Annotated in this window: 52 protein-coding genes; 15 read left to right on the top strand and 37 right to left on the bottom strand. The window is 68.1% G+C overall.

Annotation, left to right across the window (positions count from 1 at the left end; translation table 11 throughout):
* Positions 1-11: 11 nt before the first annotated feature.
* From ACTIF6_RS16205 to ACTIF6_RS16085, 25 genes are all read right to left on the bottom strand, one after another.
* Positions 12-2759, bottom strand: coding sequence for a LuxR C-terminal-related transcriptional regulator (locus ACTIF6_RS16205; protein WP_439588959.1), 2748 nt, complete (start codon positions 2757-2759; stop codon positions 12-14).
* 42 nt (positions 2760-2801) lie between these two features.
* Positions 2802-3986, bottom strand: a complete 1185-nt coding sequence (locus ACTIF6_RS16200; RefSeq protein WP_439588958.1) for a lipid-transfer protein — start codon at positions 3984-3986, stop codon at positions 2802-2804.
* 25 nt (positions 3987-4011) lie between these two features.
* Positions 4012-5184, bottom strand: a complete 1173-nt coding sequence (locus ACTIF6_RS16195; protein ID WP_439588957.1) for an ABC transporter substrate-binding protein — start codon at positions 5182-5184, stop codon at positions 4012-4014.
* 9 nt (positions 5185-5193) lie between these two features.
* The gene (locus ACTIF6_RS16190) at positions 5194-6363 is read right to left on the bottom strand and encodes an ABC transporter substrate-binding protein (RefSeq protein ID WP_439588956.1); all 1170 of its coding nucleotides are present in this window, start codon (positions 6361-6363) and stop codon (positions 5194-5196) included.
* A 34-nt stretch (positions 6364-6397) separates the two neighbouring features.
* Positions 6398-8260, bottom strand: coding sequence for an AMP-dependent synthetase/ligase (locus ACTIF6_RS16185; protein ID WP_439588955.1), 1863 nt, complete (start codon positions 8258-8260; stop codon positions 6398-6400).
* A 7-nt stretch (positions 8261-8267) separates the two neighbouring features.
* On the bottom strand, positions 8268-9044 hold the full coding sequence (locus tag ACTIF6_RS16180; RefSeq protein WP_439588954.1) for an ABC transporter ATP-binding protein: 777 nt from the start codon (positions 9042-9044) through the stop codon (positions 8268-8270).
* Positions 9041-9871, bottom strand: coding sequence for an ABC transporter ATP-binding protein (locus ACTIF6_RS16175; RefSeq protein WP_439588953.1), 831 nt, complete (start codon positions 9869-9871; stop codon positions 9041-9043). The genes ACTIF6_RS16180 and ACTIF6_RS16175 overlap by 4 nt, the downstream gene beginning before the upstream one ends.
* Positions 9868-10944 (bottom strand): branched-chain amino acid ABC transporter permease, encoded by a 1077-nt coding sequence (locus ACTIF6_RS16170; RefSeq protein ID WP_439588952.1) that lies wholly within the window; start codon positions 10942-10944, stop codon positions 9868-9870. Before ACTIF6_RS16170 ends, ACTIF6_RS16175 begins: the two co-directional genes overlap by 4 nt.
* 4 nt (positions 10945-10948) lie before the next feature.
* The gene (locus ACTIF6_RS16165) at positions 10949-11824 is read right to left on the bottom strand and encodes a branched-chain amino acid ABC transporter permease (RefSeq protein WP_439588951.1); all 876 of its coding nucleotides are present in this window, start codon (positions 11822-11824) and stop codon (positions 10949-10951) included.
* Between the two features lie 221 nt (positions 11825-12045).
* Positions 12046-12423 carry a DUF6285 domain-containing protein gene (locus ACTIF6_RS16160; RefSeq protein WP_439588950.1) on the bottom strand — a complete coding sequence of 126 codons (378 nt, stop codon included), beginning with the start codon at positions 12421-12423 and terminating at the stop codon, positions 12046-12048.
* 5 nt (positions 12424-12428) lie between these two features.
* Entirely contained in the window at positions 12429-13445 is a 1017-nt protein-coding gene (locus ACTIF6_RS16155; RefSeq protein ID WP_439588949.1) for a phosphotransferase family protein, read from the bottom strand.
* Positions 13442-14446, bottom strand: a complete 1005-nt coding sequence (locus ACTIF6_RS16150; RefSeq protein WP_439588948.1) for an NADPH:quinone oxidoreductase family protein — start codon at positions 14444-14446, stop codon at positions 13442-13444. The genes ACTIF6_RS16155 and ACTIF6_RS16150 overlap by 4 nt, the downstream gene beginning before the upstream one ends.
* Before the next feature lie 5 nt (positions 14447-14451).
* Complete coding sequence (locus ACTIF6_RS16145; protein WP_439588947.1) at positions 14452-15495, bottom strand: DUF7064 domain-containing protein; 1044 nt, start codon at positions 15493-15495, stop codon at positions 14452-14454.
* A 22-nt stretch (positions 15496-15517) separates the two neighbouring features.
* The gene (locus ACTIF6_RS16140) at positions 15518-16300 is read right to left on the bottom strand and encodes an enoyl-CoA hydratase/isomerase family protein (RefSeq protein ID WP_439588946.1); all 783 of its coding nucleotides are present in this window, start codon (positions 16298-16300) and stop codon (positions 15518-15520) included.
* Positions 16300-16674 (bottom strand): Zn-ribbon domain-containing OB-fold protein, encoded by a 375-nt coding sequence (locus tag ACTIF6_RS16135; RefSeq protein WP_439588945.1) that lies wholly within the window; start codon positions 16672-16674, stop codon positions 16300-16302. Before ACTIF6_RS16135 ends, ACTIF6_RS16140 begins: the two co-directional genes overlap by 1 nt.
* A 4-nt stretch (positions 16675-16678) precedes the next feature.
* Positions 16679-17839: a thiolase domain-containing protein gene (locus tag ACTIF6_RS16130; protein WP_439588944.1), complete on the bottom strand. Its 1161-nt coding sequence runs from the start codon at positions 17837-17839 to the stop codon at positions 16679-16681.
* A gap of 5 nt (positions 17840-17844) precedes the next feature.
* Positions 17845-18300 (bottom strand): MaoC family dehydratase, encoded by a 456-nt coding sequence (locus ACTIF6_RS16125; protein WP_439588943.1) that lies wholly within the window; start codon positions 18298-18300, stop codon positions 17845-17847.
* A 15-nt stretch (positions 18301-18315) separates the two neighbouring features.
* Positions 18316-19464 carry an acyl-CoA dehydrogenase family protein gene (locus ACTIF6_RS16120; protein WP_439588942.1) on the bottom strand — a complete coding sequence of 383 codons (1149 nt, stop codon included), beginning with the start codon at positions 19462-19464 and terminating at the stop codon, positions 18316-18318.
* A gap of 20 nt (positions 19465-19484) precedes the next feature.
* A complete protein-coding gene (locus ACTIF6_RS16115; protein ID WP_439589073.1) occupies positions 19485-20675 on the bottom strand; it encodes an acyl-CoA dehydrogenase family protein in 1191 nt (396 codons plus the stop codon).
* Between the two features lie 13 nt (positions 20676-20688).
* Positions 20689-21603: an SDR family NAD(P)-dependent oxidoreductase gene (locus ACTIF6_RS16110; RefSeq protein WP_439588941.1), complete on the bottom strand. Its 915-nt coding sequence runs from the start codon at positions 21601-21603 to the stop codon at positions 20689-20691.
* A gap of 101 nt (positions 21604-21704) precedes the next feature.
* Positions 21705-22271: a hemerythrin domain-containing protein gene (locus ACTIF6_RS16105; protein ID WP_439588940.1), complete on the bottom strand. Its 567-nt coding sequence runs from the start codon at positions 22269-22271 to the stop codon at positions 21705-21707.
* 84 nt (positions 22272-22355) lie between these two features.
* Positions 22356-23225 carry a response regulator transcription factor gene (locus ACTIF6_RS16100; RefSeq protein WP_439588939.1) on the bottom strand — a complete coding sequence of 290 codons (870 nt, stop codon included), beginning with the start codon at positions 23223-23225 and terminating at the stop codon, positions 22356-22358.
* A gap of 159 nt (positions 23226-23384) precedes the next feature.
* Entirely contained in the window at positions 23385-24218 is an 834-nt protein-coding gene (locus tag ACTIF6_RS16095; protein WP_439588938.1) for an IclR family transcriptional regulator, read from the bottom strand.
* A gap of 61 nt (positions 24219-24279) precedes the next feature.
* Complete coding sequence (gene wrbA, locus ACTIF6_RS16090) at positions 24280-24879, bottom strand: NAD(P)H:quinone oxidoreductase (RefSeq protein ID WP_439588937.1); 600 nt, start codon at positions 24877-24879, stop codon at positions 24280-24282.
* An 11-nt stretch (positions 24880-24890) separates the two neighbouring features.
* Complete coding sequence (locus ACTIF6_RS16085; protein ID WP_439588936.1) at positions 24891-25841, bottom strand: quinone oxidoreductase family protein; 951 nt, start codon at positions 25839-25841, stop codon at positions 24891-24893.
* An 86-nt stretch (positions 25842-25927) separates the two neighbouring features.
* Here ACTIF6_RS16085 and ACTIF6_RS16080 point away from each other — a divergent pair, with 86 nt between their 5' ends.
* Both ACTIF6_RS16080 and ACTIF6_RS16075 read left to right on the top strand, forming a co-directional pair.
* Entirely contained in the window at positions 25928-26635 is a 708-nt protein-coding gene (locus tag ACTIF6_RS16080; protein ID WP_439588935.1) for an NIPSNAP family protein, read from the top strand.
* A 14-nt stretch (positions 26636-26649) separates the two neighbouring features.
* Positions 26650-27246: an NAD(P)-dependent oxidoreductase gene (locus tag ACTIF6_RS16075; protein WP_439588934.1), complete on the top strand. Its 597-nt coding sequence runs from the start codon at positions 26650-26652 to the stop codon at positions 27244-27246.
* A 4-nt stretch (positions 27247-27250) separates the two neighbouring features.
* Here the strand turns inward: ACTIF6_RS16075 and ACTIF6_RS16070 are convergent, their stop codons facing one another.
* Genes ACTIF6_RS16070 through ACTIF6_RS16060 form a run of 3 tightly spaced genes read right to left on the bottom strand, consistent with a single transcriptional unit; the run spans position 27251 to position 29624 of the window.
* Positions 27251-28453 (bottom strand): MFS transporter, encoded by a 1203-nt coding sequence (locus ACTIF6_RS16070; protein WP_439588933.1) that lies wholly within the window; start codon positions 28451-28453, stop codon positions 27251-27253.
* Complete coding sequence (locus tag ACTIF6_RS16065; protein WP_439588932.1) at positions 28450-29289, bottom strand: SDR family NAD(P)-dependent oxidoreductase; 840 nt, start codon at positions 29287-29289, stop codon at positions 28450-28452. Before ACTIF6_RS16065 ends, ACTIF6_RS16070 begins: the two co-directional genes overlap by 4 nt.
* An 11-nt stretch (positions 29290-29300) precedes the next feature.
* Positions 29301-29624: a 2Fe-2S iron-sulfur cluster-binding protein gene (locus ACTIF6_RS16060; protein WP_439588931.1), complete on the bottom strand. Its 324-nt coding sequence runs from the start codon at positions 29622-29624 to the stop codon at positions 29301-29303.
* 133 nt (positions 29625-29757) lie between these two features.
* On the opposite strand from ACTIF6_RS16060, the gene ACTIF6_RS16055 reads away from it, so the two are divergent.
* The 7 genes from ACTIF6_RS16055 (at position 29758) to ACTIF6_RS16025 (ending at position 37762) form a co-directional block, all read left to right on the top strand.
* Positions 29758-30969, top strand: coding sequence for a cytochrome P450 (locus ACTIF6_RS16055; RefSeq protein WP_439588930.1), 1212 nt, complete (start codon positions 29758-29760; stop codon positions 30967-30969).
* Positions 30966-31964 (top strand): quinone oxidoreductase family protein, encoded by a 999-nt coding sequence (locus tag ACTIF6_RS16050; RefSeq protein ID WP_439588929.1) that lies wholly within the window; start codon positions 30966-30968, stop codon positions 31962-31964. Before ACTIF6_RS16055 ends, ACTIF6_RS16050 begins: the two co-directional genes overlap by 4 nt.
* Positions 31965-32014: 50 nt before the next feature.
* A complete protein-coding gene (locus tag ACTIF6_RS16045; protein ID WP_439588928.1) occupies positions 32015-33196 on the top strand; it encodes an alpha/beta hydrolase in 1182 nt (393 codons plus the stop codon).
* 7 nt (positions 33197-33203) lie between these two features.
* Complete coding sequence (locus ACTIF6_RS16040; protein ID WP_439588927.1) at positions 33204-34721, top strand: AMP-binding protein; 1518 nt, start codon at positions 33204-33206, stop codon at positions 34719-34721.
* A 32-nt stretch (positions 34722-34753) separates the two neighbouring features.
* Positions 34754-35968 carry an MFS transporter gene (locus tag ACTIF6_RS16035; protein WP_439588926.1) on the top strand — a complete coding sequence of 405 codons (1215 nt, stop codon included), beginning with the start codon at positions 34754-34756 and terminating at the stop codon, positions 35966-35968.
* Positions 35965-37134 carry an acetyl-CoA acetyltransferase gene (locus ACTIF6_RS16030; protein WP_439588925.1) on the top strand — a complete coding sequence of 390 codons (1170 nt, stop codon included), beginning with the start codon at positions 35965-35967 and terminating at the stop codon, positions 37132-37134. Before ACTIF6_RS16035 ends, ACTIF6_RS16030 begins: the two co-directional genes overlap by 4 nt.
* A gap of 223 nt (positions 37135-37357) precedes the next feature.
* Entirely contained in the window at positions 37358-37762 is a 405-nt protein-coding gene (locus ACTIF6_RS16025; RefSeq protein WP_439588924.1) for a hypothetical protein, read from the top strand.
* A gap of 4 nt (positions 37763-37766) precedes the next feature.
* Here ACTIF6_RS16025 and ACTIF6_RS16020 read toward each other — a convergent pair whose 3' ends face one another.
* Complete coding sequence (locus ACTIF6_RS16020) at positions 37767-38231, bottom strand: hypothetical protein (protein WP_439588923.1); 465 nt, start codon at positions 38229-38231, stop codon at positions 37767-37769.
* An 8-nt stretch (positions 38232-38239) separates the two neighbouring features.
* The gene (locus tag ACTIF6_RS16015) at positions 38240-40318 is read right to left on the bottom strand and encodes an ATP-dependent helicase (RefSeq protein ID WP_439588922.1); all 2079 of its coding nucleotides are present in this window, start codon (positions 40316-40318) and stop codon (positions 38240-38242) included.
* A 97-nt stretch (positions 40319-40415) separates the two neighbouring features.
* Here ACTIF6_RS16015 and ACTIF6_RS16010 point away from each other — a divergent pair, with 97 nt between their 5' ends.
* Entirely contained in the window at positions 40416-41378 is a 963-nt protein-coding gene (locus ACTIF6_RS16010; RefSeq protein WP_439588921.1) for an AEC family transporter, read from the top strand.
* Between the two features lie 12 nt (positions 41379-41390).
* Here ACTIF6_RS16010 and ACTIF6_RS16005 read toward each other — a convergent pair whose 3' ends face one another.
* Positions 41391-42356 carry an MBL fold metallo-hydrolase gene (locus ACTIF6_RS16005; protein ID WP_439588920.1) on the bottom strand — a complete coding sequence of 322 codons (966 nt, stop codon included), beginning with the start codon at positions 42354-42356 and terminating at the stop codon, positions 41391-41393.
* Between the two features lie 158 nt (positions 42357-42514).
* Here ACTIF6_RS16005 and ACTIF6_RS16000 point away from each other — a divergent pair, with 158 nt between their 5' ends.
* Together ACTIF6_RS16000 and ACTIF6_RS15995 are read left to right on the top strand one after the other, a co-directional pair.
* Entirely contained in the window at positions 42515-43021 is a 507-nt protein-coding gene (locus tag ACTIF6_RS16000; RefSeq protein ID WP_439588919.1) for a GAF domain-containing protein, read from the top strand.
* Positions 43018-43434: a histidine kinase gene (locus ACTIF6_RS15995; RefSeq protein ID WP_439588918.1), complete on the top strand. Its 417-nt coding sequence runs from the start codon at positions 43018-43020 to the stop codon at positions 43432-43434. The genes ACTIF6_RS16000 and ACTIF6_RS15995 overlap by 4 nt, the downstream gene beginning before the upstream one ends.
* Here ACTIF6_RS15995 and priA read toward each other — a convergent pair.
* From priA to ACTIF6_RS15975, 4 genes are all read right to left on the bottom strand, one after another.
* On the bottom strand, positions 43431-45545 hold the full coding sequence (gene priA / locus ACTIF6_RS15990; RefSeq protein WP_439588917.1) for a replication restart helicase PriA: 2115 nt from the start codon (positions 45543-45545) through the stop codon (positions 43431-43433). The two genes, ACTIF6_RS15995 and priA, sit on opposite strands and share 4 nt — an antisense overlap.
* A 436-nt stretch (positions 45546-45981) precedes the next feature.
* Entirely contained in the window at positions 45982-47085 is a 1104-nt protein-coding gene (gene hemE / locus ACTIF6_RS15985; RefSeq protein WP_439588916.1) for a uroporphyrinogen decarboxylase, read from the bottom strand.
* Positions 47086-47260: 175 nt separating this feature from the next.
* Positions 47261-47887 (bottom strand): redoxin domain-containing protein, encoded by a 627-nt coding sequence (locus ACTIF6_RS15980; RefSeq protein ID WP_439588915.1) that lies wholly within the window; start codon positions 47885-47887, stop codon positions 47261-47263.
* A gap of 40 nt (positions 47888-47927) precedes the next feature.
* Positions 47928-50135, bottom strand: a complete 2208-nt coding sequence (locus ACTIF6_RS15975; protein WP_439588914.1) for a protein-disulfide reductase DsbD family protein — start codon at positions 50133-50135, stop codon at positions 47928-47930.
* A 202-nt stretch (positions 50136-50337) separates the two neighbouring features.
* Between ACTIF6_RS15975 and ACTIF6_RS15970 the strand changes: the two genes are divergently transcribed.
* Positions 50338-51558, top strand: a complete 1221-nt coding sequence (locus ACTIF6_RS15970) for a class I SAM-dependent methyltransferase (protein ID WP_439588913.1) — start codon at positions 50338-50340, stop codon at positions 51556-51558.
* A gap of 92 nt (positions 51559-51650) precedes the next feature.
* On the opposite strand, the gene ACTIF6_RS15965 is transcribed toward ACTIF6_RS15970, so the two are convergent.
* The gene (locus ACTIF6_RS15965) at positions 51651-52397 is read right to left on the bottom strand and encodes an alanyl-tRNA editing protein (protein WP_439588912.1); all 747 of its coding nucleotides are present in this window, start codon (positions 52395-52397) and stop codon (positions 51651-51653) included.
* A gap of 35 nt (positions 52398-52432) precedes the next feature.
* Here ACTIF6_RS15965 and ACTIF6_RS15960 point away from each other — a divergent pair, with 35 nt between their 5' ends.
* Complete coding sequence (locus ACTIF6_RS15960; RefSeq protein WP_439588911.1) at positions 52433-53275, top strand: creatininase family protein; 843 nt, start codon at positions 52433-52435, stop codon at positions 53273-53275.
* A gap of 90 nt (positions 53276-53365) precedes the next feature.
* Here ACTIF6_RS15960 and ACTIF6_RS15955 read toward each other — a convergent pair whose 3' ends face one another.
* Complete coding sequence (locus ACTIF6_RS15955; protein ID WP_439588910.1) at positions 53366-54049, bottom strand: histidine phosphatase family protein; 684 nt, start codon at positions 54047-54049, stop codon at positions 53366-53368.
* A 204-nt stretch (positions 54050-54253) separates the two neighbouring features.
* On the opposite strand from ACTIF6_RS15955, the gene ACTIF6_RS15950 reads away from it, so the two are divergent.
* Positions 54254-56497, top strand: a complete 2244-nt coding sequence (locus ACTIF6_RS15950; RefSeq protein WP_439588909.1) for a hybrid sensor histidine kinase/response regulator — start codon at positions 54254-54256, stop codon at positions 56495-56497.
* Positions 56498-56556 lie beyond the last annotated feature (59 nt).

Raw genomic sequence — 56556 nt, 5'->3', positions numbered from 1 at the left:
CGGGTGAGGCCTCAGCCGATCAGGCCGCGCCGGCGGGCCGCCGCCAGCGCCTCGACGCGGCTGCGCGTGTCGAGCTTGACGTTGATGTTGCGCAGGTGCGTGCGCACCGTGGTCTCCGCCACGAACAGGCGCTCGGCGAGTGCGTCGTTGCTCAGCCCCTCGGCGGCCAGCCGCAGCACCTGCAGCTCCTTGCGGGTGAGCAACTCGTTGTCGACGCTGGCGGCTTCGCCAGCAAGTGCTGCATCGGCCACCGGCGCGCGGGGCGCCGGCTCGCGCAGCAGCCGGTCGATGAAGGCCAGCGCTTCCTCGCCATGACCATCCTCGTGCACCAGGTCGGGCTGGGCGCGCAGTTCACGCAGGATCACCATCAGCAGTGCGCCCTCGTCCTGGAAGGCGCGCACGTAGCCCTCCACGCACGCCAGGCGCACCGCGCGGGCGAGCATGCGCACGGCCTTGTTGCGCTGATCGTCGCGGTACAGCGCCTGCGCGAGCAGCAGGCGCAGCGTGAGCGCGCGCCGCTCGCGCTGGGCGCGCTCGGCCGCCTCGAGCTCGGTGCGCAGCGGGCGGATCACCTCGGCCGCGTGCCCGGTGCGGACCGACCAGCGCGCCAGCGCCAGGTCGTAGGTCTCCACCTCGTTGGCGCGCAGCGACAGCTTGGTCACCCGCTGCCACATGGCCTTGTCGCCACAGCGGTCGAGTTCGCTGCGCGCCTGCGCCAGCCGGTCCGCCATGAGCAGTTGTCGCACGCGCTCCAGCCGCGCCGTGGCCACCACGCGCGTGAGGCCCTCACGGTGGCCGATGTGCTCCAGTTCCACCAGCACCTGTTCGGCGCGCTCCATATCGCCGCGATCGGCGGCAATGCGCGCCATCACCACGTGGCTGATCATGAGTTCTTCCGGAATGCACACCCCCCGGATCAGCGGGATGTACACCACCAGCAGGCGCTCGGCCTGCTCCAGTTGCCCGGCCTCGTACAGTGCCTGCGCCAGCGGAATGCCGGCCAGCGCGTTGCCGTTGGTGGAGCGGATCGCGTCCATGGCGCCGGCGCTCACCGCAATGCGCAGCCCCGCGATGGCTTTGCGCAGGCGGCCCTGCGTCATGTCGACGGCGGCTTCTGCCGCCTCGGACAGCGAGAAGTTGAAGGGGCTGCTGCGCACCTGCTGGCGTGAACGGGCGGCGTCGGCGAACCGCAGCGCGTCGTGGAAGCGGCCGGCGATCAGCGCCAGGTTGGCCATGCACACCTCGAGAAAACCGCTGACGAACGCCAGGTCTTGCGGTATCTCTTCCAGTGCCGCAGTGGACAGGGGCATGGCTTCGTCGATGCGGTCGGTGAGCGACAGGAACAAGGGTCGCATGGCCAGCCGGTGGGCGCGCACCTCCGGGTCCGGATCGGCCCGCTCTTCCAGACGGTCGAGCAGCTGGGCGGCAGCGCGCGGTCCGCGCGCGAAGCACACGGCCCAGGCATGCACCACCTGCAGGATGGGGTAGGCGTCGAGCGCGCCGGATTCGAGCAGCGGGTCGAGCCAGCGCGAGAGCAGCCGCACGCGGCCTTCTTCCAGCAATTCCTGCCCATGCGCGGCCAGCGCCGGCAGCGCATGGTCAAGATCGCCCGCGGCCAGCGCGTGTTCGATGGCGGGCACCGGTCGGCGGCGTTCGTCGTACCAGCGCGAGGCAGCGCGGTGCAGGCGCGGTATTTCGTCGGCGTGGTGCCGCGCGAGCTGGGTGCGCAGGAACTCGGCGAACATGCCGTGGTAGCGGTACTGGCTGTGGTCGCCCTGCAGCGGGATCATGAACAGGTGGGCCTGTTCCAGCGTGCGCAGCAGGTGCTCGCTGTCGTCGCTGCCGCGCACGGCATCGCACAGCGAGGCGTTCAGTTCGTTGAGCAGGCTGGTGCGCAGCAGGAAGCCACGCACTTCGGCGCTCTGACGGGCCAGCACGTCTTCCACCAGGTATTCCACCACTGCGGCGTTGGAGCCCGAGAAGCCGGCAATGAAGCGGCCGGGATCGTCGCGGTTCTCCAGCGAGACGGAGGCCAGCCACAGCGCGGCGGCCCATCCTTCGGTGCTGCGGTGCAGGCGCCGCACATCGTCGGGCGCAAGTTGCAGGCCGCGGCGCTGGCGCAGGAAGTCGTCGGCCTCCGCCTCGCTGAAGCGCAACTGGGCCGGCTCCACTTCCAGCAGGCGGCCCCGCGCGCGCAGACGACCCACGCCGAGCTCGGGCACGCCGCGCGAGCCCACGATGAGCTGAGCACCGCGCGGCAGTTGCTCGATGAGCTCGCTCACGATGCCGATGGCGGCTGGGTTCTGCAGGGCCTCGAAATCATCGAGAAACAGGGCGAACGGCGCGGGGTGCGCGGCCACGCGGTCGATCACCGCGAAGGCCAGTTCGTCGGGGCCGCTGTGCCCCTCCTGCGACGAGGCCAGGCCGGGGATCAGGCGCGACAGCGTGGCCGTGAGCGCCGCCAGGAAACGCATCACGTCGTTGTCGGCGCGGTCCAGCGTCAGCCAGGCCGCGGGCAGGCCGGTCTGCACGAAGCGTTCGTGCACCTGCAGCATGGTGGTGGTCTTGCCGAAGCCGGCCGGCGCGCGCAGCAGCACCAGCTTGGCGGCACCGGCGGCAAAGATACGTTCGCACACCTCGGTGCGGGCGATCTCGAAAGCGCTCGGTTGCGGCGGCGTGAGCTTGGGGCCGAGCGTGGCCCCGCGGGGCAGTGCCGCGGGCAAACGGCTCTGCTGAGTTGTCTCCAGCCCGGTGGGCATGGCAATCCTTCCACTGGTCAAGGGCGGCCCCTGCGGGGCACATCAGGCCCGTTGGTACAGCGTGACAACGCAAGCGCCGCCGAGCCCCAGATTGTGCTGCAGTGCGAGGCGGGCGCCCGGCACCTGTCGCGCGCCCGCCTGTCCGCGCAGTTGCCACACCAGTTCGGCGCACTGCGCCAGGCCCGTGGCGCCCAGCGGGTGACCCTTGGACAGCAGGCCGCCGGAGGGGTTGGTGACGACGCGCCCACCGTGGGTGTTGTCGCCGTCGAGGATGAATTTCTCGGCGCCGCCCTCGGGCGCCAGCCCCAGGGCTTCGTAGGTGATGAGCTCGTTGGCGGTGAAGCAGTCGTGCAGTTCCACCACCGGAATGTCTTCGGGGCCCACGCCCGCCGATTCGTAGACCTGGTTCGCGGCGCGCCGGGCCATGTCGTAGCCCACCAGCTTGCGCATGTCCTTCTCGTCGAAGCTGCTGTTGCCGTCGGTGGTCATGGCCTGCGCGGCGATCCAGACACTGGCGTCCAGGCCGTGGCGCCGCGCGAAGTCCTCCGAACACACCACCGCGGCCGCACCGCCACAGGTGGGCGGGCAGCATTGCAGTCGGGTGAGCGGGTCGAACACCAGGGGCGAGGCCATCACCTCGTCCAGCGTCACGGGATCGCGGAACAGCGCATGGGGGTTGTGGGCCGCGTGCTGGCGGGCTTTCACCGAGATGCGGGCGAAGGTCTCGGCCCGCGTGCCATACAGCTGCATGTGCATGCGCCCGGCACCGCCGAATAGCTGCGCGGCCACCGGTGTGCCTGGCGCCTCCCCCTGGATGGCGTGCATGGTGTCGATGAGCCGTTGCGAGGGGTCGGGCCGGTCGGCCCACTGTGCCACGATCGCGCCCCGCTGCATCTGCTCGAACCCCAGGGCCAGCACGCATTCGGCCGCGCCACTGGCCACCGCCTGACGCGCCAGGTACAGCGCCGTGGAACCGGTGGAGCAGTTGTTGTTGACGTTGATCACCGGCACGCCGGTCAGGCCCAGGTGGTAGGCCGCCGCCTGCCCGCTGCACGAGTCGCCATACACGTAGCCGGCATAGACCTGCTCGACCGACTGGTAGTCGACCCTCGCATCGTCCAGGGCCGCTCTGGCGGCCCGCGCACCGAGCAGGTGATAGGGCTCACTCGCGCCCGGTTTGGAGAACGGCACCATGCCGACCCCCGCCACATGGACCTTGCGTGTCATGGCGATCCCTCGTGCGCTGCCGGGGTTATTTCTCTTCGGCCGAGTAGTCGATGACGACCTTCCAGCGACCATCCTGCAACTGGGAGACGCGCGAGTTGCGCGACCCGATGTGCTTGGTCGGCGAGTAGGTTAGCTTCGGGCTGCCGAAGATGTCGGGCGGGATCGTCAGCGACTCCATGGCCTTCACGAAGGTGTCGGTGGTGAGGTTGGCACCGGCCTTCTGCAGCGCTGCGGCGAACCGGTCGATGGTCATGTAGCCATAGCCCGCGAAGATGGTGGGGTCGCTGCCGAACTGCGTGCGGTACTTGTTGGCCCAGAACCGCACGGGTTGCGAGGCGTCGTCGGCGTACGGGATGAGCGCGAACATGTCGGCGTACAGGCCGTCCATGCCCTTGCCGCCGAGTTTCGGAATCAGCTCGGTGTAGGCGGACTGCGTGCCCATCACGTTGGGGCTGTAGCCCAGCTTGCGCATCTCGGTGATGGCGCCGACGGTCTCGCGGATCTGCGTGCCCATGAGCACGAAATCGCAACCCGCGTTCTTCAGGCGCAGCACCTGCGAGGTGAAGTCGGTGGCTCCCCGCTTGTAGGTCGTGCGTTCATGGAATTCGGCATTCACCGTTTTCAGCCCCGCTTCACCGCCCCGCATGATCTCCAGGCCGAACTCGTCGTCCTGGTACAGCGCGCAGGCCTTGGTGGACTTGGTGTGCCGGTACACCTGCGGCACGGTGACCTTCAGGCTGTCGAAGTTGGGCGGTGCGAAGCCGAACTTGAGCTTGTGCACCGGTTCGAACATCTCGCGGGCACTGGACATCGGCATGAAGCTGATGACGTTCTTGTCCAGGATGATGGGCATGGCCGCGACGGCGGCTGCCGTGCCCATCAATCCCACCATGGCGAAGATCTTTTCCTGGTTCACCAGCTTCTGGGTGGCCAGCACCGTCTTCTTGGGGTCGTAGCCGTTGTCCTCGATCAGCAGCTTGATCTTGCGGCCGTGGATGCCGCCCTGCTCGTTGATCTCGGCCACGCGCAGTCTCGCGCCGTTGGCGTAGTCCTTGCCCCAGGCGGCGATCGGCCCGGACATGTCGGTGGCGGTGCCGATGACGATCTCGTTCTTGCTCACGCCCTGCTGGGCGAACGCCGGGCTGGCGGCAAGGGTCAGTGCCGTTGCGGTGGCGGCGAGGATAGAGAGGTGTTTCATGTTGTCTCCTTATTGCTTGGGGTAGTCCAGGACCACTTTCCAGCGGCCGTCCTGAAGCTGCGACACGCGCGACGCGCTGGAGCCCAGGCGCTTGGTGGCCGAGAAGGTGAGGGTCGGGCTGCCGAAGATGTCGGGCGGAATGGTCATGGTGTCCATGGCCTTCACGAAGCTGTCCACGCTCAGGTTGGGGCCGGCTTTCTGCATGCCGGCGTACAGGCGGTCGGCGATCAGGTAACCGTAGACGGAATAGACCGTGGGGTCGTTGCCGAACTGCGTCTTCCACTTGTTGGCCCAGAAGCGCACCGGCTGGGATGCGTCGTCCATGTAGGGGAATTGCACGAACATGTCGCCGTACAGGCCGTCCATGGCCTTGCCGCCCAGGCGCGGAATCTGGTCGGTGTAAACGGTCTGCGGACCCACGAACACCGGGCTCCAGCCCAGCTTGCGGGCTTCACTGATCGCCCCGACCGTCTCGCGGATCAGCGTGCCCAGCATCACGAAGTCGCAACCGGCGCTGCGCAGCCGCGCGATCTGCGACGAGAAGTCGGTGGAGCCGCGCTTGTACGTGGTCTTCTCGACGAAGTCGGTCTTGATTTCCTTGAGGCCGGCTTCGCCGCCGCGGAACACTTCCAGACCGAAGTCGTCGTCCTGGTACAGCGCACAGGCCTTGGTCGACTTGGTGAGCTGGTACACGCGGGTGGTGGTGCTCTTCATGCTGTCGAAATTCGACGGCGCAAAACCCCACTTGAGCTTGTGCGGCGGCTCGTACATTTCCCGCGAGCTCGACATCGGCATGAAGCTCAGCACGTTCTTGTCGACCAGCACCGGCATGGCCGCCACCGCGGCAGAGCTGCCCATCAGGCCCATGATGGCGAAGACCTTTTCCTGGTTCACCAGCTTCTGCGCCGCCAGCACCGTCTTCTTGGGGTCGTAGCTGTTGTCCTCCGCCTGCAAGCGGATCTTGCGGCCATGGATGCCGCCCTGCTCGTTGACTTCATCGGTTCGCAATTTCATGCCGTTGAGCACGTCCTTGCCCCAGGCCGCAATGGGTCCCGAGAGGTCCTGCACGGTGCCCACGACGACCTCGTTCTTGCTCACACCCTGCTGCGCGAACGCAGGCAGGGCGGCGATGGCCAGGGCGGTGGCCGACAGGGCGGCCGCGAGAGGAAAGCGTTTCATGATGTCTCCTTGTGGTTGGCGGTTGGGCCGGATTTCACTGGTACATCGCCTCGATTTGCGGGGCGTACTTCTCCTGCACGAGCTTGCGTTTGAGCTTCATGGTGGGGGTGAGCTCTTCATCCTCCGCCGACAGTTGCGTCTCCAGCAGATAGAACTTCTTGATCTGTTCGACGCGGGCGAACTTGGTGTTCACCTTCGCGATCTCGGCCTCGATGAGCTGGAGCACCTCGGAGGCGCGGGTCAGGCTGGTGTAGTTGGAGAACGGCACGTCGTGGTCCTGCGCGTACTTCTCCACGTTCTCCTGCTCGATCATCACGATCGCCGTGAGGTACGGCCGGCGGTCGCCGATGACCACCGCATCGGTGACGTAGGGGCTGAACTTGAGCTCGTTTTCCCACTCGCTGGGCGTCACGTTCTTGCCACCGGCGGTGATGATGATGTCCTTCATGCGGTCGGTGATGCGGAAGAAGCCGTCGGCGTCCACCAGGCCCACGTCGCCGGTCCGCAGCCAGCCGTCGGCCTGCAGCGTCTCGGCGGTTTTCTCCGGCTGGTTCAGGTAGCCCATGAACACGTTGGGGCCGCGCACCAGGATCTCGCCCGTGGCCGGGTCGATCCTCACGTCGTTGTAGTTCCGCGCCTGTCCGATGGAGCCCAGGCGGATGGCCTGCGGCGTCATGGAGGTGGAGATGCCCGCGGTCTCCGTCTGGCCCCAGCACTCCAGCATGGGAATGCCCAGCGCCAGGTACCAGCGGATCAGGTCGGGCGCAATCGGTGCCGCGCCCGTCACCAGGAAGCGGCAGCGGTGGATGCCGATGAAGCGGCGCACGTTGTCCAGCGAGGCGATGCCGGCCAGCCGGTACTTCAGCTTCAGCCACGGCCCGACGGGCTGCCCCGACTGCACGCGATCCACCACCTGCTGGCCGACGCCGATGGCCCAGGCGTAGAGCCGTTGCTGCACCGGGCCGGCTTCCTTCACCGCGATCGTGACGGCCGAGTAGAACTTCTCCCAGAGACGCGGAACGCCGCCGAACACCGTCGGTGCGATCTCGCGCACGTTCTCCGGCACGGTGTCCGGGTTCTCCACGAAGTTCATCTTCGTGCCGGTGTAGAGCGAGGCATACAGACCGGTCACGCGTTCGGCCACGTGGCACAGCGGCAGGAAACACATGCGCTCGTCGCTCTCGTCCTGCGGCAGGAATTCGTTCTGGCCCTTGAGCACCGTGAGCAGGCCCCGGTGCGAGTGCATCGCCCCCTTGGGGCGGCCGGTGGTGCCGGAGGTGTAGATCAGGATTGCCAGGTCGTCGGACTGGCGCGCGGCGAGGCGGCGATCGAACTCGCCCGGCTGCGCGACGTCGAAGGCCGCGCCGCGCCGGCGCAGTTCGTCGAGCGTGAGCACCATCGGGTCGTTGAACTCCGCCAGGCCCGTGGCGTCGATCAGCACGATGTGCCGCAGCGCCGGCAGGCTGGCGCGCACCGACAGGGCCTTGTCGAGCTGCTCCTCGTCCTCCACCACCAGCACCGTGGTGGCCGAGTCCTCGCACAGGTAGCGCACCTGGTCGGCCGCGTCGGTGGGGTAGATGCCGTTGGAGACCGCACCCGCACTGAGCACCGCCAGATCGCACCAGACCCACTCCACCCGGGTGTTGGACAGCACCGAGACGCAGTCGCCCGGGCGAACGCCCAGCGCGACCAGGCCCATGGTCAGTTCGCGCACGATGGCGCCGCACTCGCGCCAGTTCCAGCCGCGCCAGATGCCGAAGTCCTTCTGCCGCATCAGCACCCGCTCGCTGCGGGCCGCCACGCCATTCCAGAACATGGCGTGGATGGTGTCGCCCGGGGCCACCGTTTCGGTGCGCGGGCGGAACGAGTCGAGGTTCCAGAGGTTGGGGCTTGTCATGCTGGGTTTACCGCCACGTCTTTTTTTTCTTCCAGCGCCGCTCGCCGCGCACACTGTCTTCCTTCATGCCGAGGTAGAACTCCTTGATGTCGTCCTTCTCTCGCAGCCGCTCGCAGGTGTCGTCCATCACGATGCGGCCGTTCTCCAGCACATAGCCGTGGTCCGCCACGTTCAGGGCCATGTTGGCGTTCTGCTCCACCAGCAGGATGGTGGTGCCGCGCTCGCGGTTGATGCGCACCACGATCTCGAAGATCTCCTTGGTGAGCTTCGGAGAAAGGCCCAGGCTGGGTTCGTCCAGCAGGATCAGATTGGGTCCGGCGAGGATGGCGCGGCTGATGGCCAGCATCTGCTGCTGTCCGCCCGAGAGCAGGCCGGCGTCCTGGGAAGCCCGCTCGCGCAGGATCGGGAAGTAGCGGTACACGGCCTCGATGTCGGTGGCCACCGCGTCGCGGTCGCGCCGCGTGTAGGCACCCATGAGCAGGTTGTCCCTGACCGACAGCAGCGGGAACACCTCGCGGCCTTCGGGCACGTGGGACAGACCGCGGCGCACGATGAGCGCCGGGTCCATGGCGGTGATGTCCTCTTCGCGGAAATGCACGCTGCCCTTGCGCGGATCGAGAATGCCCGAGATGGTCTTGAGGATGGTGGTCTTGCCCGCGCCGTTGGAGCCCAGCACCGTGACGATCTGGCCGGACGGCACGCTGAGACTCACGCCCCGGATGGCCTTGATCGGCCCATAGACGCTCTCGACGTTGTTCAGGCTGAGCAGGGGTGCTGCGGTCATGATGGCACTCCCGCACGCACCGGTGTGGCCTGGCGACGCAGCGAGGCGACGTCATCGACCGTGCCCAGGTAGGCTTCGATCACCGCCGGGTCGGACTGCACCTCGGACGGCGTGCCCACGGCCAGCACCTCGCCCTGGTTCATCGCCAGCACGCGGTCGCTGACCTTGGAGACCAGGCCCATGTCGTGCTCCACCATCAGGATGGTCATGCCCAGGTCGCGCTGGATGTCCTGGATCCAGAAAGCCATGTCGCCGGTTTCCTCCACGTTCAGGCCCGACGACGGCTCGTCGAGCAACAGCAGTTGGGGTTCGGTGGCCAGGGCGCGCGCCAGCTCCACCACCTTGCGCACGCCGTAGGGCAGGCCGGCCACCAGCTGGTCGCGGTAGTGCTGCAGCTCCAGCAGATCGATCACTTCCTCCACCTTGCGGCGCGTCTGGCGCTCGGCCTCGCGCACCGATGGCAGGAACAGCATGTCCGTCCACATGTTGCTGCGGCGGTGCACATGGCGGCCGATCAGCAGGTTCTGCAGCACGGTGGCGTGCTCGAACAGCTCGATGTTCTGGAAGGTGCGCGCGATGCCCAGGGGCGCAATCTGCGAGGGCGCCACATCGGCCAGGTTGCGGCCCAGGTAGCTCAGCGTGCCCGCCGTGGGGTTGTAGATGCGGCTGATGAGGTTGAACACCGTGGTCTTGCCCGCGCCATTGGGGCCGATCAGGGTGAACACCTCGCCACGCCGGACATCGAAGCTCACGTCGTTCACCGCCAGCACGCCACCGAAGCGCACGGTGAGGTTCCTGGCTGAAAGGAGAATGTCGTCGTTGTTCATTTCAAGCGATCGGACTTTTGGAACGTCTTCTGACGCTTGAACATGCCGCGCCGGTAGAACGGATAGAGCTGCAGCCAGGTGCGGATCTTCAGCCAGCGGCCATACATGCCCATGGGTTCGAGCATCACGAACGCGATGAGGATCGCGCCGTACACCACGCCCTGCAGGCCGGCGGCCTGGCCAATGGCCGGTGGCAGGAAGTCCTTGCCGGCCGAGATGAGCTGCGGCATGACGATCAGGAAGGCCGCACCCAGGAAGGCGCCGTGCACCGACCCCAGTCCGCCGACCACCACCATCAGCAGCAGGTCGATGGACTGAACGATGCTGAACTGCTCGGGCGAGATGTACTGCATCTTGTGCGCGTACAGCGCGCCACCCAGGCCGGCCAGCGCGGCCGAGATGGCGAAGGACATCGACTTGTAGATCGACAGCGTGATCCCCATGCTCTGCGCGGAGATCTCGGAATCGCGCATGGCGACGAAGGCGCGGCCCGTGGGCGAGCGAAGCAGGTTGAGCACCAGCAGGGTGCTCAGCGTCACGCACACCAGGCACAGCAGGTAGAAGTTTTCCGAACCGGTGAGCTTCCAGTCGCCGATGGCGGGCGTCACCACCGAGCGGCCGGCGTTGCCGCCGGTCACGCTTTCCCAGCGCGCGAGCACTTCTTCGACGATGAAGCCGAAGGACAGCGTGGCGATGCCGAGGTACAGGCCCTTCACGCGCAGCGCCGGCAGGCCCACCACCACACCCACCGCACCGGAGAGTGCCACCGCCGTGGCCATGGCCAGCGGGAAGGGCCAGCCCAGTGCGGTCAGGTACGCCTCTGCATAGGCGCCCACGCCCATGAAGGCCGCGTGGCCGATCGAGAACTGACCGGTGAAGCCGGCCAGCAGCATCAGCCCCACGCCGACGGTGGCGTAGATGTAGATGAAGGTGAGCTGAGCCAGCCAGTATTCGGGCAGCACCCAGGGTGCGACCAGTGCGGCCAGCAGCAGAAGGCCATACCAGAAGCGCTGGCCGTTGTGGCGGGCCAGGTCGATGTCCTGGTCGTAGGCGGTCTTGAATACGAATCGCATGGCGTCAGACCTTCTTGCGCACGCGTTCGCCGAACAGGCCGGTGGGCTTGATGGTGAGCATCACCAGCACCACGACGTAGGGCATGACGTCCTTGAAACCCTCGGGCAGGTAGAAGCCCGAGAGCGATTCCACCAGGCCGATGATCACGCCACCGACGATGGCACCAGGCAGGCTGCTGAAGCCTCCCACGATGGCCGCAGGGAACGCCTTGAGGCCGATGAAACCCATGTTGGCGTGCACGAAGGTGTACGGGGCAAGCAGGATGCCCGCGATGGTGGCCACCACGGCGGCCAGGGCCCACACCAGGCCGTTGAGGCGCTGCACCGGAATGCCCATGTAGTAGGCCGCGAGCTGGTTCTGCGACGACGCCTGCATGGCGATGCCGATGCGCGTGAAGCGGAACACCGCCCAGAGCAGCAGGCACAGCGCGGCGGTGCAGCCGATGATCACCATCTGCTCGGCCGCCACGATCACACCGCCGGCCTGCAGCGTCTCACCTTTGTAGGGCACGTCCAGCGCGTGCGTGTCGGTGCCGATGCCCGGCACCATGGTGACGGCGCCGCGCGCGATGTAGCCCACCCCGAAGGTGAGCATCACGATGGAGAACGCCGGCTGGCCGAGCACCGGGCGGATGACCGCGCGTTCGATGCCCAGGCCGACCAGCGCCATGGCGACCAGCGCCAGCAGCGCGGCCCCCCAGAACGGCAGGCCAAACAGTCCCATGCCGGCCAGCGTGAAGAACGCGCCCAGCATCATCAGTTCGCCCTGCGCGAAGTTCACCGTCTCGGTGGCCTTGTAGATGAGGACGAAGCCCAGCGCCACGAGACCGTATACACAGCCCTGCGCAATGCCCGCCACGATGATCTGCAGTAGCAGCAACGCTTGTCTCCTGTAACCGCGGTGTCATGCACGCGGGAATTTGTTGTTCGAATCAATGGCACCAGGCCATCACGAGCGGCAGCTTAAGTGGCACGCTGGCCGTACCTATCGTCGTATCCGACGAATTCGCGGGCCATGCAGCCCGGACGCGAAAAGGTACGTTCGCCATACCCCCTGGTATGCCCCCCGTGAGAGGGACGGAGAAACCCGTACGCGCGTGGTCAGCCGCGTTGAAGCACGCGCAGGTAGGTGCTGTAGCCCGGCTGGTCCACCGCCAGCTTGGCGAGCGTGACGGTCCAGAGGTGATCGAGCAGGCGCGGGTCGTCCCATGCGATCGCTGCCGTGGTGATCTGCTCGCACAGGGTGCGCTGCAACTCGTCCAGATCGTCGCTGCGGTTTCCAGTCAGCTGTTGCAGGCTTTCGCGCTCGGCCTGCGCGTCTTTGCTGTCTCCCGCCATCTGCCGCTGCACGGTCTGCAACAGGCTGGCTGCGATGCGGGCGTCGTAGGCGTTGCGTCCTTCCAGATGCGGCAGCGCGGTGTCGCGCAGGAAGCGGATCACGCCTTCGAGCAGTTCGTGAGGTGAGGGCTTGTCCTTCATGGCGATCAGGGCCGGGGGGCCAGCAAGTGCAGCAGCTCGAGTTCGGATTCGGAGGCGCGCCGGCCCACGGCAGCGCGCTCCAGCGCCGGGTCCAGGCCGCTGCTGAAGGCCTGGCCCATGCTGTCGCAGGAAATGCACCACTTGAACGCGCCGAACACCTCCCACCAATGCACGCGCGCGGCGTCCACCGGAACGCCGGTGACGCTGCTGTAGCCCGCGAACAGCGCCTCGCGCGATCCCAGGCCACCGGCGTGCTGGTCGATCTGGCCATAGCGCCATGCGTTCATGCAGAAATAGCCCAGGTCTTCCATGGGGTCGCCCAGGTGCGCCAGTTCCCAGTCGAGCACGCCGCGCACGCCTTCGCTGTCGATCATCAGGTTGCCGTTGCGGAAGTCGGCGTGCACCAGCGTCGCGTGGGTCTGCGGCTCCGGTGCGTGTGCCAGCAGCCAGCGCAAGGCCCAGGCCAGCACGGGGCGCTTGCCGCCGCCGGTGCCCAGGCGCTGTGCCCAGTTCAGGGCCTCGTCGCGCGCGAAGGCGGTGCGCAAGGGTGGCAGTTCTGCGCGCGGCAGGGCGTGGATGCGCGCCATGATCGCGCCGCATTGTTCCGCGAGCTTCGGTCGCACGGCGTTGAAGGCGGCGTCGCGCAGGATGCGCGGTCCGCGTGTCTCACCTTCCAGCCGCTCCATGACATAGCCCTCGCCCAGGCCGTCTTCGGGCCGCAGTTCGCCGTGCAAGGCCGGTACCGGCACACCACCTGCAGCGGCCAGGCGCAGCAGCGCGGCCTCGGCCGCCATGCCCGCGCTGCCCGCCTGCGCCTGCTCGCTCCACAGGCGCGCGCTGCGCACGATGAGCGGCACGGCACCCTGAGGCGTGATGGCGTCGAAGGCCCAGAGCGACTGGCTGGCGCCGCTGGTGATTTCGCAAACGCCGGTCACGTCTTCGGCACCTTCGATGCAGCGGCGCGCCACGGCACGCAGCCGCGTGGCCATGTCGGCGCTGGAAGCGGGGGCTGCCTGGCTCATGCGGGATTCGCGGCGTCGCGGCCACGTGAGGTGGTGAGGACCGTCTTGCCCAGGGCCTGGCGGTCTGCCAGCTGGCGCAGCGCCATGGCAGCCTGCTCCAGTGGCAGGCGTTGTGTGATGGCGGGCTGCAGGCGACCCTGCGCCACCATCTCCAGCAGTTCCTGCAGCAGCAGCGCGTGGCGCTGGGGTTCGCGTTCCATGAACGCGCCGAAGAACACGCCGACGATGTCGCAGCCCTTGAGCAAGGCCAGGTTCAGCGGCGGCTGAGCAATCGTGCCACTGGCAAAACCGATCACCAGCAGGCGGCCGCCCCAGGCCATGGAACGCAGCGCCACCTCGGTGAGCTCGCCGCCCACCGGGTCGTAGGCCACGTCCACGCCCTGTCCATTCGTGAGGGCCTTCAAGGCCTGGCGCAGGTCCTGCGTGCGGTGGTCCACCACCTCGTCGGCGCCGAGTTGCCGGCACAGTTCGAGCTTCTCGGGCGACGACGCACAGGCGATCACGCGTGCACCGAGCATCTTGCCCAGCTGGATGGCGGCCGCGCCCGTACCGCCCGCCGCGCCCAGCACCAAAAGCGTCTGCCCTGCGCGCAAGGCGCCGCGCTCTTTCAGCGCATACCAGGTGGTGCCGTAGGTGGCGGCCAGCACCGCCGCATCGTCCATGCACACCGCCTGCGGCAGGCGCACGACCGCACTGGCCTTCACGGCCACCTCCTCGGCAAAGCCACCCCAGCCGCAGAGGGCCATCACACGGTCGCCCAGCGCCAGGCCGGAGACATCCGGGCCCACGCGCACCACGGTGCCCGCCACTTCACCGCCTGGTGCGAACGGCAGCGCCGGCTTGAACTGGTAGCGGTTCTCGATGATCAGCGTGTCGGGGAAGTTCACGCCCGCGGCGTGCACCGCCACCACCACCTCACCCGGTCCGGGTGTGAGCGATGGCAGGTCGACCAGCGCCAGCGATTCCGGCGGCCCATGGCGCTGGCAGAGCACCGATAGCACGGCGGTCAGCTCCAGCCCAGGCGGTGCGACAGCGGCACGCCGCCCGTCATCACGTCGCAGAACTCGGACATGCCCAGCGTGGTGCGACCGTCGCAGTGGTACTCGGTCATGGCCTCGGTGATGCGGGTGTAGCTGTCGGGGTCGGCGCCGGCCACCGGTTTGTGGCGCAGGGGAATCAGCGACCGCACCTTGCCCGTCAGCGTGAAGGAGCGGACGTCGGTGTCGAAGCTCACCGTGAAGGCGCGGTGCATGAAGGCGTCGTCCCAATCGGTGGTCATCCTCACGTTGCGAATGGGTTGCAACGCACCGCCCTTCTCGCACACATGACCGAGGATGAACGGCTCCTGCCCCTCGCGGCCCATGATGGACAGCAGGACCGAGAAGTCCGGGCCGAAGGTCACCGGCAGCCAGCGGTACCAGTAGAAGTTGTGCCAGTGGCGCGGACCCCAGGACTTGTCGCGGTAGGCGGTGCCGCTCTCGATCGGGTGGCGCATGCCGTCCACGGTGATGTGACCCTGCGCCGAGAGATGTTGCTCGACGTGGCCACGGAACACGGAATGCTTCGGGTCCAGCACGATGGGCTGTCCGTCGAGCGTGACGATCTCGCCGCCGTGAACCGGCGACACGCCGCTGAGTTCCAGTTCGATGAGCGCCGTGCGCTTGGGATTGGACTTGAATGCGGCGCCGGGGTTGCTCATCTCCAGCGGGTTCTTCATCAACAGCAGTTCGCCTTCGTAGCGCACCCGGTAGCGCCGGAACGGCTCCAGCACGTCGAAGCGCAATGGCCCGGCGTTCATCTCGCGGTTGTGTTCGATGGCCGGTCGCCCGTACATGAAGCCCACGGATCCATCCGGCAGGTGGACGCAGCAGGTCATCTCGGCGTGGCCTTCGTTGGGCCGGTTGCCGATGCGCATCCAGGCCCCCATGCCTTCGGCGGCACTGAAGGCGTTGAAGTACATGCTCTCGTTGTAGTTGCTGGCGGCCTCGGGCGTGTGCGTGTGGTCGTCGCGAGGGTCGAGCTTGAGGCGGGTGCCTTCTGGAATGATCATGAGCGGGTCTCCGGGTGGGGGGTCAACGGCCCTGGAACACGGCGGGGCGCCGTTGCAGGAAGGCCTGCACGGCCTCTTTGTGGTCGAGTGTTTCCGTGGCGTGGATCTGCTGCGTCGCCTCGTACTCCAGCAACTGCTCGAAACCCAGCGACTGGGCGGCGAGCAGGTTGCGCTTGATGCTGGCCTGGGCCAGCACGGGGCCGGTGGCGAAGCGGTGCGCCCAGGCCTGGGTCTCGGTGGCCAGGGCGTCGTCGTCCACCAGGCGCGTGGTCAGGCCCATGGCCTGGGCGGCAGCGGCATCGAAGACATCGCCGGTGAGCATGAGTTCGCGCGCTCGCGCTTCGCCCACGATGCGCGGCAGTTGCCACGACACGCCGAAGTCGGTCGACAGGCCGATCTTCACAAAGGCCAGGCCGAACTTCGCCGAGCGCGCAACGATGCGGAAGTCGCAGCACAGCGCCATGCCCAGGCCTGCGCCCATGGCCGCGCCCTGGATGCTGGCGATGGTCACCTTGGGACAACGCGCCAGCGCCAGCGGCACGCGGTGGCCCCAGCGAACCCACTCCAGCTTCTGCTGGGTGCTGCGCGGGTCGGGGCTGCCCATGGCCTTGACGTCGCCACCAGCGCAGAAGGCCCGGCCCGAGGCGGCCAGCACGATGGCGCCGACGGCGGGGTCGCTGCCCAGCCGGTCCAGCGCTTCGAGCAGCGCGGTGATCATCGGGTCCGACAGCGCGTTCAGGCTGTCCGGGCGGTTGAGGGTCAGGGTGGCGATGCCGCCCTCGATGTGTTCGATCAGGTCGGCCATCAGACAGCGTCTTTCCCGGTGGGTTGGAAATAGGGCCGCGTGCGACCTTGCGCATCGGGCTGGAAGGTGACCTGCACGCTCTGGCCGATGCGCACGTCGGCGGGTTCGCAGCCAACGATGTTCGTCAGCATCATCGGTCCCTCGGCCAGTTGCACGTAGGCCACCACGTAGGGCGGATCGGCTCGGTTGGCGACGGACCAGCTGTAGACCACGGCGCGGCCGCTGGCCGGCAGCCAGTGGGTGTCGGCGCTGAAGCAGTGCGGGCAGTGGTCGCGCGGTGTGTAGTGCGCCTGGCCGCAGGCCTTGCAGGCCTTGACCAGCAGGCGTTGCTGGTCGATGGCGTCCCAGTAGGTCTGGGTCTCGAAGGTGGGCATGGTGTCAGACCCTTTCCAGGATGAGCGTGGCCGATTCGTGCAGCTGGCCCAGCGAACCCCCGGTGCCGTGCGCGATCACGAGACTGCAGTCGGGCACCTGCACGGCGGGGTGTGCCTCGCCGCGCGCCTGGCGTACCGCCTCGATCACCTTGGTCACGCCGCCCCGGTTGCCCGGGTGGTTGTTGCACAGGCCGCCACCGTCGGTGTTGAAGGGCAGCTTGCCGATGCCGGAGATCAGCCCGCCGTCGGCCACGAAGCGGCCACCCGCGCCGCGTTCGCAGAAACCCAGGTCTTCCAGTTGCATGAGCACGGTGATGGTGAAGCTGTCGTAGAGCGAGGCGTACTGCATGTCCGAGGGCTTGAGCCGCGCTTCGGCGAACGCCGTGGCGCCCGAGATCGCGCCGGCCGAGCTGGCCAGATCGAAGAGGCCGCCGTTCAGCGTCTTGACCGCTTCGCCCGCGCCGCGCACCACGATGACCGGGCGCTTGAGTTCCCGGGCAATGTCCGGATGCACCACCACGATCGCGCCGCCGCCGTCGCTGATGACGCAGCAATCCAGCCGGTGCAGCGGGTCCGCAACCAAAGGCGAGTTCAGCACGTCCTCCACCGTCACCACCTTGCGCAGCATGGCGTTCGGGTTGTGCTGGGCGTGGTGCGAGGCCGCCACCTTGATCCACGCCAGTTGCTCCGACGTGGTGCCGTGTTCGTGCATGTGCCGGCGCGCCACCATGCCGTAGCCCTGCGCCAGATGGCAGCCATAGGGTGTGTCGAATTCGTCGTCCGGTGTTTCCGGGTCCACCGGCATGCCCGGGCCCACGCCCGCGGCGCGCGGCCGGCCGCACGAGGTGATCAGCGCCACGCGGCATTTGCCGGCCGCAATCGCCTGGGCCGCATGGCCCACGTGCAGGATGGGGGCAGACCCGCCCGATTCGGTGGTGTCCGTGTGGCGCAGCTTCAGGCCCAGGTAGTTGGCCAGCGTGAGCGCGCCGAAGCCGGGCACGCCACCGTCGCAGAAGAAGCCATCGACGTCTTCCATGCGCAGTCCCGCGTCTTCCAGTGCGCCTCGGGCCACGTCGGCATGAAGCTGCACCAGGCTGCGGTCACTGGCGAGGCGGGTGGGGTGTTCGTAGACGCCTGCGATGCAGGCCTTGCCGTGGATGCTCATGGGCCTCAGTCGTAGTAGAGAAAGATCGACTCGGCCACCAGGGCGGGCTTGGACTGGCCCTCCACTTCGATGCTGGTCTCGGTGACGCATTTGCGCCCGCCGGGCACCGGCTCCACCGACTTGAACGTGATGCTGGCGCGCACGCGCGCACCGGCCGGGACCACATTCAGGAAGCGCAGCCGGTCCGAGCCGTAGTTGAGGATGCGCGAGGCACCCTTGACCTCGTACAGCGGCGGCATCAGGCGACCGAGCAGTGCCAGCACGAGGAAGCCGTGGGCAATGGTCTTGCCGCCCGGCATCTCGCGCGCCGCGCGTTCGGTGTCGACGTGGATCCACTGCCGGTCGCCGGTGAGGTGGGCGAACGCGTCGATCATGGCCTGGTCCACGGTGAGCCAGTCGCCGGGGCCGATGGTGTGTCCCACCTGGTCGGCGAGGCGGGAAGGAGGTTCGATGATGAGCATGGTGGAGGGTGTGCGTCAGACGGATGCGGTGTGTGGCAATGTCATGCGGGCCAGGGCCTGCTGGTGGTGGTCGGCGTTGCCGAGGAAGGTGTCGAGCATCAGCAGGCGCTTCATCACGTGGCCGATGGCGAGTTCGTCCGTCATGCCCATGCCGCCGTGGAGCTGGATCGCCTGGTGGCCGATCCACCGACCGGCGCGCCCCGCCTGCACCTTGGCCGCCGTGGCCGTCCGCGCGGCCTGCGCCGCGTCGCCCGCCTCGGCGGCAAAGGCCGCGTGCAGCGCCAGCGAACGGCTGCATTCCAGCTGCACCTGCATGTCCACCACGCGGTGGCGCAGCACCTGGAATTCCGCCAGGGGCTGGCCGAACTGCTTGCGCTGCTGCAGATAGGCCACGGTCTGCGCGATGGCGGCCTGCATGGCGCCACAGGCTTCGTTGGCCAGCACCGCCAGCGCCTGGCTGGTCACGCGCTGCACCGCGGGCAACGCGGCTTCCGCATCACCCAGGACGGCCAGTGCAGGTGCATCGTTGAAACTCACGTGGGCGCCAGGGCGCCGGTCGATCATCGGAAAACGTTGCAGCGACACGCCGGTGGCATCGCGCGGCACCACGAACAGGCCCAGGCCATCGCGGTCGAACCGTCCGCCTGCGGTGCGCGCCAGCACCAGCAGCCAGTCGGCATCGGGTGCGTCCCACACGCTGACCTTGGCGCCACTGATCCGCCAGCCACTGGTGCCGCGTTGCGCGCGGGTCTGCACGTCGTGGAGTTCGAAGCGCGACGAGGCCTCGGCTTGCGCGAAGGCAATGCGCAACTGGCCTTCACCGATCTGTGGCAACCACTCATCCTGCTGCGCCTGGCTGGCCGCGGCCTGGATGAGGCCAGCGCCCAGCACCACGGAAGAAACGAAAGGCTCCAGCACCAGCGCGCTGCCCAGGCATTCGGCCAGTGCTGCGGCGTCGGTGACGCCACCGCCCAGGCCGCCGTGCCGCTCCGGCAAGGGCGCGGCCAGCCAGCCCATCTGCGCCATCGGGTTCCAGAACCGGGGCGAGCCGGCGCGGTCTCCCAGCGCCACGTCGCGCCACACGGCGTGCGGGTATTCCTTGCCGAGCCAGGCCTGCACGCTTTCGCGCAGGGCCCGCTGGTCGTCGTTGAAGGCGAGTCTCAAATGCGTGCTCCCGCAGGGTTTCAGGTGCCGAAGATCAACTTGGCGAGGATGTTTCTCTGGGTCTCGCTGGAGCCCGCGTAGATGGTGGCCGCGCGGCGCAGGAAGTAGTCCTCCACCCGGCCCAGGGCCACGTCGGGTGCGCCCGGCGTCTGGCTCGAGCCGTCGCCGGCTCCCTCGTAGGGCATGACCGCAGGACCCATGGCGTCCAGCGTGAGTTCGGTGACGAGCTGCATGACTTCGGAGCCGCGCAGTTTCATCATGCTGGCCGCGGCCATGCCGTCGCCTTCATAGGCGTCGTCCAGCAGCAGGCGCAGGTTGGTGAGCTCCAGCGCGTCCAGTTCCACCTGGGCACCGGCCAGGCGCAGGGCGAAGTGCGGGTCTTCGGCCAGCGGGCGGCCATGGACCTGCATGGTGGCCGCGAGTTCGCGCAGCAGCACCATGCGCCGCTTGGTGCGGCTCACCTCGGGCGTGGCCGAGCGTTCGTGGCCCAGCAGAAACTTGGCGTAGGTCCAGCCCTTGTTCTCTTCGCCGACCAGGTTCTCGCAGGGCACACGAACGCCGTCGAAGAACACCTCGTTGAGCGTGTGGCCGCCATCGATGGACACGATGGGCCGCACGGTGATGCCCGGCGTCTTCATGTCGATCAGCAGGAAGGAAATGCCGCGCTGCTGCTTGGCCTGCGGATCGGTGCGCACCAGGCAGAACAGCCAGTCGGCCTTGTGCGCCTCGCTCGTCCAGATCTTGCTGCCGTTGACCACGTAGTGATCGCCATCGACCTCGGCCCGCGTGCGCAGGCCGGCCAGGTCCGAGCCCGCGCCCGGTTCCGAATAGCCCTGGCACCAGTGCTCCGTCATGGCCACGATGGGCGGCAGGAAACGCCGCTTCTGCGCCTCGGTGCCGAAGGTGTAGATGACCGGCCCGACCATGTTGATGCCGAACATCGAGAGCAGGGGTGCATCGGCGAGTGCGCATTCGTCTTCGAAGATGAAGCGCTGCACCGGCGTCCAGCCCGTGCCGCCGTGTTCCTTCGGCCAGGACGGCGCGCCCCATCCGTGCCGGTGCAGGATCTGGTGCCAGGCGACCACGTCCTCCTTGGGCAGGTGCGAGTGGCTGCGCTGCTGGCGGGCCAGGCGCGGCGGCAGGTGATCGCGCAGGAACGTCTTCACCTCCTGGCGAAACGCATGGTCGGCTGGTGACAGGTAGGCGTCGATCATGGCGCCGACGTCAGAACTGGATGCCTACCGTGGCCAGCCGCGCAGGCATCTGGCCCAGCACGCCCGGGGCCACAGGCGCGGCGGTGGACAGGTCGGTCAAGGCCTCCACGGCCTGCGCGAACATGTCCACCGTGATGGGCTGGCGCGGATCGAACTGCACGCCCGTGGTCTCGAAGAACTGCACGCGGCCGAAGCCGCCAGCCGCCGCGGTGATGATGTTGGCGGTGAAGTCGCAGGCCTCGCTGGCCATGTAGGCCACCGCAGGCGCCACGTGGGCGGGTTGCATGAGCAGGTCGATCTCGCCGGAGACCGCGCCCAGGCCCTGCGTCATGCGGGTGGTGGCGCCCGGGCTCACGGCATTGACCTTGATGTTGGCCTTCGCGCCTTCCACGGCCAGCACGTTCATCAGGCCCAGCAGGCCCATCTTGGCCGCGCCGTAGTTGGCCTGGCCGAAGTTGCCGCTGGTGCCGGCCACCGACGTGGTCATCACGACGCGGCCGTATTTCTGCTCGATCATCAAGGGCCAGGCCGCCTTGGTGCAGTAGGTCGAGCCCAGCAGGTGCACGCGCAGCACGGCCTCGAAATCCTCCAGCGCCATCTTGACGAAACTCTTGTCGCGCAGGATGCCGGCGTTGTTGATCAGCGCGTCGATGCGGCCGAAGTGCTTGATCGCCGTGTCGATGAGGTTCTGCGCGCCTTCTGGCGTGGCGACCGAATCGTGGTTGGCCACCGCCTTGCCACCGGCCGCACGGATCTCCTTGACCACCTGGTCGGCAGCGGCACCGTCGCCGCCGACGCCATTGACCGTGCCCCCCAGATCATTGACCACCACGCTCGCGCCTTCGCGAGCCAGCAACAGGGCGTGTTCGCGGCCGAGGCCGTTGCCCGCACCGGTGACCACGGCCACCCGATCTTGCATGCGCATCTTCATGTCTCCTTCGGGCAACGTGCCCTGTTCTCATGAGACGAAGATCGCGCAAAGCGCGCAACGGCGAATCGTCGCATCCGACGAATCTGCGTCGAGACTCAGTTGACCGATGGCTTTGCGACGATGCGCTCGTACAGCTCTCGGTGCTTTCGCAAGGCCGCCTGCGCCTGTTCGCCACGCTGGTGTTCGAACGCCACGGCGAGCTTTTGCCAGTCGGCTTCGTCGAGGTAGTCCATCGCCACCGGCAGCACATAGCCCTCTTCCACTTTCATGTGGCCGAGGTACATCTCGACGTAGGTGCGTGCCAGCAACTCGAACGCCTCGTGCCGGCCCTCGCCCATCACCTGCCAGGCGCTCAGCGCATGGCCGAGTTCGCGCACGATCCGCTCGACGCGTTCGTGCTCGGCTTCCAGGCGAGCCAGCACCGGACGCAGGGCCGGGCAGCGCTCGCGGATCAGGGGGAACAGCAACCCGCCTTCGCTGGCGTGGTGCACGCGTGCAGGCATCTCGTCGAGATAGACCAGCACGGCCCGCAGTCGTTCGAAGTCGGGTGCTGCAATGCCACGGCGTGCATCGTCCACAACCGCTTGCAGCACGTGCAGCACGTTGGCGATCGCCCGATGTTCCTCGACGATCAACTGGATGGCGATGGGTTGCATGGGCATGGCGGTGGCATGCCCCTCATTTGCGCACCCGGCGCTTGCCGGGTCAGTCCCCGCGAGGGGGGACCGATGGTCAACGGCGCGACTTCAGTGCACGGCCGCCGTGGCCACCACCGGCACGGCAGGGCGCAGGCAGGCGTCGAACTGCTGTGCGCTCCAGCGGCTCCAGCACGCGAGGTACCAGGTGAGCAGTTCGCGTTCGCTGCCGATGTTCAGGCGCTGGTAGGCGCGCTTGCGGTAGGTCTTCACCGTTTCTTCGCTCACCGAAAGATCGAGCGCGATGCCTACGGACGAGAGGCCATAGAGAATGCGCGCGCAGACCTCGGCCTCGCGGCGGGGCAATGCACTGCGCGCGACGATGCAGGCCTCGATGTCGGGCAGGTCGGTGAGGGCGTGTGCCACGTCGGGCTGGCCCTGGCAGAGTTGCGCGTGCTTGCCCAGCAGCGCCACCAGCAAGTCGGCCGATTCGCCCAGGCGCCGGATGCCTTCATCGCCAAACGGGGAGTGCGGGTCGGCGCGCAGCACGCTCAAGCCGAACGCGCCGCCGGCACTGCGGCCGCACAACAGGATGCGGTCTCGCACATGGGGATAGACGCGCGGGCGCAGGTCGGTGTAGCCCTGGTCGCTGAAGTCCACGTGGATGATGGTGGGCGAGACGCCATCGACACAGCGCTGGGCTTCGGTCATGGCCGGGTCGTTCTTCCACAGGCCCTGCTTCACATAGCTCTCCACGCGGTCGCGTGCCGTGAGTTCGGGCTGCACGCAGCAGGCGGCCACTTCCCGCAGTTCATCGCGCCCGAGGCGGAATGCCGCGACGTGGTCCGCGCCACACAGGCCGTGCAGGTAGTGCGCCAGCGCGAGGCCAAAGCCTTCGCAGCCAATGGCGTCCACGAGGTGAGCGAGTGAGCCTTGCGCGCTGCCGGGGGAGCCCCGATCCTGAACCATCACCGTCATCATGTTGTTGTCTCCTGTGGGGCGAGAAGGAACGCCGGCTGGCGGCGCATCGCCAAGGCTCTGCGGACCTTGTGCGAATATCAATAGACGTAATCAGATTACGCCCTGCGTAATCGAATCGTGCTCCGTGTTAACCCTATATCCGACCAGCGGGACGGTCTATCAAGGACCCCACCCCATGCGCCGCGACACCTCTTCGGCCCGGGCCGCCAGCACGCTGGCGTTGCGACCTTCGCGGCGGGTGTCGATCAGGCCGGCCGATCCCATCACGGTGATGACACCGACGATGGCGCCAGCGTGGTCAAACAGCGGCGCGGACAGGCCGTGCAGACCCGGATTCAGGTCGCCCTGCACGCGCGCCATGCGGTGCTGGCGGACGTCCTCGAACAGCGCCTCGACGTCCTGCATCGACATCCGCTGGGTTGCCCCGGTGGGGGTGGCGCCGGGGTGCGGCGCGCCAGCGAGTTCGCGCTCGATGAACGCGCCGGTCAGGCTGCGCGCGAGGTAGGCGCCGAACACGCGGCCGGTGGACGAGGTGAGGATGGGCATGACCGAGCCGGGGCGCCCACTGATGATGAGCGCATCGTTGGTTTCCTCGAAACGCACGAAGGTCGGACCCGCCGCACCCCAGACCGCCAGTCCGGCGGTGAAGCCCAGTTCGTCGCGCAGCGAAGCCAGCGTCGGCCCCGCCTCCCGCACCACATTGAGGTGGCGAATGGCGGCCAGGCCCATGCGCACGGCCAGTGGGCCCAGGCGGTAGCCGCCGGTGATGGCATCGCGCTCGGCCAGGCCGCTGCGGCACAGGCTCACCAGATAGCGGTGGGCCTTGGGGGGCTGCATCTCGGCGCGTTCGGCCACGGCCTTGAGCGACAACGGCGTGCCCACGTCGACCAGCGCAGAGAGCAGGCGCACGGTGGTGTCCACCGACTGGACGCCGCCTGCCTCGTCTTCGCCGCTGCCGTTGTCCTCGCTCATGGTCGCGTCGAGTGGGCGCATGCCAGTGTCCTCCGTGATGACGGCGGCGAGCCTAGCACGCGCACGGCCAGCATGTGACTTTTCAGGCGCGAGCGGCGGCCAGCAGGGCCGCGAAGCGGGCCACGCGCTGCCCCTGGTAGCGCGCCGCGGCGAGCACGGCCGCGTCCAGCGACGCGCCGGCCGTGAAGCTGGTGCCATAGGGGTTGCCGCCTGCGGCCTTCACGCTGGCATCGGTGTAGCCCGGCGGCACGATCACCGACCCCCAGTGGTAGAACATGTGGTGCATCGCCAGCAGGGTCGATTCCTGGCCGCCATGCAGGTTGCCGGCGCCGGTGAAGGCGGCGGCGGCCTTGTCCTGCAGTTTGCCCGTGGCCCACAGAGGACCCACGGTGTCGATGAACTGCTTGAGCTGCGCGGCCGGCAGGCCGAAACGCGTGGGCGAACCGAAGACATAGCCATCGGCCCATTCCAGATCGGCCAGCGTGGCTTCGGGCACGTCTTTCGTGGCCTCCAGGTGCGCGCCCCACGCAGGCTTGCTGGCGATCGCCTCGGGGCCCGCGAGTTCGCGCACCTTTCGCAGGCGCACTTCGGCACCGGCCTCCTTCGCGCCGGCCTCGATGGCCCTGGCGATCTCGAAGGTGGTGCCGGTACTGCTGTAGTAGACGATGGCGATGTGGGTCATGGGTCTGGGGTTCACGTGGTGAGGACGATCTTGCCGAAATGCCGGTTGGCCGCCATGTGCGCCAGCGCCTCGCCCGCCTGCGCCAGCGCGAAGCGGCTGTCGATGGGCAGGCGCAGCCGGCGTGCGGCAATCGCTTCGCCCAGGTCGGCGAGCATGCGGGCGTTGAGGTCGCGGATCTCCTGCGCCGAGCGGGTGCGGAAGGTCACGCCGACGTAGCTGATGCGGCGCAGGGCATGCAGCTGGAAATCGAACTGGCCATCGGCTCCGCCCAGCCGACCCAGGTTCACCACCCGCGCGCCGATGGCCGCGGTCTTGAAGGTGCTGGCGAAATCCTTGCCGGTGACCTGGTCGACGATCACCTGAACGCCCTGGCCGTCGGTGGCCGCGAGGATGCGTTCGTGCCAGCCGGGCTGCGAGGCGTCGACGGCCACATCGGCGCCGAAGGCACTCAGTTGCGCGAGCCGGTCGGCGCGCGTGCTGGTGCCGAAGACCCGCCGCGCGCCCAGCAGCCGTGCGATCTGCAGGCCCATCAGGCCCACGCCCGAGCTCGCGCCGTGAATGAGCACGTCGTCGCCGCGCGCCACGCGGCCTTGGGTGACGAGGGCATCGTGCATGGCCTGCAACGCCAGCGGCAGGATGGTGGCTTCCTCCCAGGGCAGGGTGGCATCGGGGATGCGGCAGGCGCGCCCGCCGTCGGTGACGGCGTACTCGGCAAAGGCGCCTGCGCCGGTGCACATGACGCGGTCGCCCACCTGCCACGCACCAGCTTCGGGGCCGGCCTGCACCACCTCGCCCGCCCATTCCATGCCGATGACCTTGTCGTCTTTCGCGGCCAGGCTGGCGAGGTCGGCGCGGTTGAGGCTGGCGGCTTTCACGCGCACAAGGATCTCGTGCGGGCCGGGCACAGGCAGGGGCAGTTCGGCCACTTGCGCGCCCTGTGGCGCGGCGACAATTGCTTTCATGAACGCAGCTTAGGCAGCACACCGGGCGGCGTCTGCCCCCCTTTGAAGGGACAGACAGCGAAGGGCAAAGCACCAAAATGGGCCCCATGATTTACGAACTGCGCCTCTACTCCGTGGCCCCGGGCCGCATGGCCGACGTGCACGACCGTTTCAATACGCACCTGCCCGCGCTGTTCCAGCGCCACGGCGTCGAATGCGTGGGCCGATGGAGCGCGCTGGCCGGCCCCGATGCGCCGCGCTTCGTCTACCTGCTCGCGTACCGCGACTACGCCCACCGCGAAACCGTGTGGGCCGGCTTCTATCAAGATGCCGACTGGTGGCGCATCCGCGCCGACACCAATGCCGGCCACGAGATGGTCGAGCGGCACGACCTGTTCTTCCTCAAGCCCAATGCATCGTGGCCGCGCGCTGCGCAGCCTGATGCGCCGGTCGAGGGTGGGCTGCACGAACTCGTGCAGCAGCAGGTGGCACCGGGCCGCAATGCCGACGCCAACGCTTTCCTGGCGCAGACCTGGCTGCCCTTGCTGCAGGCGGCGGGCGCGCAGGTGCTGGGCGTCTTCGACATGGCCGCAGGCAGCGGCATGCAGAAGATCGTGCTGCTGCACGCCTGGCCCGACGCCGCCACCTGGCACGCCGGGCGGCGCCGGATCGAGTCGGACGCGGGCCTGCGCAGCGAGCTGGCACGGCAACGCCGCGAATTCGGGACCACGTTCTTTGAACGCACCGAGGTGAACCTGCTGGACCCTTCACCCGGCGCCGTGATTCGCGCGGGCCTGGGCCGGCTGCCGGCCTGATCGCGCGCCACCCGATGCGCATCGCCCTCATCGGTGCCACCGGTCGCCTGGGTGGCCAGATCGCACGCGAGGCGATCGCGCGCGGTCACACCGTCACCGCCCTGCGCCGGGGCGCGGTCGACATCTTCGACGTGGCCGCACTCACGCAGGCGGTGCGTGGCCACGATGCGCTGGTGAGCGCCTACCGCGCGCCGTCCGAAGACACGCTGCACCTGCTCGCGGTGGTGGCCCGCTGCGCCATCGAGGCCGCGCGACAGGCCGGTGTGCGGCGCGTGCTCACCGTGGGTGGGGCCGGTGTGCTGGAAGTGGCCCCGGGCCAGCGCCTGGGCGAGCAGGCCGATTTTCCGGCGGCCTTGCGGCCCCAGGTGGTGGCGCACGCCGCCGCCATCGACGAACTGCGCGCCTCCAAGGGGGTGGACTGGACCTGCGTGGTGCCTGCCGCGCGGATCGCGCCGGGCCCGCGCAGCGCGCAGTACCGCACCGCCGTGGGCAAGCTGGTGCAACGCGCCGATGGCAGCAGCACCCTCACCGATGCGGACTTTGCCTGCGCGCTGATCGACGAACTCGAGACCGGGCGCCATCCCCGGCAGGTGCTGGGCGTGGGCGACTGAGCGTTCAGGCCGCCACGGCCAACCGCTGGCGGCGGCGCAGGCTCGCGGCGAACGCCGCACCCAGCAAGACCAGCGCCATGCCGCTGGCAGCGAAGACCGCCGGATAACCCACACGGTCCACCACCAGGCCGGCCACACCCACGCCACTGGCAATGCCGATGAACAGCGCCGATGCGAACAGGCAGACGGCCGTGCCTCGCACCGCCGGCGCCATCTGCGTGGCATGGGTCTGCATCACACCGTGCAGCGTGTAGAAGCCCAGGCCAGCCAGGGTGGCTGCCGGCAGCGCCATCCACCAATGCGTGCCCAGGGACAGGGCCAGCCAGGCCAGGCCGAGGGCCACGCCACCGGCCAGCGCAAGCCCCGCTTCGCCCAGGCGCGGCACCAGCCAGCGCGCGCCGAAGGCATACACGAAGCCACCCACGCCGTACAAGGCCACGATGGCCGCTGCGCTGGCCAGCCCGAGGCCGAAGGTGTCGGCCAGGTAGGCGGGCAGGAAGGCGATGGCGCCGAAGGCCAGCGCACCTTCAATCGCCACGAAGACCAGCATCGCGCGCGCCCAGGGCACGCGCAGCACTTCGGCGAACGCCTGAAGATGGCCGCGCGAAGAGGCCGCACCACGTGGCTCGTGGCGCAGGCCGCGATCGAACACGATGGCCGCACCGCCCACGCCGAACAGCAGCACCAGCAACGCGAACACCGCGCGCCAGCCGACGTGCTCGGTCAGCAGCCCCGAGATCCACTGGCCGGCCATCATGCCGGCGAGCGAGGCGGTGAGGAATTTCGCCAGCACCGCCTGGCGGCTGGCGTAGGGCACGGTGTCGCCCACCCAGGCCAGCACCAGCGCGATGATGCCCGCCGCCGCCGCGCCCGAGAGCACGCGAGCGAGCACCAGCACTTCCAGCGAGGGCGCCACCAGCGCCAACCCGTTGCCCACCAGCGTGGCCAGGGCGGCAAAGCCGATCACGCGCCGCTTGCCCCAGCGGTCGCCCGCAGGCCCGAAGAAGAACTGCAGGATGCCGTAGGCGATGGCGTAGCTCGACACCGTGGTGGCCGCCTGCCCGGTGGTGACGCCGAAGTCGCGCGCCAGCGCCGGCAGCATGGGGTCGCACACGCGCATCATGGCCGCGCTGCCGAAATGCACGCTGAACAGCGCAACCATGGCCCAGGGGCGAGGCCCCACGGCTGGGGGCGTGGGCAGGTTCACGACTGCGCCGCGTCGGCCTTCTCGAACCCGGGGCGTGGAATGAGCGTGAGCCACGCGGTGGACAGGCCGCCATCGACCAGGATGTCCTGCCCATTGATGTAGCCCGATCGGGCGCTGGCGAGGAACAGCACCACCTCGGCCAGGTCGATCGGCCCGCTGATGCGCCTCGCTGGCACGATCTCTTCGCGTCGGCGCAGCACGTCGGGGTTCTGGTAGATGCCCTCGGTCAGGGGCGTGCGAACCATGGCGGGGCTCACCACGTTGCTGCGGATGCCGTGCTCGCCGAGCTCCACCGCGAGCAACTGCGACAGCATCTTCACGCCCGCCTTGCTCACGCTGTAGGGACCGCTGTAGGGTTGCGGCACGCGGCCCGAGATCGACGCGATGTGAACGATGCTGCCGCCACCCCCCGCAGCGATCATCTGCCGGCCGAACGCCTGCGAACACAGCAGAAAGCCGCCCACGTTCACCGCCATGAGCTGGTTCCAGCGCTGCAGGTCGATGTCCATCAGCGCGGCCGCGTAGATGGTGGCTGCGTTGTTCACCAGCACGTCGCAGCGGCCGAGCTCGTGCTCCACCTGCGCGGCGGCGCGATCCACCGAGGCCTTGTCGGCGATGTCGCAGGCCACGGCCACGGCACGGGCGCCGGTGGCGGCGATGGCATCCGCCGTGGCGATGGCGCCGGGTTCGTCGCGGTCGAGCACGGCGACTCTGGCACCGACCGATGCGAGCTGGCGCGCGATCTCCGCGCCGATGCCGCTGGCCGCGCCCGTGACGACGCAGACCTTGTCTTCGAGTTCGAGCCAGCCGGGGGCGGCTTGTGCGGAAGATGTCATGGGATCGGGTCTCAGATTTGAGGGTCGGCAACGCGCACGACGATGCCGGCGAGCGCATCGTTCATCACGATCTGGCAGGCCAGGCGGCTGTTGGGTTGCCGTCCGGCGGCGGTGTAGTCGAGGATCTGGTCCTCGTTGGATGCCATGTCGGGCAGGTGGGCGGTGAAGGCCTCGTCGACGAACACGTGGCAGGTGGCGCAGCTCATGGAGCCGCCGCAGTCGCCGACGATGCCTTCGATGCCGTTGTCGGTGGCGGCGCGCATGAGGTTGGCGCCGATGGCGACGTCCACGGCACGGTGCGCGCCGTCGCTGCAGATGAAAGTGGCCTGGGGCATGGAAAGATTCCTCGTGGATAGGGCAGGCGCCACTGTCGGCCGACGCCGCGGATGAGTCAGTCCCCTCCTCAGGGGACGTTCGAAAACGCGCGAGCGGCGCACACTCGGGCGCAACGCCCAGCAGGATAGCCCCATGACCGCCACCACCACCACGAGACCCGAGTTGCCGGTCGTGCACGACGACCCGTTTTCCGTCGACGTCCTGCGCGACCCCTACCCGTTCTTCTCCGCGCTGCGAGACGCGGGGCCGGTGGTCTGGCTGGCGCACCACGGCATCTATGCGACCGGTCGCCACACCGAGGTGGCCACGGTGCTCTCGCAATGGGCACGGTTCACCAACGAAGGCGGTGCCGGCATGGCCGACATCCGCAAGCCGGGCAACTGGCGGCCGGCCAGCGTGATCCTGGAAGTGGATCCGCCCGCGCACACCGAGGTGCGCGCAGCGTTGCAGAAGATCCTTTCGCCGCTGGTGGTGCGCCAGTGGCGTGAGAAGTTTCAGGCGGCGGCCGAAGAACTGGCCGATGCGCTGGTGGCGAGCCGCGAGTTCGATGGTGCGCGCGACGCCGCCGAAGCCTTCGTGCTCTCCGTGTTTCCACCGGCGGTGGGCATCCACATTCCCCGCGAGAACGCGCAGGCCATCGGTGACATGAACTTCAACGCCATCGGACCCAACAACGAACTCACCCAGGCCGCCGCAGCGCGCGCACAGCCCTACATGAAGTGGTACGAGGACAGCCTCAAGCGCGAGGCGATGCTGCCCGGTGGTTTTGGCGAACTGATCCACCAGGCCGAGGACCAGGGCCTCCTGCAGAAGGGCTTCGCTGCCAATCTCACGCGCTCCTTTCTGCGCGGCGGTATGGATACCACCATCAGTGGCATCAGCGCGGCGCTGCACGCGCTGGCGCAGGATCCCGACCAGTGGGCGTTGCTGAGATCCGATCCGGCGCTCGCGCGTGGCGCGTTCGATGAGGCGATCCGCTTCGAGGCCCCGGTGCAGGTGATGTTTCGCACCACCCGCGAAGGCGCGGAGCTCGGTGGTGTCGCGCTCGCGCCCGACACCAAGATCGCGGCCTTCATCGGATCGGCCAACCGCGACCCGGACAAGTGGCCCGATGCCGATCGCTTCGACCTGCGGCGCCAGGGCGCCGGCCAGCACCTGGCGTTTGGTCAGGGCGCGCATGTGTGCATCGGCCAGATGATCGCGCGCCTGGAGGCCGAGTGCCTGCTGGGCGCACTGGCGCGCCGGGTGAAGCGCTTGTCGCTGGCCGGCCCGCCCGTTCACCGGCCGGTGAACACCTTGCGCACGCTGGACCGGTTGCCGCTGGTGGTGGAGGCTGCGGCATGAAGGCGATGGTGATCCACCGCCATGGCGGTCCCGAGGTGCTGGAGTGCATCGACATCGACCTGGCGCCACCGGCGCCGGACGAGGTGCGCGTGCGGCACACGGCCATCGGCCTGAACTTCTCCGACATCAACGTGCGCAACGGCGGCTTCTACCTGGGCAGCGGTCCGGAGTTTCCGCTGATCCTGGGCAACGAGGCAGCGGGCGTGGTGGAGAGCGTCGGTTCGCAGGTGCAGGGGTGGCGACCCGGTGATCGCGTGGCCTATGCCGGCACCGGTGGCCTGTTCTTCGTCGACACCGGCGCCTACGCCGAGCAGCGCAACATGAAGGCCGCGCACCTGGTGCGCCTGCCCGACGACATCAGCGACGCGCAGGCCGCCGCCTTGCTGCTCAAGGGATTGACCGCGGCCGTGGTGATCCACCGTTGCTTCAAGCCGCAGCGCGGCGACGTGGTGCTGGTCCATGCCGCCGCCAGTGGCGTGGGCAGCCTGCTGGCGCAGTGGAGTGCCCACCTGGGCGCGACCGTCATCGGCACCGTGGGGTCCGAGGCCAAGGCGGCCTTCGCACGTGAACATGGTTGCCACCAAACCATCCTCTACCGCGAGGAAGAATTCGTGCCCGCCGTGCGGCGGCTGGCGCCTCAGGGCGTGGCCGCGGTGTTCGATGGGGTCGGGCAAGACACTTTCGTGCCGTCCTTCGACGTGCTGCGGCCTTTTGGCGCGGCGGTGAACTACGGCAACGCGTCTGGCAACGTGCCACCGTTCAACCTGATGCTGCTGGCCCAGAAGGGTTGCCTGGCCTTGCACCGGCCCGGTTTCGGCTTCTACGCCAACACCACCGAGACGCGCCAGGCGGCCTGCGACGAACTGTTCCAGCTGGTGCGCAGCGGCGCGCTGGAGGTGCGGGTGAGCCGCCAGGTGCCGCTGCACGAGGCCGCCCAGGCGCACGCCGATGCCGAGCAGGGCCGCAGCACGGGCTCGGTGGTGCTCGTCCCGTAGTCCCCCTGCGGGTGACTGCCGCGGCGCTGCGACTCGCTTAGAGTGCGGGAATGAGTCCAACGCCCGAAGTCCAATCCGAATGGGTGCATCTCCAGTACGAGGAGAAAGCCGCCTTCACCGAAACCTACGGTTTTTCCGGCAACCAGGGAGCCGTGAACCTGGAGGCCATCCGGTTCCGGCCCGCCGATGGTCGACCCAGCGACACGCTGATGGTGTTCATGCACCCGGCGTCCACGCTGCAATTGCTGCCGGTGCCGCGCGCCATGGCCGCCACCGGTGCCCACGTGTTGTGCGCGGGCAGCCGTTACCAGCGCAACGACACGGCGCTCATCATGGAAAAGGTGCTGCTGGACCTGGGCGCCTACATCCGCCATGCCAAGGCCGTGTGGGGCTACCGGCAGGTGGTGCTGGTGGGCTGGAGCGGTGGTGGTGCGCTGGCCGTGAGCTACCAGTCCCATGCCGAAAACCCCCGCATCACCCACACGCCGGCTGGCGACCCCGTGAACCTCAAAGGGGCCGACCTGATGCCGGCCGACGCCGTGATCTACCAGGCGGCCCACCTCTCGCGCGCGCACCTGCTGGCCGAGACGCTGGACCCATCGGTCAAGGATGAGCTGAACCCGGACGACCGCGATGTGGAGCTCGACATCTACGACCCGCGCAACCCGAACCAGCCGCCGTACACCGCCGAGTACATCGAACGCTACCGCGCTGCCCAGCTGGCGCGCATGCGCCGCATCACCGCCTGGGCCAAGGACATGCTGGCGCAGCTCAAGGCGCGCAACACCGGCGAGGTCGAGCGCCCGTTCCTCGTGCACCGCACGCTGGCCGACCCGCGCTTTCTCGATCCCACGCTGGACCCGAACGACCGCCGGCCCCACTGGTGCTACATGGGCAATCCCGAGACCGTGAACAGCGGCCCGGTGGGCCTGGCGCGCTTCACCACGCTGCGCTCCTGGTTGTCGCAATGGTCGCTGGACGACACCTGCGGCAATGGCCTGGAGTGCGCGAAGACGATGCGCGTGCCGTTGCTGGTGATCGAGAACACGGCCGACGACGCCGCACCGGCGGCCCACCCGAAGATGTTGTTCGAGGCCGCCGCCAGCCCCGACAAGACCTTCCACCAGATCCACGGCGCCACCCACTATTACGCGGGCCAGCCCGAACTGCTGGCCGAAGCCACGCAACTCATCCGCAGCTGGCTGGTGCAGCGCCAGCTGCTGGAAGCGTGAGGCGGCCATGAACCTCTTCAGCCTGCTGGAGCGAACGGCTCGCCAATGGCCTGAGGGTGGCGCGGTCTACCTGGGCGACGAATGCGTGCAGACCTGGGCCGCGCTGCGGCACCGTTCATTGGTCCTGGCCGGCGCGCTGGCCGCGCGCGGCCCCGTGGGCAGCCGCGTCGCCATCGCCAGCGAGAACGCACCGGCCTACCTGGAAATGATGTTCGGCACCTGGGCGGCCGGTGGCGCCGTGGTGCCGCTCAACTACAAGCTGCACGCGAAAGAGATGGCGCAGATCGTCGAGGACGCAGACGCTACCGTCGTGTTCGCTTCGCCAGCGCTGGCCCCCGGGTTGCAGGCCGCACTGCCCAGCCCCTGGCGCGAGCGGATCGTCGTCATCGAAACGCCTGGCTACGAGTCGCTGTTCCAGGGCGAGCTGGCGGCGGTGGCCGCGACCGATGCGCAGTCGCTGGCCTGGCTGTTCTACACCAGCGGCACCACCGGTCGCAGCAAGGGCGCGATGCTGTCGCACCGCAACCTGATGGGCATGACGCTGGGCCACCTGGCCGACGTGGAGTCCATCGACGAATCCTGCAGCCAGATCCACGCCGCGCCCATGTCGCATGGCTCCGGTCTGTACATCCCGGCCTATGTGGCGCGCGGCGCGCGGCAGGTGGTGCCGGCATCGCAGGGATTCGATCCGGCCGAGTTCCTGGCCTTGTGCGACTCGCACCCGGGTTGCGGTGCCTTCCTGGCCCCGACCATGGTGCAGCGCCTGCGCCAGGCCGCGCAGGCGGCCGGTCACCTGCCGGCTCAACTGCGCACCATCGTCTATGGCGGCGGGCCGATGTACGTGGAAGAACTGCGCAAGTCGCTGGCGGTGTTCGGTCAGGTCTTCGTCCAGATCTACGGCCAGGGCGAATCGCCCATGACCATCACCTGGGTGCGGCGGGAAGACCACGCCTCGGGCGACGAGGCCATTCTGGGCTCGGTGGGCACGGCCCGCACCGGCGTGGAGGTGCGCGTGGTGGATGAGGGCGGCCACGACGTGCCCCCGTGCGACATCGGCGAGATCATCGTGCGCGGTGATGTGGTGATGTCGGGTTACTGGAACAACGCCAGCGGCACCGCCGAAGCGCTGCGCGAGGGCTGGCTGCACACCGGCGACATGGGTTCGCTGGATGCGCGCGGCTACCTCACGCTGCGCGACCGCAGCAAGGACGTGGTGATCAGCGGAGGTTCCAACATCTACCCGCGGGAGGTGGAGGAAGCGCTGCTCACCCATGCCGGCGTGGCCGAGGTGAGCGTGGTCGGACAGGTTGACGAGGAATGGGGCGAAGTGGTGGTGGCGTTCGTCGTTGCCGCGCCGGGCGAAGACGTCACGCCGCAGGCCCTGGATGCCCATTGCCTGGACCGCATTGCACGTTTCAAGCGGCCCAAGCGCTACCTCTTCCTGGACGCCTTGCCCAAGAACAGCTATGGCAAGGTGCTCAAGCGACAGTTGCGCGAGCAATTGGCCACCGGGGACACCCGCTGATCGCCAGCGCCGCACCCGCGCCGCGTCCGGCCATGGGGCCGGCGCTGATCGTGCTGATCGTGGTGCTGGGCACCATGGCCCAGCCGCTGGCCACCGATCTGTACCTGGCCGCGCTGCCGGCCATTCGCAACGAATACGGCGCGCCGGTCGGCGTGGTGCAGCTCACCCTGTCGGTGGTGGTGTTCAGCTTCGGGTTGAGCCAGCTCTTCTGGGGTCCGGCGTCCGACCGTTTCGGCCGCCGTCCCCTCTTCCTGACCGGCTTCGCGCTGTACGCCGTGGGCGCGATGATCGGTGCCCTTGCGCCCGGCATCGAGTTGCTGATCGCCGCGCGCGTGCTGCAGGGCCTGGGCATCGCCGCCACCATGGTGTGCGCGCGGGCGCTCGTGCGAGACCTGTTCGAGCAGCAAAGAGGCACCCACGTGATGACCGTGGCCATGTCGGCACTCGCCTGCATGACCATGCTCGTGCCGGTGGCCGGCGCGGGCCTCACCGAAGCACTGGGCTGGCGCTCCACCTTGCTGGCCATGGTCGTGTTCGGCCTGGGCAGCCTGGCCCTGGTGGCCGTGAGGGTGCCCGAGACGGCGCGGGTGCTGCGGCCCGATGCGTTGCGCCTGGCACCGCTGTTCGCGGTGTACGGTCGCATCGCACGCCATCCCACCTTCAGATCCTGGACCCTGCTCAACGCCTTTGGCTACGCGGCCAACTTCGGTTTCTTCTCCGCCTCCGCCTATCTGTACATCGAGACCTTCGCCGTCTCGCGCGTGGCTTTCGGCCTGGTGATCGGCGGGGCTTCGGTGTCCTACCTGCTGGGCACCTTCCTGTGCCGCCGCTGGATTGCGGCCACCGGCATCCTGGGCACGGTGCGGCGCGCTGGCTGGCTGGCCCTGGCCGCTGCCGTCGCCTTCCTGGGGCCGGAGCTGTTCCAGGCCCACAACGCGTATTCGCTCACGGGCGCGCTGTGGCTCATGCTGCTGGCCTACGGCATCTACCAGCCGTGCGGCCACGTGGGCATGGCCACACCGTTTCCGCAGGAGGCCGGCGCGGCCTCGGCCCTGGGTGGCTTCATCTTCGCCGCGGCGGCGTTCGTCAGCGGCACCGCCCTGGGCTTCATGTTCCAGAGCGGCAGCACCACCGCGCTGTCGCTCACCACCGGCCTGCTGTCGGCCTGCAGCGGCCTGACCTGCATCACCCTGCTGCAACGCCATGGCGAGCCCGCCGTGGCCCATTCCCAGAAAGGAACTCCATGACGAACCATGCCTACATCACCGGCTGGGGCCACACGCCCTTTGGCAAGCTCGACAACTGCGACCTCGAGCAACTGATCCGCGATGCGGTGCAGCCCGCGCTGGAGAGCGCGGGCCTGGAGCCGAGCGACATCGACGGCATCTTCGTCGGCCACTTCAACGCCGGCTTCGTGGGCCAGGACTTCACCGCCGCGCTGCCCGCCGTGGCCATTCCCGAGTTTCGGCACACGCCGTCCATGCGCACCGAGAACGCCTGCGCCACTGGCTCGGCCGCGATCTGGGCCGCGCTCGACGCCATGGCCGCCGGCCGCATGAAGCGCACGCTGGTGATCGGCATGGAGAAGATGAATGGCCTGAAGACACCCGAGGTCGCGGCCACGCTGATCAAGTGCTCGTACGTGCGCGAGGAAGGCACGGACCCGGCGGGCTTCGCCGGCATCTTCGGCGGCATCGCCACGCAGTACTTCGAGCGGTATGGCGATCAGTCCGACGCGCTCGCGGCCATCGCCGCCAAGAACCACAGCAACGGCATGCACAACCCGTACGCCCACATGCGGCGCGACTTCGGCTTCGACTTCTGCCGCACGCCGAGCGACAAGAACCCCTTCGTCTCGGGCCCCCTCAAGCGTTCCGACTGCTCCCTGGTGTCCGACGGTGCGGCCGCCCTGGTGCTGTCCACCGAGCCACTGCCCGGGGCCAGCGTCGCGCCCGTGCGGTGGCGCTCGCGCACGCAGGTGAACGACTTCCTGCCCATGTCGCGCCGCGACCCGACGAAGTTCGAAGGCGCGGCCATGGCGTGGCAGCGCGGCCTCGTCGACGCCAGCGCGTCACTCGGCGAGCTGTCGTTCGTGGAAACGCACGACTGCTTCACCATCGCCGAACTGCTGGAGTACGAGGCCATGGGGCTGGCGCCGCAAGGGCAGGGCGCACGCGTCATCCTGGACGGCGTGACGCGCAAGGACGGCCGACTGCCGGTCAACCCGTCGGGTGGCCTCAAGTCCAAAGGCCATCCCATTGGCGCCACGGGCGTGTCACAACACGTGATGGCGGCCATGCAACTGTCCGGCACCGCCGGTGGCATGCAGGTGCCCGGTGCCAGCCTGGGTGCCGTGTTCAACATGGGTGGCTCGGGCGTGGCTTCGTACCTCAGCATCCTGCAGGCGGCGTGAAGCGAGGCCGCCAGGCGCGGCCGGTACAATGCACGGGTTGATTCCAGAGATCGGCGTCCCGCTGATCCGACGCTGACACGATCAACCGTCATCTCGCAAAAGCCCATCCTTCGCGATGGGTTTTGTTCTTTTTGTCGGGCATTGCTTGCGATTCACCCGTGAGCGGTCGCACCGACCACCGATCTGCACCGGGTCACGGCGCATCACCCACCAAGGACATCCCATGGTCGACACCCAGCTTCACTCCGCCCTTGCAGAATCGCCAGCCCGGCTGGCGCGGATGCTGAGCACCCGCACGCTCCAGCATTTCGCCGAAGAGGCGCGCCTCGATGGCGAAAGCCTGCGCGAAGCGGTGGACCGTTACGACATCGACTACGCCTGGCACGTGCTCGGTGCCTCACGCACGCACGATGCCGCCGTGGCCGGGCTGGAAGCGCGCCTTCAGCGGACATTGACCGAACAGGAACGCAATCAGGTCGCAGGTGCACTGAAGTCGACTGCGGCCATGCTGGAGCCCGATCTGCTGATGAGCTTCGACAACGACGTGGCCCAGCACGTGACGGAGCTGATGGCAGACGCGTGGGACGCTGCACCGTCGGCGACCTCCCCGGCGACCGACCTCACCTAGCGCTTCAACGCCAGCCGGGCGATTTCCTCAGCACGAAGTTCATCGCCGGCTCACCGGAAGTGCTGCCCTGCGCCGGCCGGCGGATGCCGCGCAGCTCCTGGCCGCAGCCGCTGGGCGTGACGTCGCCTTCCCACACCGCGTCCATGCTCACACCGTCGGCGGATTCGTCGAGGTTGAATTCACCGTGGGTGACGTCGCCCGAGACCCGGGCGGTGCGGTCGTTGCCCTGGCTGCTGCGCTTCAAGCTGCCGCGCGCGCTGCCTGGGTACTCCGGGTGGCGTTCGAACAGCACCGCGCCTGTGGACGTGGGCGCGTCTTCCCGGCCGCCTTGAGGCCACAGGCTGAGCGTCCACAGGCCGTAGAGCTGTGCCGGCGCGAAGTCGGCGGGCGCTGTGCAGGGGGCGGCTTGCTGTGCTGCCGACGACAGGGCAGCAAGGGACAGCGTGCTCACCAGAATCAGTTTCGCCACGCCGTATTTCATGGTGCCATGTCGGCCGCCTTCTGCGCGGCTTGATCGGTGGCGCGTTGAGCGAACTCCGCGCGCAGCGCGCGCAGTTTCTCGCGCGGGTCTTCTTTCACGGTGTTCTGGTCCAGCGCCATTTCCTTGATGAAGCGGCTGGCCTGCCCGGGGATGCTCTCGCGGCCCTTCTTGCGGCGCTTGAGCCAGCTCACCGCCAGCGTGCGCTGGGCGCGGGTGATGCCCACGTACATGAGGCGGCGCTCTTCCTGCAGCCGTTGCGCCATGCTCTCGTTGGCGGCGTCGCTCTGGCCGGGCTCCTCGTCCATCTTGAACGGCAGCAGGCCTTCGTTCACACCGACCAGCATCACGTGCGGCCACTCCAGGCCTTTGGATGCGTGCAGCGTGGAGAGCGTCACCACGTTCTGGTCCTGCTCGCGCTCGCTCAGGGTGGACAACAGCGCGATCGTCTGCACGACCTCGAGCAGACTCTTGCGTTCGCTCTCCACCTGCACACCGGCTTCGTCCTCGATCTTGCCGCCGCAGCGCGCGGCCATCCAGTCGCAGAAGTCCATCACGTTGGTCCAGCGCGCGGCCGCCACCTTCTCGTTGTCTTCGCTGTCGTAGAGGTGCTTTTCGTAGTCGATGTCCTTGAGCCAATCCGTGAGGAAGGCGCGCGCGGCCTCATGCCCCACGGTGTGGCGCGCGCGGTACTCGAGGTCGTTCACCGCGCGACCGAACTCGTGCAGCGTGGCCACCGCGCGCGCGGGCAGGGCGGTGCCCAGCGAGCTGGCGAACAAGGCCTCGAACAGGCTGAGCTTGAACTTCGTCGCGAAGTTGCCCAGCGCCTGCAGCGTGGTGTGGCCGATGCCGCGCTTGGGCGTGGTGGCCGAGCGCAGGAAGGCCGGGTCGTCGTCGTTGTTGACCAGCAGTCGCAGCCAGGCGCAGAGATCGCGGATTTCCGCGCGGTCGAAGAAGCTCTGGCCACCCGAGACCTTGTAGGGGATGTTGGCCTTGCGCAGGGACTGTTCGAACGAGCGCGCCATGTGGTTGGCGCGGTAGAGGATGGCGAAGTCGCGCCATTCCTTGTGCTGCGAGTTTGAGCGCAGGCTCTGGATGCGCGCCACCGCGCGTTCGGACTCGTGGTCCTCGTTGTCGGCGTCCACCACGCGCACGGGCTCGCCTTCGCCGAGGTCGCTCCACAGCGTCTTGGGAAACAGCTTGGGGTTGGGGCCGATCACGTTGTTGGCCGCGCGCAGGATGGCGCTGGTGGAGCGGTAGTTCTGCTCCAGCTTGATGACCTTGAGCTCGGGGAAGTCCTGCGGCAGGCGTTTCAGGTTGTCCAGCGTGGCGCCGCGCCAGCCGTAGATGGACTGGTCGTCGTCGCCCACCGCGGTGAAACGTGCGCGCTCGCCCACCAGAAGCTTGAGCAATTCGTACTGCGTGGCGTTGGTGTCCTGGTATTCGTCCACCAGCACGTGGCCCATCTTTTTCTGCCAGCGCGCGCGCACGTCCTCGTGCTCGCTCAGCAGCTTCAGCGGCAGGCTGATCAGGTCGTCGAAATCCACGCTCTGGTAGGCGGTGAGCCGTTCCTCGTAGCGCGCCATGATGGTTGCGGCCACGCGCTCGTTTTCGTCTTTCGCCTGCGCCAGTGCCTGCGCTGCGTTCAGGCCCGCGCTCTTCCAGGCGCTGATGGTCCACTGCCAGCCACGCGCGGTGGCCGCATCGGTGGTGCCGCCGCAATCCTTGAGCAGGCTGGTGATGTCGTCGGTGTCGAGGATAGAGAACTGCTTCTTCAGGCCAAGCACCGAGCCGTCTTCGCGCAACAGCCGCACACCCAGCGCGTGGAACGTGCAGATCAGCACCCGCTTGGCCTCGCGCCCCACCAGTTGGCCCGCGCGCTCGCGCATCTCGGCGGCGGCCTTGTTGGTGAAGGTGATGGCGGCGATGCGGTCGGCCGCGAGACCTGCCTGGATGAGCCGGCCGATCTTGTGCGTGATCACCCGCGTCTTGCCGGAACCGGCGCCCGCCAGCACCAGGCAGGGCCCGCCCAGGTGGTTCACGGCTTGGAGCTGGGCGAGGTTCAGGCCGTTGGACATGGGGAAGGAGAGACGGGAAACGCTTCAGGGAAAGCGGTCGATCATACCGGCCAGGGTTGACCGACCCGGCGGATCGGCGCCTGACACAATCGCACCCGTGCTGCACATCCTGCTCGTCACGTTTCCCTTCTTCGCGCTCGTGCTCGCCGGTTTCGTGGCGGCGCGCCGGCGCATGCTGCCGCTGGAAGCAATCCCGGGGCTCAATGGCTTTGTGCTGTTCTTTGCGCTGCCGTGCATGCTGTACCGGTTCGGCTCCACCACGCCCATCGCCACGCTGCTCGACCCTTCGGTGATCGGTGTGTACCTGGTGTGCGCCCTGGTGATGGTGGCGTTTGCCATTGCCATCACCATGAACGCCCGCATCCGCTGGAACGACGCCTCGCTGGGCGCGCTCGTGGCGGCCTTTCCCAACACCGGCTTCATGGGAGTGCCGCTGCTGGCCGCGCTGCTGGGCTCCGAGGTGGTGGGCATCGTGATCCTCACCATGCTGATCGACATGGTGGTCACCAGCTCGCTGTGCATCGCGCTCTCTCGGCTGGACCAAGGCGAGGGCCATGGCGGTCAGGCCATGATGGCCGCGGGCCGCAAGGCCTTGCAGGGGGTGGCCACCAACCCCATGCCCTGGTCCATCGTGCTGGGGGCGGTGGCCTCGGCGTATGCCTTCACCCTGCCCAAGCCGGTGGAACAGACCGTGTGGCTGCTCGCCGATGCGGCGTCGCCGGTCGCGCTGTTTACCATCGGTGCGGTGCTGGCGCGCGCGCAGATGCAGTCCAACCACCCGATGCCGCTGTCGGACTACGTGCCCGTGGCACTGATGAAACTGCTGCTGCACCCGCTGCTGGTGCTGGCCGTGGGCACGGCGGCCATTCAGGTCGGTGTGCCGCTGTCGCCAGCGGCGCTCTCGGTGATGGTGCTCGCGGCCGCGCTGCCCAGTGCCAGCAACGTCTCGCTGCTGGCCGAGCGCTTTGGCGCCGACAACGGGCGCATTGCGCGCATCATTCTGGTGACGACCGCCGCCGCCTTCCTCACCTTCTCGGGTGCGGTGGCGCTGATGACCTGATCATCGTCGCCCTCAGCGCTTGCCCTTGGCCAGGGTCTCTTCCTCGATCAGCAGGTATGTGTTGTAGGCGTTCATGCGGTTGGCGGGACCGAACATCGGCATGCTCTCGAACGCGCGCCAGTCGGTGCTGGCGTAGGCTTCTTCGAACGGCACGAAATCCTCCACGGCCTTGCCCATGCTCTGGCGCAGGTGCCGCAAATAATTCCGCGTCGTGCCGATGTCCTTCTTCGGGTCGGTCGATGCCGGGCCATGGCCCGGCACCACGGCGCGCGCATCGTAGGCCAGCAGGCGGTCCAGCGAGCGGATCCACTGGCTGCTGTTGGCCTTGCCGACGAAGGGCAGGCGACCGTTGAAGAACAGGTCGCCCGCGAACAGCAGCTTCTCGGAGGGCACGTAGACCGTGATGTCCTCCGGCGTGTGCGAAGGACCCACGCGGTCGAGTTCGAACACCACGCCGCCCACGCGCAAGGTGGTGTCGCCTTCGATCCAGGTGTCGGCGGCCACCAGTCGAGTCCGGGCATCGATCCACGGCGCCAGATCGGTGCGCGAAGCCTCCAGGCGAAGCTGGGCGGTTTCCGACTGCATGTACTCCTTGGCCGCCACGTGCGCGATCACCTGAGCCCCTTGCTGCTTGAAGTACTGCAGGCCGTAGATGTGGTCCGCGTGGTAGTGGGTCAGGATCACGTGCGTCACCGGCTTGTCGGTCAACTGGCGGATCGCCTGCGTCAGCCGCTCGGCCAGGCGGGGTGAGCCCAGCGCGTCCACCACCACCACGCCAGCTGACGTGATCACGAAGCCGGCATTGCTGATGAAGTTCTGGTTCTTCGTCGAGCCGAGTTGCGTCAGACCCTGCACGTAGTAACTGTTCGGCGCCACCTGCTCCACGCGCATCGGCGGTTCCTCGGGGGATTGGGCGCCGATGGACAGAGGAACGATCAGGCTCAGCGTCAGCAGGGCACGAAGAAAGGGGTGGCGCATGGGGAGCCTCCAAAGTCTTTTATGCAATCCATCGCTTATATCGTAGTTCACTTATGTTTGGCCTTTCCCCTTCAGTTTTCCTGTCACCCTGCCGACATTCTGGTACGCGAGACCCATCGGCGCCCGCCGCGCCGTCCACTTGAGCCAGGAGTTGCCCCATGCCCATGTTGTCGACACCCTTACCCCGCAATGAGTCCAACCGGCTGTCGGCCCTGCGCGAGCTGCTGATTCTCGATACACCGCCAGAAGAACGCTTCGACCGGATTTCTGCCTTTGCCGCCAAGGAATTCGACGTGCCGATGGCCCGGGTCTCCCTGGTCGATCGGGATCGCCTCTGGTCCAAGTCGCAATTCGGCATGGAGGAGCGCGAAACGCCGCGCCAGGAGTCCTTTTGCGACCATGCCATCCACATGCCCGATGCCCTGGTGGTGCAGGACGCCCTGAAGGACGAGCGTTTCTGCGACAACCCGATGGTGATCGGCAAGCCCTATGTGCGCTTCTACGCCGGCTCCGTGCTGCGCCTGCCGTACGGCCAGGTGGTGGGCACCCTGTGCATCATGGACCGGCGCCCGCGCCAGTTCGACCGCCTGGACGTGGCCATCCTCGGGGGGCTGCGTGACATGGTGGTGGAGGAAATGTTCCGCCGCGAGGAGGCCATCTCGTGAGCCCGGACACGCAAAGCGGTTTCGCCCGCTCGCTGCTGCTGGTCGAGCCCGATGGCCTGGTTCGCAGCACCGTCTCTTCGGTCTGCCGTGACATGCAGCTGGCGCGCGTCAGCCAGGTGACCAGCGTGGCGATGGGCGAGCAGTGGCTGAAATCGGACCTGCCCGACGGGCTCCTGATCTCGCTCACCGAGGGCGAAGCTTCGCTGGCCTTTCTGACCCGCCTGCGCGCGGGCGGCTTTCGCTGCGACGCCGGCATGCCGGTGGCCGTGATGGCGCGCGCGGTCGATGCTGCGCTGGTGACGAAGCTCAAGGAACTGGACGTGCGCCGGCTCCTGCTGCAGCCGTTCAAGTTGCGCGACGTGATCCACACCGTCGAGCAGTTGTGGCCGGCGCAAGAGGTGCTTGCCGCCTAGACCGTCAGCGGATCCACGTCCACGGCGAACCGGATCAGGCCCCGCGCTTCGGGCAGGCTGCGGCAGGCCAGCAGCGTCGGCTGCCAGGCCGCCAGAAAACGCTGCAAGGCAACGCGCGAGGCCGATTCCACCAGCAACTGCGCGCGCTCCACGTTGGCCACGCGCTGGATGGTGAGCGGCACCGCCGGGTAGAGCATCACGTCCGCGAAATGCGGCAACCCGGTGGCTGCCTGGGCCGCCGCATTGAGCCAGGCCTGTGCCGCCTGCTGGGTGCGCGCGTCGGCGCGCAGCAAGGCCTGGTGGCCAAACGGTGGCATGCCCGCGCTCTCGCGTTCGGCCAGTTGCGTGGTGGCGAAGGCGGGGTAATCGTGCCGCCGCAGCGCATCGAACAGCGGGTGCTGCGGGTACCAGGTCTGCACCCACATCTCGCTGGCCGCACCCTGGTCGCTCATGAAGGCGGCGTCGCGACCGGCCCGGCCACCGGCCTGCATGAGCAGCGCGAACAGCCGCTCGGGCGCGCGGTAGTCGCTGGCGAAGAGGCCCGCATCGGCGTGGATGCCGGCCACCAGCGTGATGCGGCGGAAGTCGTGGCCCTTGGCGATCATCTGCGTGCCGACCAGCACGTCCACTTCGCCACTGTGCATGGTGGCGAGCTGGGCTTCCAGGCTGCCTTTGTTCCGGGTGGAGTCGGCATCCATGCGCGCCACGCGCGCCGGTGCGCCGTCGGGGCGCTTCACGTCGGCCAGCAGGCCGGCCAGTTGCTCTTCCAGTTGCTCGGTCCCCTTGCCCACGGGCGCGATGTCGAGGTTGCCGCAATCGGGGCAGGCGCGCGGCACGCGCTCCGTGTGGCCGCAGTGGTGGCAGCGCAGTGTGCGGTCGAGCTTGTGAAAGACGCGGTAGGCGCTGCAATGCGGGCAGGCGCTTTTCCAGCCGCAGTCGTGGCAGGCCAGCACCGGCGCGTAGCCGCGGCGGTTCAGCAGCACCAGGCATTGCTCGCCACGCGCGATGCGCTCGGCCATGGCGGCCACCAGCGGTGGCGCGAGCACCGCGCCCTTGGGCTGGTGGTTCATGTCCACCAGGCGCAGGCGCGGCAGCGCGCCACCGCCAATGCGCGCCGGCATGGCCACGCGCAGGTAGCGGCCCTGCTCGGCCGCGTGCCAGCTCTCCAGCGACGGCGTGGCAGAGCCGAGCACGACCTGGCAGCGCGCGCCTTGTGAGGCCAGCGCTTCGCTCTCCACCTTGGCCCGGTACACCGCCAGGTCCCGTGCCGAATAGCGCGCACCCTCCTGGCTCTTGTAGCTCGGGTCGTGTTCTTCATCCACCACGATCAGGCGCAGCCCGGGCAGGCTGGCCAGCACCGCCATGCGCGTGCCCAGCACGATGCGCGCGCGGCCCGTGTGAGCCGCCAGCCAGCTCGCCAGACGCTGGGCGGGTGTCATGCCGCTGTGCAGGCAGACCACGGCACCTGCGCCGAACAGGGGCTCGAAGCGTTCGCGAAAGCGCGCCTCGAGCTGGGGCGTGAGGTTGATCTCCGGCACCATCACCAGCACCTGGGCTTGCGCATGCTCGGCCAGCGCGCGTAGCGTGGCCTGCAGGTAGACCTCGGTCTTGCCGCTGCCAGTGGCACCGAACAACAACACCGGCGCCCGCGCAGCATGCAGGGCGGCCAGCGCGTCGAGCTGTTCCGCGCTGAGCTCGTGGCCATCGGCCTCGCCGTGAGGCGGTGTGGGGGGCTGGCCCGCGCTGCGCTTGAGACGGCGTCCCAGCTGCACGTTGCTCAGATCGCGCAGTTGCGGTGGCAGCGCGGCCAGCGCCGCCTCGCCCAGGCTGCGCTGGTAGTAGCGCGCGGTGAACTGAACCAGCTGGCGCCATCGGTCGTTGAGCGGTGGCAGCCCTTCGAGCGCACCCGCCACGTCGCGCGTGCGCGCCTCGCTCAGTCCGACGGGCGCGGCGTCCGGACATTCCCACACCACACCCAGCACCTCGCGCGCACCCAGCGGCACTCGAACCAGCGTGCCGGGCGCGAGCAACAACTCACTTCGGTAGCAGAGGCCTTCGGCCACTCCACTGTGTGCCGGGGTGGCCACGACCACGTTGGGCCAGAAAGTCATGGTTAGCGCAGCTTCCTCAGCTTTTGTGTCGGAATGCACGCTAAGTGCTTGATTTGAAAGTGCATCGGAACATATCCAGACTTTTTGTGGATAACTTTGTTGATAGTTTGCTCCTGCGGCGCCGGAAGCCTTGCAAATCAAGGGTTTGCTTAAATTGCCTTCAAAAAAAGCAGAAAATAAAACCCTTATGAATCAACAACTTGCCTTGGATTGTGTCGGGGAGATGGCGATTGGCGCGGCTTGCCTGGCTATGGCGCACCGCAACACAAGTTTTGTGCATAAGTAAGCCTTGTCAAGTGCCTTTTTCGCTGATTTTTGTGTTAAGCCCTATTCCGCAGACGCCGGGAGGCAGTCGATCCGGGCAGGAATTCGGCCCCGAAAAGGGCTGCGAACCCGCATGAACAAAGGCCTGCCAAGCTGCAGAATTCGCAGCGCCTCAGGCCTTCGCCCGCAGTCGACGCGAATGGCGGTGCACCGCGTCCACCAGCACCGACACGTGTTCCGGTGGCGTGTACTGGCTGATGCCATGCCCCAGGTTGAAGATGTGGGTGGCGCCAGTGCCTGCCCCCTGGTGCGGTGTGCCGAAGCTCTCCAGCACAGCGGCCACTTCAGCGTCGATGCGCTCGGGCGGCGCGAACAGCACGTTGGGATCGATGTTGCCCTGCAGGGCCTTGCCCTGCGGGCCTTCGCCCACCTGCGCGCGTGCACGGCCCAGGTTCACGGTCCAGTCCAGGCCGAGCGCCTCACAGTCCAGTCCCTTCATGTCGTCGAGCCACAGGCCGCCGCCCTTGGTGAAGACGATGCGCGGGATGGTGGTGCCGTCGTGTTCCCGGTGCAACCGGGCCAGCACGCGGCGCGTGTAGGCCAGGCTGAAGTCCTGGAACTTGCCATCGGCCAGCACGCCACCCCAGCTGTCGAACACCATCACCGCCTGCGCCCCGGCCTCGATCTGTGCATTCAGGTAAGCGGCCACCGCATCGGCGTTGATCGCCAGGATGCGGTGCATGAGGTCAGGACGGCTGTACATGAGCGACTTCACCGCACGGTAATCGTCCGAGCCTCCGCCCTCCACCATGTAGCAGGCCAGCGTCCACGGGCTGCCCGAGAAGCCGATGAGTGGAACGCGGCCATTGAGCGCCTTGCGGATGGAGGTCACCGCGTCGAACACGTAGCGCAGCTTGTCCATGTCGGGCACCGCCAGTGTGGCCACATCGGCTTCCGTGCGCACCGTCTTCGCGAATTTCGGGCCTTCTCCCAGCGCGAACGACAGGCCCAGGCCCATGGCATCGGGCACGGTGAGGATGTCGGAAAACAGAATGGCCGCATCCAGCGCGTAGCGTTCCAGCGGCTGCAGCGTCACCTCGGTCGCGTAGTCCACATTGGTGGCCAGTCCCATGAAGCTGCCTGCCTTGGCGCGTGTGTCGCGGTACTCGGGCAGATAGCGACCCGCCTGGCGCATGAGCCACACCGGCGTGTGTTCGGTGGACTGGCGCAGGCAGGCGCGGAGAAAGGTGTCGTTCTGGAGCGGGGCGAAGGGCATGGGCGGAGCGGGAAGTGGCAGGGGTGGGCAGAGAGATTAACCGAGCCACCGAAGTGCGGTCTGCAGGCGCGCTACAAGACGCCTCGCGAGACAACGAGGGTCCGGCTCCGCCGGCCCCAGTTGTCGCCCCCCTCCAAGGGGGGTGGCGCCGTAGGCGACGCGGGGGGTGGCAAAGCTACGCCGCGCCGCTCTTGTACTTGATGCTGCAGCCGTAGGCGCGGCTGGTGGCCACGCTCACCGGCTTGCCGGCACGCAGCTCGCCCAGGCCCTGGCGCACGTAGTTGGTGGCCTTCGGAATGTCGTCCACCCGCGCCGAGGGAATGCTGTCGATGCCGCCAACGTAGACCAGCGTGCCCTGCGCGCTGACGATGTACATGTGCGGCGTAACGCGCGCCGCGTAGGCTTCGCCCACCTTGCCGTCCTCATCCATCAGCGTGGCCGTGGGACTGGCCTTCTGCTCGGTCATCCAGCGGCCGAGTTGTTGCGGGGACTGGTAGTCGGCGCTGTCGTCGCGCGTGGAGTTGATGGTCAGCCACACCGCGCCCTGGCTGGTGGCTTCTTTTTGCAGCGACTGCATGTTGCCCTGGTAGTGCTTGCGCACGAAGGGGCAACCGGGGTTGTTCCATTCCAGCACCACGGTCTTGCCCTTGAAGTCGGAAAGCTTGACCGGCTTGCCGGCGGTGTCCGTGAGGGTGAAATCGGGCGCAGCCTGACCCACACCGACCGCCGCGAACGCGGGCGTGACCAGCAGCGTGCCAAATGGCGAGAAGGCGGCGAGGGCGAGCAAGGGACGGCGTTGCATGGTGGAACTCCTGAATAAGGACGATGAAAAACAGACGGCGCTAGAGCTGGGCCAGCGCCGCACGAACCTCCTCGACAGTCAACACTTCGGACAGCACCTGCGTAGTCTGCCCGTTCTTGTAGATCGCGTACACCGGTACGCCGTTGCGGCCCAGGCCAGCCAGGGCGGCGGTCACGGCGGGGTCGCGGCGCGTCCAGTCGGCGCGCAGCAGCGCCACGTTCTTGCCGGCCATGTCGCCGAGCACGGTGGCGTCGGCCAGCGTGGTGCGCTTGTTGTACTGGCAGGTCACGCACCAGGCGGCGGTGAAATCGACGAACACCGGGCGACCCTCTGCGATCAGATCGGCCTGCGCCTGCGGGCTCCAGGGTTGCCAGCTCACACCGCTCACGGAGGTGGCCACGGCCTGGCCCGGCGTGGCTTCCTGCAGGCGCGTGATGTTCGGGCCGATGGCCCAACCCAGCCAGGCCAGGCCCGCCAGCGATAGGCCGGCGATGACGGTGCGGCCCCGGCCGCGCAAGCCGAGTGCCCACACCAGCAGCGCCAGCACCACCAGCAGCATGAGCAGCGCGGCCGCGCCGTCGATGCCGCTTTGTTGTCCCAGCACCCACAGCAGCCACACCACGGTGGCGAACATCGGGAAGGCCATCAGGTGGCGGAAAGTGTTCATCCACGGACCCGGACGAGGCAACGCGCGCGCCACCGCCGGTACCCAGCTCGCCGCCAGGTAGGGCAGCGCCATGCCCAGGCCGAGCACGGCAAACACCGCCAGTGCCTGCGCTGCCGGCAGGCCGACGGCCAGGCCCAGCGATGCGCCCATGAACGGCGCGGTGCAGGGCGAGGCGATGGCCGTGGCGAGCACGCCGGTCAGGAAGGCGTCGACCGTGGGGTTCTTCGCCTGCAGGCTGGCCACACGGCTGGGCAGCACGTGGCCGAACTCGAACAGGCCAGCCAGGTTCAGGCCGATGAGGGTGAACAGCGCGGCGAGCGCGGCCACCACGGCGGGGCTTTGCAACTGGAAGCCCCAGCCCAGCTGCTCCCCGGCGGCGCGCAGCGCCAGCAGCAAGGCGCCGAGCGCGGTGAAGGACAGCACCACGCCAGCGGCGTAGGCCAGGCCGTTGGCGCGATGCGCCTGGCGGTCGTCGGCGTGCTTCGCAAAGGCCATCACCTTGATGGCCAGCACCGGGAACACGCAAGGCATGAGGTTGAGGATCAGGCCGCCGAGCAGGGCACCCAGCAGCGCTGCGCCCAGTGTGAGCTTGGTTGCGCTGCTCACCGGGGCGCTCACGCGCGCCGCGTTGGCATCGAGCGCGGCCTGCAGTGCGTCGGGCACCGCAGCGGCCTGGGGTGCACCGGCGGGCCACGCGCCCTGCACCGGCACGTCCAGCCGCACGCCGGGCGCACCGGGCCCCTGGCCGGGGGGATCGGCCTGGGCGACCACCAGCGCGAGCCGGGCCGGGCTTTCGCTGCGGTGGGGCGAGAGCGGCACATCGGCCGTCCAGCGCTCACCTTCCCATGCCTGTTTCCAGGCGGCACCGGGCTCGATCAGGCCCGGGGTCTCGGGGAAGAATTCCAGCTTCTGACCGCGCCAAGCGGCGGGCAGACCGGCCAGCGAAACCTGGAGGGTGGCTGGCGCGGGTTCGGCGCGGCTGTCGCTGGCGGCCTGGTCCCTGGGCGCCGCCTTGAAGCTGGCCTCGAACGCGGCCCCGTTGCTGCCCATCGAGCCCTGCACCGGGATGCGCAGCGTGAAGTTGCCTTCCTCGGGAATGCATTCCTTGCGGCAGACCAGCCAGGCGGCGTAGAGCTTGATGTCGATGTGCTCGCCCACGAAATCGGGTGCGACGCTGAGCGGGACGGGCAGCACCACGGTGCCGTCGTAGCCGTAGTTGGCCAGGTTGCCGAGCGGGAATTTGCGCGGCGTGGGCCAGGCAATGGGGCCGGCAGTCACTCCCGGCGGCAGGGTCCATTGCAATTCGGTGGGCAGGCCGGAGTCGCCAGAGTTCTTCCAGTAGGTGTGCCACTCGGGCGCGTGGGTGAGCTGCAGGCCCACCCAGACGGGCTTGCCCGGCCCGGCGCCATCGGGCGCGTGCGCCATCAGCTCGGCGCGTGCCTGTTCGCTCTGCACCACCGTGGCGGTGGGCTTGTCCGCCAGCAGGCCCTGTGCCGGCACCGAAAAGGGCAGCAGCGCGGCCAGCAGGGCGGCGGCGCACAGGCGGGCACGGGTGGCAAAAGGCGGAAGTGGCGCGGGCATGTGGGGCTTGGCGGATGGAGGGTGCCGGGGTAGGAGGGGCGGCGCGCGCCCAAGTTCCTGGCGCCGCAGCGGGTGGCGCGAGAACCCAGCAATATAAGTCAACGCTGTTGGTTTGTCAGAGTGCGCTGACTTCACAAGGTTTTGCCATTTCGGTACAAACTGGAAGAGGGAATGGACGGACGACTGGCTTGGAGGTTGATGCATGGGATCGATCGTTGAGCGCGCCCTGCTGCCGTGGGCGCAAAGAATGAAGTCGCGGGTGAACCTGCCGGTTCGCCTGAGTTGGGGCGAGCGGGGTACCTCGTCCATCGAACTGGGTGAGTTCCAGCAACCCAGCGTGGAGATTCGCGTGCGCGATGCCTCTGCACTGCCGCTGCTGATCGACCCCGGGCTGGACACCCTGGGCCAGGCCTATGTGGAGGGCCTGATCGATGTGGAAGGCTCCTTGCCCGACATCGTCGCGATTGCACATCGGCTGGCGGAGAACGCGCAGCCCGAGGGCGGGCTGCTCGGCCGCCTGCGCCGACGCTTCAGCCACACGCGCGACAGCGACAGCGAAGCCATCCAGTACCACTACGACGTGTCCAACGAGTTCTATGCGCAGTGGCTGGACGAGCGCATGGTCTATTCCTGCGGCTACTTCGAGACGGGCGACGAGAACCTGGCAGAAGCCCAGGTGAGAAAGATCGACCACATCCTGACCAAGATCCGGTTGCATCCGGGTCAGCGCCTGCTGGATATCGGTTGCGGCTGGGGGGCGCTGGTGTTGCGCGCGGCACAGAAGTACGGCGCCCAGTGCGTGGGCGTGACCTTGTCGAAGAACCAGTACGAGCTGGCGCGCGAGCGCGTGCGCGCGGCCGGTCTCGAAGACCGCATCGACATCCGCCTGCAGGACTACCGCGACGTGAAGGACGGCCCGTTCGACCGCATCACCAGCGTGGGCATGTTCGAGCACGTCGGGCTGAACCATCTGGTGGCGTACTTCGGCCACATCCGCAAGCTGCTCAAGCCCGACGGCTGGGCCATGAACCACGGCATCACCAGCACCGACCCCTACGACGGCGAGACCCGGCATGGTGGCGGCAGCTTCATCGATCGCTACGTGTTCCCGCAGGGCGAACTGCCACACCTCAGCACGGTCTTGCGCACGCTTCAGGAAGGTGGGCTGGAGGCCTTCGACATCGAGAACCTGCGCCGCCACTACATGCGCACCACCCAGCTCTGGAGCGAGGCCTTCGAGGCGCGCACCGCGCAGATCAAACCGCTGGTGGACGAAAGACGCTGGCGCATCTGGCGCGTGTACCTCGCTGGCTGCGCCTGGGCGTTCGAACACGATGAAGTGTCGATCTACCAGGTGCTGTGCCGGCCTTCGGGGGAGAGCGCTGCGCGTCTTCCGTGGTCCCGACAGTGGATTTACGCATAGCGCCCCCACGCTCCGCCGCTGCGCGGGTCGCTGCCCCCCGAGGGGGCTGATCCGGCTTGGGGCGGCCCGGCGCCGGATCGTTGCTTCGAGTCCTATTCCTGGAACCCCAGGACCACCCGCCGGGTGGTTGCGGACTTCTTCTCGATTTTCGTGACGACCACCCGGCCGATCTCCGACGTGTTCGCCACGTGCGTTCCACCGCAGGGTTGCAGGTCGATCATCACGGCGTCGTGGCCGATGCGGATGGTGCGCACCGTGCCACTGCCGCGCGGCGGCGCCACGCTCATGCTTTTCACCAGCGACGGATTCGCATCGAGTTCGGCGTCGGTGATGGCGCCCACGCTGAGCGCGTGCGCCTCGGCCACCAGCCTGGCGAGGCCTTGCGTCAGCGCTTCCTTGTCCAGCGGGTCGGTCATGTGCAGGTCCATGCGTGCGTAGTCCGGCGTGATGGAGCAGCCATTGACGGGCACTGGAATCAGGTGGCAGAGCAGGTGCGTGGCGGTGTGGAAACGCATGAGGCGGTGGCGGCGCGCCCAGTCGATGCGGGCCGTGACCGTGCTGCCGATGCTCACTTGCGCCAGCAGCGCTTCCTGCCCGGGTGCAGGGACATGGACGATGTCGGCCGTGGCTCGTCCCTCGGCATCCTTGTCCTTGCGCGTGTCCACGATGACGATCACGGAGCTATCGCCCAGGGTCAGCGTGCCCGCGTCGCCTGCCTGGCCGCCCCCCAGCGGGTAGAACACGGTGCGATCGAGCACGATGCCGTTGGCGTCGATGCGCGTCACGGTGGCGTCGCAATGGGTCAGGTAGGCGTCGTGGCGAAAGAGATCCTGGGTCATGGCGGCATCTTACGGGGCGGGCTTAAGATGCGCACATGCCCACCGCCTCCCGCTTCTGGTCCGATCTCACCACTGCCGATTTCGCCTCGCTGGACACGGCGCGGGCCATTGCCGTGCTGCCAGTGGCGGCCACCGAACAACACGGGCCGCACCTGCCGCTCTCGGTGGACACCGACATCGTCAATGGCGTGGTGCAGGCCGCGCTGCCGCACATTCCTGCTCCGTTGCCGGTGCTGTTCCTGCCCACACAGGCCGTGGGCTTCAGCCCCGAGCACACGCGTTTTCCCGGCACGCTCACGCTCAAGGCCGACACGCTCATGCGCATCTGGACCGAGCTCGGCGAGTGCGTGGCCGCCAGCGGCGTGAAGAAGCTGGTGCTGTTCAACGCGCATGGGGGCCAGGTTGGCGCGCTCGATCTGGTGGCGCGCGACCTGCGTGCGCGCCTGGGGCTGCTGGTCTACAGCCTGAGCTGGTTCAACCTGCCGCTGATCGATGCGCAGGGCCAGGACCTGGCCGACCTCTTCAGCAGCGAAGAACACCGCTTCGGCATCCACGCCGGCGAGATCGAGACCTCGCTCATGCTGGCGCTCGCGCCCGGGCGGGTGCGCATGGCGCAGGCCGAATACTTTCGCTCCAGTTCGCAGGAGCGCGCTCCCGACTTCCCCATCCTCGGCAACGGCAAGACCGCGAAGCTGGGCTGGCAGATGCAGGACTACAACGCCAACGGCGCGGTGGGCAATGCGCGCGCCGCCTCGGCCGACAAGGGCCGTGCCGTGGTCGAAGCCGCAGGCCGCTCGCTGGCGCGCATGCTGTCGGAAATCGATCAGTTGCCCGCGGACACACTCAGTGACCGCACCGCCTACAAAGCCGCAGGCTGACGCAAGCGATCCGGCGCCGGGCCACCCCAAGCCGGATCAGCCCCCTTGGGGGGCAGCGACCCGCGCAGCGGTGGAGCGTGGGGGCGCTTTTCATGCATAGGTAATCCAGCCGTCGAATTCCTTGCTGTTGAGGTGGGGCAGCGTGTTGTAGCTCAGCAGCGTGTGCCGCTTGGGGTTGAACTGGAACTCTGTCACCGCGCTGTTGCGGATGCGCAGGTTCAACTCGATCGTGGCTTCCGGGCTCAGTCCGAGCACGCGGCCCACCGCGGTGGAGATCGGTCCGCCGCTGGAGACCAGGAGCACGTTCTGGCCATGGTGGGTGGCCCGCACGTGGTCCAGCGCGCCGGTGATGCCGGCCACGAACTCGGTGTAGCTGGGCATGCCGCGCGGGCTCACGGTGCCGGCCATCCACTGCGCCAGACCGTCGCGCAGCAGTCGGAAATGGTGGCGGTACAGCTCGGGCGCCTCCTGGGCCGATCGCGCCTTCTCCAGTGGGTGCGGGTGAATGGCCCGGATCACGGCCTCGCTGTCGTACTCGTTCAGTCCGGGCCAGGCGAGCGGTTGAAAGTCCAAGCCGGCTCCCTCGGCAATGCCGGTCCAGGTCTGCTGGTGGCGTCGAAGCGTGCCGGTGATGACGGCGTCGAAGACCAGTCCGCGCTCTGCCCAGTGCCGGCCGAGTTGCACGCTCTGCCTGTGTCCGAGCTCGCTGAGCTGGTCGTAGTCGTTGGCGCCAAACGAGGCCTGGCCGTGGCGCACGAGGTAAAGCGTTCCCATGGCCGGGATTCTGTGACAGTGAGATGCGCGCGATTTGTCCCCGCAGCGACTGTACGGACCCGGCGAGTCACAGAGGCGTCTGCCAGCGTGATCAGCGATCGCGCGGACTTGCGGTCGTTTTGCGGTCCTATTCGGAGCTTCTGCATCGAGGCGGCATGCTCCAATCACCTGTGATGTCTGTCCTCGTCCTCCATGTTGTTTGACATGCCGACCCTGCTGGCCCTTCGGGTCGGCATTGATGTGCTCATTGCCCTGGTCTTCTGGGGCCAGATGCGGCGCTACCCCACCATCGGCGGACCAGGCTGGTGGGCGGTGGCTGCCCTGGTGGCGATCGTGGGATCGGTCGGCCTGTCGATGCGCGGCTTCGCGCCTGAGCTGTTCACGATCAGCGTGTCCAACGCGGTGTTGACGATCGCGCCCTTGCTGGCCTGGATGGGTTTGCGCAGCTACCTGGGTTTCTCCTGTCCGAAGTGGCGCGTGGTCCTGGCCTCGCTCGCGGCGGTGTTGGTCCAGGTGGTTCTGCTGGTGGTGTGGGACCTGCCCGCGTTGCGCCAGCTATTTTTTGTGCTGACTGCGGTGGCGATCGTCCTGCTGGCCCTGCGCGACATGGATCTTGCCGACCCGCAACGCCGGGTTCCCGAGTTGCAGGCGCTCAAGGTGCTCTCGGTGGCCGAGATATCGGTGCTGCTCGCTTTTGCCGTGGCGGTCCCGATGGGCGGCGTGCCGCTTTCAACCGCAGCGCCGATCCTCCTCTTTTTCTTCATCCTGGCGCGCCTGCTGCGCGTGGTGCTGTATGGTGCGCTGCTGTCGCACCGCCTGCGCCAGGAGGGCGACCGAGCACGTCAGGGCCTGCTGGCCCGCGAGGCCGAGTCGCGCGCTCTCATCGACAACCTCAGTGCGGGCGTGATGGTCTTCCGGCCCGATCACACGCTGGTCACCATCAACAGCGCCGCCCGTGCCTTCCTGGGCTGGAGCGAGGGCGGAGCCAACGCCGCGCTGCCCGAGCCCACGGTGGGCAACTGGAGCATGCTGCGCGAAGACGGTCAGGCCATGCGTCGGCACGAAATGCCGTTCGAGCGCGTGCTGGCCACGGGTCAGCCGGTGCGCAGCGTGATCATCGGCGTGCCGGTGGCTTCGGCCGAAGAGGTGCGCTGGGCGCTGTGCAACGCCTATCCCGAGAACACCCCGCAGGGCGGGTTGCACCACGTGGTGCTCACGTTCATCGACATCACCTCGCTGCGCGAAGTGCAGGCTCAGCAGAAGCGGTTGCAGAACCAGCTGGCCCAATCGCAGAAGATGGAAGCACTGGGCACGCTGGCCGGTGGCGTGGCGCACGATTTCAACAACATCCTGGCCGCCATCCTGGGCAACGCCGATCTGGCCCGCCAGGACCTCACGCCCGAGGCGCCCGCCCGCGAGAGCCTGCACGAGATCAGCACCGCGGCGCGGCGTGGGCGTGAGCTGGTGCGGCAGATCCTGGCGTTCAGCCGGCAACAGCCGGCTGAACGCACGGTGGTGCACGTGGGCGACATCGTGGCCGAATCTTCCGCCCTGCTGCGCGCGGCGATGCCACCGCAGGTGCAACTGCTTCACGAGTGCCACCGCGATACACCCCCCCTTCTGGGTGATTCGACCCAGCTGGGACAGGTGTTGATCAACCTGGGAACCAACGCCGTGCATGCGCTGCAGGGCCAGCCGGGGCGGGTGGAGTTCCAGGTCGATCGCATGGCGGGTGGGGATGCCCGCCTGCCGATGGAGGTGGCCAGAACCTGCGAGGAAGCGCGGGTCGATGCGGTGCGCGTGAGGGTGAGTGACACGGGCTGTGGCATGAGCGAGGCGGTGAGCAGCCGTATCTTTGAGCCGTTCTTCACCACCAAGGCGGTGGGCAAGGGCACAGGACTGGGCTTGCCCGTGGTGCTGGGCATCGTGCAGATGCATGGCGGTGCCATCGAAGTGCAGAGCCAGCCAGGCCGGGGTACCGCGTTCACGCTTTATTTCCCCGCTGCCACCGAGGAGAGCTTGCACAAGTGTGCAGTGGCCGCTGCGACAAAGGCCGCTGATGCCGTCACAATGGTCGGCATCCCGCATGAGCGGGGCGACCTCGCCGCAACGGAGACCCTTTCCATGGCCGACGCATCGCCTGATCCGGCACCGCACATCCTGTACCTGGACGACGACGACACGCTGGTGTTCCTGGTGCGCCGTCTGCTCGAGCGCCGGGGCTACCGCGTGACCGCATTCACCGAGCAGCGCCTGGCCATCGAGGCCGTGCAGGCCGATCCGCAGGCCTTCCAGCTCCTGCTGACCGACTTCAACATGCCCGGCATGTCCGGCCTGGACGTGGCCCGCGCCGTGCTTGCCCTCAACCCCTCACTGCCCGTGGCCGTGGCCTCGGGCTATATCACCGACGAGCTGCAGGCCGAAGCGCGCGCAATGGCTTGTTCATAGTGCCCCACTTCGTTAAGTGCTTGAAAACATTGAGATCTGGTTCTCGGAAAAAACCTGAC

The sequence above is a fragment of the Hydrogenophaga sp. genome (assembly GCF_051860785.1).
Taxonomy (GTDB): Bacteria; Pseudomonadota; Gammaproteobacteria; order Burkholderiales; family Burkholderiaceae_C; genus Hydrogenophaga.
This window is presented reverse-complemented; position numbering and strand designations above follow the sequence as displayed.

Coding starts and splice junctions, on each gene's coding strand:
- ACTIF6_RS16205 (WP_439588959.1), bottom strand. CDS start 2,759: ATGCCCACCGGGCTGGAGACAACTCAGCAGAGCCGTTTGCCCGCGGCA.
- ACTIF6_RS16200 (WP_439588958.1), bottom strand. CDS start 3,986: ATGACACGCAAGGTCCATGTGGCGGGGGTCGGCATGGTGCCGTTCTCC.
- ACTIF6_RS16195 (WP_439588957.1), bottom strand. CDS start 5,184: ATGAAACACCTCTCTATCCTCGCCGCCACCGCAACGGCACTGACCCTT.
- ACTIF6_RS16190 (WP_439588956.1), bottom strand. CDS start 6,363: ATGAAACGCTTTCCTCTCGCGGCCGCCCTGTCGGCCACCGCCCTGGCC.
- ACTIF6_RS16185 (WP_439588955.1), bottom strand. CDS start 8,260: ATGACAAGCCCCAACCTCTGGAACCTCGACTCGTTCCGCCCGCGCACC.
- ACTIF6_RS16180 (WP_439588954.1), bottom strand. CDS start 9,044: ATGACCGCAGCACCCCTGCTCAGCCTGAACAACGTCGAGAGCGTCTAT.
- ACTIF6_RS16175 (WP_439588953.1), bottom strand. CDS start 9,871: ATGAACAACGACGACATTCTCCTTTCAGCCAGGAACCTCACCGTGCGC.
- ACTIF6_RS16170 (WP_439588952.1), bottom strand. CDS start 10,944: ATGCGATTCGTATTCAAGACCGCCTACGACCAGGACATCGACCTGGCC.
- ACTIF6_RS16160 (WP_439588950.1), bottom strand. CDS start 12,423: ATGAAGGACAAGCCCTCACCTCACGAACTGCTCGAAGGCGTGATCCGC.
- ACTIF6_RS16155 (WP_439588949.1), bottom strand. CDS start 13,445: ATGAGCCAGGCAGCCCCCGCTTCCAGCGCCGACATGGCCACGCGGCTG.
- ACTIF6_RS16145 (WP_439588947.1), bottom strand. CDS start 15,495: ATGATCATTCCAGAAGGCACCCGCCTCAAGCTCGACCCTCGCGACGAC.
- ACTIF6_RS16140 (WP_439588946.1), bottom strand. CDS start 16,300: ATGGCCGACCTGATCGAACACATCGAGGGCGGCATCGCCACCCTGACC.
- ACTIF6_RS16135 (WP_439588945.1), bottom strand. CDS start 16,674: ATGCCCACCTTCGAGACCCAGACCTACTGGGACGCCATCGACCAGCAA.
- ACTIF6_RS16130 (WP_439588944.1), bottom strand. CDS start 17,839: ATGAGCATCCACGGCAAGGCCTGCATCGCAGGCGTCTACGAACACCCC.
- ACTIF6_RS16125 (WP_439588943.1), bottom strand. CDS start 18,300: ATGCTCATCATCGAACCTCCTTCCCGCCTCGCCGACCAGGTGGGACAC.
- ACTIF6_RS16110 (WP_439588941.1), bottom strand. CDS start 21,603: ATGCGCATGCAAGATCGGGTGGCCGTGGTCACCGGTGCGGGCAACGGC.
- ACTIF6_RS16105 (WP_439588940.1), bottom strand. CDS start 22,271: ATGCCCATGCAACCCATCGCCATCCAGTTGATCGTCGAGGAACATCGG.
- ACTIF6_RS16100 (WP_439588939.1), bottom strand. CDS start 23,225: ATGATGACGGTGATGGTTCAGGATCGGGGCTCCCCCGGCAGCGCGCAA.
- ACTIF6_RS16095 (WP_439588938.1), bottom strand. CDS start 24,218: ATGCGCCCACTCGACGCGACCATGAGCGAGGACAACGGCAGCGGCGAA.
- wrbA (WP_439588937.1), bottom strand. CDS start 24,879: ATGACCCACATCGCCATCGTCTACTACAGCAGTACCGGCACCACCTTC.
- ACTIF6_RS16085 (WP_439588936.1), bottom strand. CDS start 25,841: ATGAAAGCAATTGTCGCCGCGCCACAGGGCGCGCAAGTGGCCGAACTG.
- ACTIF6_RS16080 (WP_439588935.1), top strand. CDS start 25,928: ATGATTTACGAACTGCGCCTCTACTCCGTGGCCCCGGGCCGCATGGCC.
- ACTIF6_RS16075 (WP_439588934.1), top strand. CDS start 26,650: ATGCGCATCGCCCTCATCGGTGCCACCGGTCGCCTGGGTGGCCAGATC.
- ACTIF6_RS16065 (WP_439588932.1), bottom strand. CDS start 29,289: ATGACATCTTCCGCACAAGCCGCCCCCGGCTGGCTCGAACTCGAAGAC.
- ACTIF6_RS16060 (WP_439588931.1), bottom strand. CDS start 29,624: ATGCCCCAGGCCACTTTCATCTGCAGCGACGGCGCGCACCGTGCCGTG.
- ACTIF6_RS16055 (WP_439588930.1), top strand. CDS start 29,758: ATGACCGCCACCACCACCACGAGACCCGAGTTGCCGGTCGTGCACGAC.
- ACTIF6_RS16050 (WP_439588929.1), top strand. CDS start 30,966: ATGAAGGCGATGGTGATCCACCGCCATGGCGGTCCCGAGGTGCTGGAG.
- ACTIF6_RS16045 (WP_439588928.1), top strand. CDS start 32,015: ATGAGTCCAACGCCCGAAGTCCAATCCGAATGGGTGCATCTCCAGTAC.
- ACTIF6_RS16040 (WP_439588927.1), top strand. CDS start 33,204: ATGAACCTCTTCAGCCTGCTGGAGCGAACGGCTCGCCAATGGCCTGAG.
- ACTIF6_RS16035 (WP_439588926.1), top strand. CDS start 34,754: ATGGGGCCGGCGCTGATCGTGCTGATCGTGGTGCTGGGCACCATGGCC.
- ACTIF6_RS16030 (WP_439588925.1), top strand. CDS start 35,965: ATGACGAACCATGCCTACATCACCGGCTGGGGCCACACGCCCTTTGGC.
- ACTIF6_RS16025 (WP_439588924.1), top strand. CDS start 37,358: ATGGTCGACACCCAGCTTCACTCCGCCCTTGCAGAATCGCCAGCCCGG.
- ACTIF6_RS16015 (WP_439588922.1), bottom strand. CDS start 40,318: ATGTCCAACGGCCTGAACCTCGCCCAGCTCCAAGCCGTGAACCACCTG.
- ACTIF6_RS16005 (WP_439588920.1), bottom strand. CDS start 42,356: ATGCGCCACCCCTTTCTTCGTGCCCTGCTGACGCTGAGCCTGATCGTT.
- ACTIF6_RS16000 (WP_439588919.1), top strand. CDS start 42,515: ATGCCCATGTTGTCGACACCCTTACCCCGCAATGAGTCCAACCGGCTG.
- priA (WP_439588917.1), bottom strand. CDS start 45,545: ATGACTTTCTGGCCCAACGTGGTCGTGGCCACCCCGGCACACAGTGGA.
- hemE (WP_439588916.1), bottom strand. CDS start 47,085: ATGCCCTTCGCCCCGCTCCAGAACGACACCTTTCTCCGCGCCTGCCTG.
- ACTIF6_RS15980 (WP_439588915.1), bottom strand. CDS start 47,887: ATGCAACGCCGTCCCTTGCTCGCCCTCGCCGCCTTCTCGCCATTTGGC.
- ACTIF6_RS15975 (WP_439588914.1), bottom strand. CDS start 50,135: ATGCCCGCGCCACTTCCGCCTTTTGCCACCCGTGCCCGCCTGTGCGCC.
- ACTIF6_RS15970 (WP_439588913.1), top strand. CDS start 50,338: ATGGGATCGATCGTTGAGCGCGCCCTGCTGCCGTGGGCGCAAAGAATG.
- ACTIF6_RS15965 (WP_439588912.1), bottom strand. CDS start 52,397: ATGACCCAGGATCTCTTTCGCCACGACGCCTACCTGACCCATTGCGAC.
- ACTIF6_RS15960 (WP_439588911.1), top strand. CDS start 52,433: ATGCCCACCGCCTCCCGCTTCTGGTCCGATCTCACCACTGCCGATTTC.
- ACTIF6_RS15955 (WP_439588910.1), bottom strand. CDS start 54,049: ATGGGAACGCTTTACCTCGTGCGCCACGGCCAGGCCTCGTTTGGCGCC.
- ACTIF6_RS15950 (WP_439588909.1), top strand. CDS start 54,254: ATGCCGACCCTGCTGGCCCTTCGGGTCGGCATTGATGTGCTCATTGCC.